Origin of the sequence: Ferruginibacter sp. (assembly GCF_049840995.1) — a bacterium.
In the GTDB taxonomy this organism is placed as follows: domain Bacteria; phylum Bacteroidota; class Bacteroidia; order Chitinophagales; family Chitinophagaceae; genus Ferruginibacter.
In genome coordinates, this window is sequence record NZ_JASGIP010000006.1 from 1 (window position 1) to 57,671 (window position 57,671).

The window sequence follows — 57,671 nt, forward strand, 5'->3', positions numbered from 1 at the left end:
TCCAGCCGCACCCACGTCGAAGTTCGGACGGCTCGCCCGCACCCACGCAGCGATGGCCGCCGGCGACGCGGCGATGGCGGTCGTGCTCGCCGTACTCGGTGCTGTTCAGCCTCGACGCCGACGCGGCTCGCGGGCGCGTCGCCGATGTTCCTCGGGATCAGCTTCGTGCCGTTCCTGTTCGTCGCACCGCTCATCGGCCTGGCGATCGACCGGATGGCCGGCGGTCGTCGGCTCGTGATCCAGATCATCACCGTCGTGCGTGTGGTGCTGTCGGTGCTGATGGCGTTCAACGTGGACAGCCTGTTGCTGTTCCCGCTCGCGTTCGTCGCGATGGTTGGGGCAGAAGACCTACGCGATCTCGAAGAGCGCGATCGTGCCGACCGTCGTGCGCACCGAGGCCGAGCTCGTCGAGGCCGAACTCGAAGCTCGGTCTGATCTCGGGTCTCGTCGGAGCGGTCGCCGTGGCGCCCGTGGGCATCATGCAGAAGACCGTCGGCGCCACCGCCACGCTGCTCTACTCGGCCGCCATCTTCGTCGTCGTGTTCGTGATGGCCAACCGCCTACCGGGCGAGGTGATCGCAGCACGTGCCGCCGGTCAGGCCGAGGAGGTCGAGCTGCACTCGGACGGTGTCGTGCTCGTGTCGAACACGATGTTGCTGCTGCGCGGTGAAGTGGTCGGCTTCACGTTCTTCCACCTGTTCTTCTGGTTCCGGGCCCAGGACGCCGGCCTTGTCTGGTTCGGCCTGTCGCTCGGCTTCGCCAGCATCCTCACCATGGGCGGCAACGCCGCTGCGCCCTTCATCCGCAGCAAGCTGCGCGAGGAGACGATGCTCGTGGTCACCACGGCGATCGTCGCGGCCGCCGGGTTGGGTACGGCGTTCCTCGGCGGTGTCGTGTCGGGCATGTTGCTCGCCGGGTCGGTCAACTTCAGTGCGGCCATCGGCCGGCTCGCGTTCGAGGCGATCGTGCAGCGCGACGCACCGGACGCCAACCGTGGCCGTGCGTTCGCCCAGTACGAGACGAGGTTCCAGCTGGGATGGGTGGGCGCCGGCGTCGTCCCCGTGTTGCTGTCGATGCCGGGCCGCCTCGGGTTCGTGCTCGTCGGCACCGTGGGTGTCGCGACCGTGCTGTACTACGCCATCGGCTCGCGTGCGGTCGAGCGCGGCCACGTGATCCCGCTGTCCGCTGGCTGCGCTGGGCATCGGCGACGCGGTGCGCCGCCGTGCCGGTCGGTCGGCGCGACCGGTCAGGCCGCCGGCCCGCCCGGCTCGAGCCGCTCGTCCGGGTGCAACGCTTCCGGCGCCAGGCGCCGGGGCGCGCCCGGGCGTTCCGCCGCCGCCACCCCCACCACCGCCGGGTCGTCGGGGTCGTCGGGTACGTCACGCCAGGCGCCGCGCTCGGCAGCCCCGGACGCAGGTCGATCGCCGTGAGATCGTGCACCACGTCGAAGTGGTTCCGACCGACCACCTCGACCGTCGGCACCCCCCATGCCGCCGCGAGACGGGCGCTCTGCGCCTTGAACGTGGCGGTCTCGCGCTCGCCGTGCAGCACGAGCACCTGGCCCTGCGGCCGCACCTCGAGCGGCACCGACCACGTGGCCGCCGTGACGTCGTCGAGGCCGAGCGCGTCGTTCACGTAGGTGTCGACGAGCGGGTGGAGCAGGAAGATCCCGCTCAACAGCACGAGCCGGTCGATGCCGACCGCCGCTCGCAGCGCGACGTGCGCGGCGAGATGGGCACCGGCCGAGCTGCCCGACAGCGTGACGTGCGAGGGACGCAACTCGCGGACCACGCACTCGACGGCGGCGACGCACTCGTCGACGATCGCGCCGATCGTGGCCGTCGGGGCGAGCGTGTAGTCGACCGCGGCGAACGAGCGACCGGCGGCGAGCAGCTCGGGCGCCGGGAACAACGAGTCCGCAGCACCGAGCGCCTGCCAGTAGCCGCCGTGCACGAACACGTGCAGCGGCGCACCGGGCGACGACTCGAACACGACGACCCGCTGCGACGGTGCGTCGCCGTACGCGAGGTCGCGCGACGGGAAGCGACGTGCGGCGTCGGCGCTGCGGCGCGAGTACTCGGCGAGCTCGGCGTCGAGCGACGGGATGCAGCTCGACGGGGAGTACTCGAGCTCGTGGGGCGAGCGTGCGGTCGGGTACCGGTTCGGCGGGCGAGCCGCTCACAGCTCGATGCGAGCGAGCCACAGGCCGGGGGCCTCGAGCTCGGCCGGCGTGGGCAACGAGGTCGCCGTCGCGAACAGCTGCGACAGCGCTCCTTCGCCGGCGCGGTCGACGCACCCCGGCGATGAAGTTCTTGCCCCGCTGCACGAGCGCCGGCGTGACCTGCAGGCCGAGGAGCCGCTCGATGAACACGTCCTCGGCACCGGCCTCGATGCGGCGCCGGCGCACCGCCTCGGCGATGCGCAGCGCGTCGCCGCCGATGAGCCGTGCCGCCACGGCGTCGACCATGTAGTCGACGTAGCCGACCACGGCGGCGGTGGACGCGTCGAGCACGGGTGCCATCTGCACCTGCTCGGACGACCGCACCGCGCCGAGCAGGACCTCGGGGTCGGAGACGCGCGCTGGATCGCCGACATCGGATCGCCCGCCTCGTCGAGGTCGAGCTCGGCGAGCTTCTGCGACACGCGAGTTTGTTATACAAGTTGGTATAATCCCACGAACCGAGATACAAATACTGGCAGGTAATTTCAGGATTAAGTGAAAGGCTTTTATTTTTATCCAGGAATCTCTCGCTGCCCAGTCCATATCCATAAGAATATGCTTTATTATTTACACCGGTATGTAATCCTGCAGTAAGTATACTGTAGAATTTTGGATTGCCGGTTTTAAATGCAACATTCACATTCAATAATTCATTGGTTGAAAAACTGAGTTTATGATAACCCTTCAGCACAATATTGATCAACCCGATGCTGTAACCGCTGGATGAATCTGCAATATTGATCAGGCCGAATTGTACCCCTCTTAATTTTTTAGAATAATTGAACACGCCCGCTATCTGCACACCGTCAGTTTCTCTCCTGCTGAAATTGGCCACACCGGCTATTTGCAGACCGGTAACTTTTTTATTGGCAAAATTACCCACACCTGCCGCCTGGAAACCACGTACACTATCTGTAACATGATTGTACACGCCGCCCACCTGGAAGCCATGAAATTTTCCTTTTACAATATTGTTGATACCGGCCGCCTGGAAACCCTGCACCGTATCCAGTACGATATTGCTCAATCCCGCTACCTGGAAACCCTTTACCCTGCCACCCACTGCATTGAATAAACCAGCAGCCTGGAAATATTGTACCGCTTTCTTATCAATATTAAAAAGTCCTCCGATCTCTGCACCGTTGGTACCCGCAGTATAACCACCAAAAACATTGAGCGAAAAATTATTCACCACCTGCGCACTCATATAGCCGTGTGAACTGAGCTTTGGAGTAAGGGATGCCTGGAATGGCCTTGTTGTAAAAAAATTTTTCAGGTTAAGGCTTTGTATCTTTTGTTTGGCAGATAAAAAGAACTTACTGAGACCCAGCTTTTCTACCTTAACAGTATCAGCATTGATCATTATTTTTTTAGGAACGGTATCACCCGTTCTTAAAGTATCCGGCGTAATATAATCTTCGGGAGCAACAGTAATTGTGGTGGCCGGGTTTTCTTCCGGCATTAAAGTGATCGTTACTTCCTGGTTTACATTGGGCTCAATATTTAATGAAGCGTCTTTATAAAATTCCTTGCTTACGGTAAGCGCTGCAAACTTTGCTTTACTGCTTTTTAATTTCAGTTTAAAATAACCGGCATTATTTGTAAATGCGGAAGCCAGTATGTTTTTTTCATACACACTGGCCTCATTTATTCCCATACCTGATTGTTCGTCGTATACATAACCGGCAACCGAGTATATCTTATCTTTTACCTCTGCCTTTTTTGTAACAACCGTAAGCCGTATCGGCGCTTTCCGGATAATGATGTAGTTGCCGCTTTCTTTGAACTCATACGTACCATCAAATAAACTATTTAATACAGCTCTTATAGTTTTACCGGTATAATTAAATGTAACAATACTGTCTTTTTTAATGATCGCCGAATTATACGAAAAATAAAAATTGGCTTTATTGCTGATGATCTCCAATACATTGTCCAGCCTTTGTTTATTAACCTGTATGGAAATGGTACGGTCCAGTAAATTTTGCGCCCGGCAAATGTTTGCTGCTGATAAGATGATTATAACAAAACAGCAATGCCTTAATTGTTTCATCAGTCGGTCTTATTATTGTAAAACTATACTGTCGCCTTTTTTTGCAACTGTAATATTCAGTGTTTCGCTGATTATAAGCAACACCTTGTCGAGTGGTTCGTTATAAAAGGTAGTTGTGATGGGGATATTCCTGATCGAATTGTTGCCGATGATGATGCTGGTATCGTATGCTTCATTCAATACTTCCACCAGTTTCCACAAAGGCGTGTTATCACAAACAAATGCTTTGCTGCGGTAATAATTATACAGTTTATCTGCGCTGCTTTCTTTCTTTAGCTCAGTATCCTGTTTTGAAACAGTGATACGTTCACCCGCCTTCAATGCTACTGTTTGCCCATTGTGCGTTACCTGCACAATACCGGTTTCCACAACGATCTGCGTAGCATCCTTCATTTCTTTAATATTAAATGAAGTGCCCACTACTTTTACCTGTACATCATTTACCGCAATAATGAATGGCTTCTCTTTATTGGGAGTTACTGTAAAAAAAGCTTCGCCTTTTAAAGCAACCGCCCTTGTATCGCCTTTAAATTGTTCAGGATAAGTTAAGCTGGAATTCTTATTCAGCGTTACTACAGATGCGTCGGGCAAGGTATCATTTACTACCTGTTGCAAGGATCGGAATGCGATCTCCTTTGGAGCAGTCTCTTTATTAAAAACAAAATAACTGATCAGCCCAATTCCTACAAGCACTACTACAGCAGCAGCTACTTTCATCCAGCTCATCCTTTTTACCGGCTTTGCCTGTTGCTCCCGGTAGGTCACCCGGTTCTTAAAGCGTTGCCATGCCGCATCTTCATCCGCATTCGATACTGCCGAAATATCATGACTGTTATCCCAGATCGTTTTTAATTGCTCAAATTGCTTTCTCCAGGCATCGTCTTCGGCAATTAATTTATTTACCCGGGCCACTTCATCTTCAGCAGCTTCCCCTAATAAATATTTTATCAGCAGATCATCATCAATATGTTGAAAATTATTTTCCAGCTTGCTGTTTTTAAAGATTAAAAAATAAAAATAATAAGGGTAAATATTCCGCCAGTTCTTCTCTTAATATCTTCAATGCTTTGCCCATCTGGTTCTCCACCGTCTTTACAGAAAGATGCAGTTTTTCAGCGATCTCTTTATACTTCATTTCTTCAAACCGGCTCATCTGGAAAATTGTTCTGCATTGCTCAGGTAATGCATTCAGCGCAGCCTGTATCTTCTTCTCCAGTTCTTTTGCCTGCAAAGTTTTGGGCGCAGTTTCCACCGCATCTTTCATGCTGTATGCCACATGCAACTGGTGCGATGCTTTTACTTTCTGATGTTTTAAATGATTGAGACTTTCGTTGTGTACTGCACGGTACAGGTAGGCAGCCACCGATCCTGATATTGAAACAGCTTCGGCCCTCTCCCATAATTTAAAGAATACCTGCTGCACGATCTCTTCTGCATAGGTTTCCTCCTTAAGCATAGCAAAGGCATAACTGTGCAGATTTTTATAATGCAATTTAAAAACCTGCTCAAAGGCATTTTCATCCCTCTTTGCCAAAAGTGGTATAATAGCTTCGTTATCCAGTCCGGTCGGTATAGCTTTAGGTGCTTTTTCTATTTTTATGGCTGCCGTCAAAAATACTTTTTAATAATAACAACCAACTGCAGTTGTACCCCTATGCCGGTTCAAAAAATATTTTTAACGGATCACATTACCTGCACGATCAGGAATTTGAGGTAATGCGTATACTCCTGCCCTCTTATAATGGGATGATCGGCGCTTTGTGCATTCAATACCACCTGCCGTATTTTTCGCTTGGCATCTTTGGCCGCCATTTGTATGATATCCAAAAATAATTCCGGCTGCACCAGGTTGGTACAACTGGAAGTAACTAAAAAACCGCCGGGCTTTACCAGTTTCATGCCGCGTAAATTGATCTCTTTGTAACCTGCAACAGCTTTATCAATAGTACCACGGCTTTTGGTGAATGATGGTGGATCGAGCATCACCACATCCCAGCGCCTGGTTTCTTTTGTCCATGTTTTTAACACATCAAAAGCATTCACGCATTCAAAGCGGCAAATATTTTCCAATCCATTCAGTGCAGCATTTTTATTGCACATATCAATGGCATTCTGCGAAATATCTAGGCCCAATACCGATTTAGCGCCATAAAATCCTGCACTTATTTCAAAGGAACCGGTATAACAAAAGGCACCGAGCACATCCGCCCCTTTTACAATATTTTGTATGGCTTTGCGGTTATCCTGCTGGTCTAAAAAATAACCGGTCTTTTGCCCGTTGGCAATATCCACATTGAATTTGATACCGTTCTCGTTGATGATGATATTGGTATCAAATGGTTCAGAAAGAAATCCTTTCTGCTGTTCCATACCTTCCAGTTCCCGCACGGGCACATCATTGCGTTCGTAAATGCCTTTGGGTGTAAAAAGACTGTTCAACGCCTTTACAATAGCAGGCTTCCAGCGATCCATGCCCAGGGCCAGTGTTTGTATCACAAAATAATCATTGAATTTATCGATGATGAGTTGCGGCATATCATCTGCTTCACCAAAAATGAGGCGGCAGTTTTCGGTATAGCCGATCTTTTGCCGGTACTGCCATGCCTGCTGAATCCTTTTATAAAAAAAATCATCATTGATGGCCTCATTTTTATCCCTGGTAAGCAGGCGTACAGATATCTGCGATTGAGGGTTGTAATAACCCGTACCGATGTATTTTTTATCAAAACTGTACACTTCCACTATCTCGCCGGGCGAGGCGTTGGTATCCCTTTCTTTTCCTTTATTTACCTCATTATCAAACACCCACGGGTGACCATTCTCCACCCTGCGGCTGATATTTTTATTCAGAATAATGCTTTTCATGGCGCAAAGTTACCCCTTGCCTGCAGGGTTGCCAACCTTTTTATCCATTCCTGAAAAAGTTACCTGTTTTTACTCCTGGGCCGCCAATTTGTAAAACAGGGCCCGTAACAGGGGCTAAAGTTGCCAATTTGGCTGCAAAACAAGGCTTGGCAAAATGTTTGACTGTTGTACCTTCGCAACCAATTTTTAAAATGAGTATGGATCAGAAACAAGCGACAACACAGGAAGATAACCTGGAAATGAATATCAATGCCGATGCAGATGTACCCGGCAATACCCATTTAAGCAACGAAGGTGCCGAAGATGCCACCGAAAAGATACAGGCCGAACTGGAAGAGCAAAAGGATAAATACCTGCGCCTTTTTGCTGAATTTGACAATTTTAAAAGACGCAGTGCCAAAGAGCGTATCGATCTGATACAGACTGCCGGTAAGGATGTGATCGTTTCTTTACTGGAAGTACTGGACGATTGCGACCGTGCTGAAAAACAAATGCAGCAGAGCGAAGACGCCGCTTCTTTAAAACAGGGCGTAGCATTGGTATTTGGCAAATTAAGGACTGCTTTGACCAATAAAGGCCTTAAAGCCATGCAGAGTGTTAACACCGATTTTGATGTGGAAAAACACGAAGCCATTACAGAAGTACCTGCCGGTGATGATATGAAAGGTAAAGTGGTGGATGAAGTGGAAAAAGGTTATTACCTGAATGACAAGATCATCCGTTTTGCAAAAGTGGTGGTGGGAAAATAAATTTAAAGCAGCAAGCTTCAAGCCACAAGTATTGAGTATGCTGTTCCATTTTTTATCTGAAGCTTGTAACCAGTAATTATGTCTAAAAAAGATTTTTACGAAATTTTAGGAGTCTCCAAATCTGCGTCGCAGGATGAGATCAAGAAAGCGTACCGTAAGGTGGCGATGCAGTTTCACCCCGACCGGAACCCCGGCGATAAAGCAGCAGAAGAAAAATTCAAGGAAGCGGCAGAAGCTTACGAAATATTGAGCGATGCTGATAAGAGAGCGCAGTACGACCGGTTCGGGCACCAGGCCTTTGCACCCGGCCGTGGCGGTGGGGGCGGATACAGTGGTGGCGCTGGCATGAATATGGACGATATATTCAGCCAGTTCGGAGATATTTTTGGAGATGAAAGTCCCTTCGGAAGTTTTTTTGGCGGAGGCGGCAACAGGAGAAGTTCGGGTGGCCGTAGCCGTGGTATACGCGGCAGCAACCTGCGGGTAAAAATAAAACTCAATTACGAAGAGATCGCCAAAGGCACCTCAAAAACCATCAAGGTAAAAAAATATGTGACCTGTAATACCTGCGGCGGTAATGGTGCAAAAGATAAGAACAGTGTTGCTACCTGTACTACCTGCAATGGCAGTGGCCAGGTACGCAGGGTGCAGAATACTTTTTTAGGCCAGATGCAAACGGTGACTACCTGCCCTACCTGTAATGGCGAAGGCACTACCGTTACCAATAAATGTACTGCCTGCAAAGGCGAAGGAAGAGTGTACGGCGAAGAGACCGTTACCATTGATATACCAGCCGGTGTACAGGAAGGCATGCAACTGAGCGTGGGTGGTAAAGGCAATGCCGGCGAACGTGGCGGCAGCAATGGCGACCTGATCGTTTTGATAGAAGAAGAATCACATCCACACCTGCACAGGGACGGGCTGAATGTAGCTTATGACCTTTATATTTCTTTCCCTGATGCAGTGGAAGGCATACAGGTGGAAGTACCTACCATTGATGGCAGGGCCAAAATAAAAATTCCCGCAGGTACACAAAGCGGAAAAATATTCCGGTTAAAAGGCAAAGGCTTCCCTAATGTGAACAGTTACGAAAAAGGAGACCAGTTGATACAGGTGAATGTTTGGACACCGCAACACACCAGTTCGGAAGAAAAACAAATGCTGGACAAAATGAGGCATAGCCAGAATTTTGTTCCCAAACCAGATAAGAACGATAAATCATTTTTTGATAAAGTGAGGGAGATGTTCAGCTAAAAAGTGAGTAGTGAGTGGTGAATAGTGAGTAAGGGCTTAATGTTAGAGCCGTCATTCACTACTCACCATTGACTACTGACCACTCACCACTGACAACTCACCACTCACTCTATTCGTCTTTTTTCTTTTTAGTTTTCTTGCTCTTATAGATCTTCTGCGCTTTGTCGATCATCTGCAAAAACTCCGTCTGCAGGTAGTCCTTCTCGTTATACGATGATGTGGCAATCGTTTCTATTCCCAGCCAGTCTGCATCCTTAATATATTTGGATTGTTTTATCTTAAGCGCAAACATGGTTACCGCAGTGGCGAACTGCAATTCCTTATCCATCTCTTTAAATTCGGCATAGTTTGCAGGGCAGCTATATTCCATTACTTTATGAGAAGTATCGTTGCATAAACTGTAGCGCATGGATAAGCGGGCTATCCCATCTTTGTCCAGTGGATCGGGTGCAAACTGTTTCGGATCCTGCGGTATGATCTCAAACATGGCCAGCACACTGCTGCCGCTGCCGAGCTCCCCTCCTTCCATTTCTATAGTGCTGTCAGATACCGCATCCCTTTTATTATCAAATCCAATCAGCCGGTATTGTTTTACAAATTTCGGATTGAACTGCATGTTCATATACACATCATCTGCAACAGCGTAAAATGTTTGTGTCAGTTCTTTCACCAGTACTTTTTCTGCTTCGCCGATATCATCCAGGTAAGCATAATTACCGTTCCCTCTTTTTGCAAGCGTTTCTAATTTGGAGTCTTTAAAATTGCCCATGCCCACACCCAGGCAGGTAAGAAAAACACCCGATTGTCTTTCCTTCGTTATCATTTCATCCAGCGCTTTTTCCGACGTAAGGCCCACATTAAAATCGCCATCGGTGGCAAGAATAACGCGGTTGATACCATCTTTGATAAAAGTATGTTCTGCCAGTTGATAAGCCGTCATGATAGCAGCTTCGCCGGGGGTATCACCACTTGCTTCCAGTTCTTCGATCGACTCTATGATCTTTTCTTTTTCAGCACCACTGGTGGGTGGTAAATGAATACCTACCGTACCACCATAAGTAACAATAGAAACGGTATCTATCGGCCGCAGATTCTTTACAAATAATTGAAAGGCTGCCTGCAATAAGGGCAAACGGTTCGGCATATCCATACTGCCGGAAACATCTATCAAAAAAACGAAGTTGCCGGGCGGTATCTTGTTAAGATCGAGCTTTCTTGCATTGATGTTCAGGAAGAGTAATTGCTTATCCTCATCCCAGGGGCAGGAAGATAATTGTGATTGTATCTTGAACACATCACCAGGTTCCGGTTCCCTGCGGTGCAGGTTAAAATAATTCAGCAGTTCTTCGGTGCGAACGGCATCAGGCGGCACAGTACTGCCCATGTTGATGAACCGGCGGATATTGCTGTAAGAAGCTTTATTCACGTTCAATGAAAAACCCGTATTCGGAAATTTCTCCGCATTCACATACTCATTCTCCACCAGCTGAAAATAGGTTTCGTTATTAACGTACCAGCGGTATTTGGAGGTTTGATTAAAGTTCTTTGTAACAGAGATTAGTTTAGGCCGGTTGCGGTTTACATTGGAAGGCAATGTTTTTAAATTCACATCCTGCCATTGGTCGGCATTGATCTTAATGGTCTTTGGTTCGTAACCATCCAGGCTGAAGGAAAGCGAATCGCTCAGCACCCTTGTAGTGATACCAAAAGCGCCCGAATTGCCGGAATAATACAGTAAATGATTGGAGTGTAAAACAATTTTTACATTTTGCAGAGGCTGGTTCTTTTCATTTTTTACTTCACCCCGTATATAATACTGGGATCTTGCAACCTGGGCACACATTGCAAATAAAATAATATGTAGCAACCGCTTTAACACAGATAGGTTAATGCTATATTTTAGTTTTAAGACAGTGTTTTGTGGCTTTTTGTTGCCTGTTACTCTTCTGCCAACTGGTAGATCTCCTTTAAATTCCTCCCTAACCCGTCATAATCAAGGCCATAGCCCAGCAGGAATTTATTGGGTACGCTAAACCCAAGATAATCAATTTTGACCGGATATGCTAATGCCTCGGGTTTATGCAATAATGCTGCAATTTTAAGCGAAGCCGGCTGCTGGTTGAATAATTGTGGCAGAAATTCATTCAGCGTTTTACCGGTATCCACGATATCCTCCACAATGATCACGTGCCTGTTGTGCAGGGGTTCGTCCAGCCCTATTGAAGTAATAACATTACCGGTTGATTTGGTGCCTTTATACGAAGCCAGTTTGATGAAACATATTTCCGCCTCAATGGTAACGGCTTTAAAAAGATCGGCGGCAAACATAAAAGAGCCATTCAGTATAGCGATGAACAAAGGACGTTTGCCTTCATAATCCCGGTTAAGGTCTGCAGCCAGTTTATTGATTTGCTGATCAATTTCGGCAGCAGTAATGTATGGAATAAATTTTTTGTTGTGTACTTCAATATTCATTGTAAGGTTTTTATGTTTATTTCGAAATGATCAGCTCCTGGCCAATACGCAATGCATCTGATTGAAGGTTGTTCCACTCCCGTAATTGCTGTACAGTAACGTTGTACTTTTTAGCAATGCCATACAAACCTTCCTTCGGTTGAACGATATGTGTTTTAGGTACAGCAGCTACCGTTTTTTCCTGCGGAACAACTACAGGTTTCACTGCAGTCATACCCGGCTTTAAAAATAATTTGGTACCCGGCGCCACCACTTCACTGTTTGGCATTTGGTTATAATCCAGCAGCGATTGTAATTGTATACCGTTCTTCTGCGCAATATCGGTCAGGGATTCTCCATTTCCCGCAATATAAAAATCTGTTGCACCTGTCTTTGATTTTTTTTCTAAATATACATACTGATCTTTTGCGAGTATGCCATCCTGTAAAAGTTCATTATATGCTAACAGTTTACTTAAAGCCACATTGTTCCTGGTAGCCAGTGCCAGTAAGGAGGTACCCTTGCCTGCATAGATACATTTGCTGCCGTTCACAGACAATATTTTTTCGCTCACTTCCGGCAGGTTGGGATCAGCAGGTTTATCGGTGTTGGTTGCTGCAGCATCTGTTGCAGCTGCATCCGTTTCTTCCATCTCTCCGGCACCTATCAAAGTATACTGCTGCAGGTTGTACTGTTCAATATGCTTTATCAATATCTGCGGATAACTGGGATTGGTGGCATAGCCTGCTTTTTTCAATCCGTAAGCCCAGCCTTTATAATCCTTTACATCCAGCTTGAATAAAAAGCTATAACGCTGGCTGTTCTTTAAAAAATCGCTGTGGTCTTTGTAACTGTCTTCTGCAGTTTTATACAACCTGAAACATTCGCCTGCCGCATCATCATCATGCGTAACACTTTCCCCCGTCCAGTTGGCTTTGCATTTAATACCGAAATGATTATTTGATTTTTTTACCAGGTCGCTGTTACCGCTTTCTGTTTCCAGCAGCCCCTGTGCCAGGGTAATGGCTGCGGGCACACCTGCACGCTTCATTTCCCGTATGGCAATATCCTTGTACGTGTCTATATATTGCTGTGGTGTTATCAGGTCCTGCGCCTGCACCATTGCAGCACAGCAATAAAATAAGGTTGCGATCAGCAATTTCTTCATGCTATATTTTTTTTATCAGCATCAAACCGTCTCTAACGGTAAGCAATACACTATCAATTCTTTTATCAGCGGCAACATGTTCGTTAAATGCCTGGATAGCCTTGGCATTCTTACCTTTTATCTCCGCTTCCAGCACTTCGCCATGAAAGAACACATTATCTGCCAGTATAAAACCGCCCGGCTTTACCATGGGCAATACCAGCTCATAATAATTGACATAATTCACTTTATCGGCATCTATAAAAACGAGGTCCCATTCTTTTTTTAAAGAGGGTATCACTTCCAGCGCATTACCAATGTGCAGGTGAATATTTTCAGCACCCGCTTTTTCAAAATACTTTTTTGCAGTGGCGGCATCTTCTTCCCGCAATTCAATGGTGTGCAAAGCACCGCCGGGCCGCAATCCCTTGCTAAGGCACAAAGCGCTGAATCCGGTGAATGTACCGATCTCCAAAATGTTTACAGGTTGTATCATACAACTGATCATCTCCAGCACTTTACCCTGCACATGCCCGCTCAGCATATGCGCATGCGGATGATGCTGCATGGTATAGTCTTCCACTTCCTGCAATACGGTATCCAATGGCGATGAAAACCTTTTTGCATACGCTTCGGCGATATCGTTCACCAGTTTCATTAAAAGTTGGGCGCCAGTGGTTTTGTTTTATAATAATCCAGTGTAAAGTCCACTACTTCTTCAGCTGTATCAAAAATATGGATCAGGTTAAGATCTTCCGGGTTGATATTATGTTCTTCCTCCCCCATTGTTTCTTTGATCCATTTGATCAAACCGCCCCAATAATCTTTACCCACAAGTATCATCGGCGATTGCCTGAACTTACCGGTTTGTATCAATGTAGCCACTTCAAAAAATTCATCCATGGTACCGAATCCACCGGGCATCATGATAAAGCCTTGTGAGTATTTTACAAACATTACTTTACGTACAAAGAAGAAATCGAAATTCAATGATTTATCCCTGTCGATATAGGGATTGGCATGTTGCTCAAAAGGCAGATCGATATTCAACCCCACTGATTTACCACCTGCAATAGAAGCGCCTTTGTTAGCTGCTTCCATAATGCCGGGGCCACCGCCGGTGATGATACCAAAGCCTTCTTCTGCCAACCGCTTACTGATCTCCACCGCCAGTTCGTAATATTTGTTACCGGGTTTGGTACGGGCACTTCCAAAAATTGATATACAGGGTCCAATCCTGCTCAACGCTTCAAACCCATCTACAAACTCTGCCATTATTTTAAATATCTGCCAGCTGCTGTGTGCCTGGCTTTCCTTCCAGCTGCGTTGCTTTAACGCATTGATCGCTCCGTTCATTTTTCTGTTTTGATATTATATAAATACAATGCCATTCTACATTTTTACGAATGTGGAATGGCACTTACTAACTTTGTAAAGTTACAGCAAAATATTGGCTTCGGGCCGCTCTTTTTTGGAAATTAACAATAAGCCAATAAAGGTGAGCATACCATTGATCAGCAACATTTCAATACCAATTTTATAGGCGCCGAATAATTCGGCGGAGTAAATATTTACCAGGTAACAAACTACGGGTGACAGCAGGCATACTGCTGTGATCAGGAATGTATTTGCAAGTTTGCGTTTGGTAAAAATGCCAAAGGCAAATAAACCCAGTAACGGGCCATAAGTGTACCCTGCAAGATCCAGTATCTTATCGATGATGCTGTTATCCGATATTTTATAAAACACCCAGATGCAGATCAAAAAAACTACAGTAAATGTAAGATGCACCGTAAGGCGTAATTTCTTTTTTCCTTTATCATCCAGGTCATCTCTTTTTTGCAGGCCCAGTATATCGATACAGAAAGAAGAAGTGAGCGCAGTAAGGGCGCCATCTGCACTGGGGAATAATGCAGAGATCAATGCAATGATGAACATCACGCTGATAGCGGGTGGCAGCATTTCCAGCGCTACTGTTGGAAATATCTTATCACCCAAAATATTATTGCCGTTCAGTACCAGTTGCTTTACCATTTTACCATTTACCATCACTTCGGTATAAGCCGCTCCTTTTGAAGTAGTGTATAAATAAAGCAACCCACCCAGCACTAAAAACAGGAACAGCACGCCTACTAAAATAATACTCATGGTGATCATGTTCTTTTGAGAATCGCCGAGGCGTTTTACACTGATATTCTTCTGCATCATTTCCTGGTCAAGGCCCGTCATGGCTATTGTAATAAATGCGCCCCCAATTATTTGTTTAAGGAAAAAACCCTTGCTGTTCACATCATGATTAAATACATTAAAGTAACCACGATTGCTGATCTCGCTGATAGCTTCACCGCCTGATAAATGCAGTTGGTTTAAAATAAAAATGACACATACCACCAGCCCGGTAACCATCAGGGAAGTTTGCAGCGTATCAGTATATACGATCGTTTTTACACCGCCTTCAAAAGTATACAGCAGTATCATTAATAAGATCACTGCAGTGGTCACTAAAAAAGGCACATGCAGTTTATCCAGTATAAAAACCTGCAGGATATTTACTACCAGGTACAACCTTGCTGTTGCACCCACTGTGCGGCTGATGATAAAAAATAATGCGCCGGTTTTATAAGCCACTACACCAAAACGCTGCAATAAATAATTGTAAATAGAAGTAAGATTCAACCGGTAATACAAAGGCAGCAAAATAAAAGCCACCACTGCATAACCGATCAGGTAGCCGATCGCCACCTGCATATAGGCAAAACCTTTAAAGCCGGTTCCTGCAAAATCTCCCACTGCACCAGGCACGCTTACAAATGTTACGCCGCTCAAACTTGTACCGATCATTCCAAAGGCAACAAGCATCCAGTTACTGTTCTTATTACCGCTGAAGAATGTATCGTTAGTACTGTTCTTACTGGTGTACCAGGCCACGCCCAGCAGGATAACGAAATAAGCAATAACGAAGGAAAACAACACGATCGGCGACATAGAATAATTTATAATGATTTATTAATGATGAATAATTAGCTTGCAATAAAATTCAAGGTAATCAATTTATGGCAATTACATCATTAGCGGTTTTTTGCGGCAGTAAAAGCGGTAACAATCCTTTGTTTGAAGCACATGCAAAAACGCTGGGACATATTTTAGCAGAAAAAAATATCACGCTTATTTATGGCGGCGGTAATAAAGGCATTATGGGCGCAGTGGCCAATGCTGTATTGGAAAAAGGAGGAAAAGTTACCGGCATCATTCCGCAATTGCTTACCGACAGGGAACACAGCCACCAGGGTATTACCGAACTGATTGTGGTGGACAATATGCACGTACGCAAAAGAATGCTGTACGAAAAATGTGATGCTGCGGTGATATTACCCGGCGGCTTTGGTACACTGGATGAATTATTTGAAATGCTTACCTGGAACCAGCTCAGCATTCACAATAAAGAAATATACGTTTTAAATACCGCCGGTTTTTATGATCATCTTTTAGCACATGCAAAAATGATGCAGCAGGAAAATTTTCTGTACGACAAGGTTGAAGACAGGCTTACTGTTCTTACTGTGCCGGAAGAAATAAAAAATTTTCTTTAGTACCCTCTCCTGCTCCTGTGATAGCCGCGATCTCTTCCTCCGCCATTTCCCTGGAACAAGGGCACCTGCAAACCTGCTTTGATGATCGGGAAATTTCTTCCTAATCCATCTACATAAGGTGATTCAGCCACTTTTGTAACATCCCATGATATAGAGAAGTAATAAAAAAGATCGCCTACACCTTCGCGGCCGCCGCAATAACCGGCGCCTACCAGTAAACTGTTGGCATCCAGTTTTGTTGTGGAACTTGGCAGGTTGTAAGATGATGGGTACATATATTTGAACTTGATAAAATTGTGTTCATACTGTGCCTGTGCATAAAGAAAACGCACCGGGAATATTCTTACAAAACCACCGGGTCCATATACGGTCTGCCTCGCTTTATCACCGTACACATCATAATCCCTTTGCGAAGTGTAATTAAAATTAAAAGAGGCCGCCACATCGATGAACCTGTTAAGGCTGTAGCCAAAATAAGGACTCACACCCAGCGAAGTACCACCCGAGTAAAAGGAGGCTGCTACATCACCGCCTACAAACAGGTTCTCTTTTTTAAATCCATGTTCTTTTTCTTTATCGCTGTCTTTTTGTGCAAAACCGGTAACGGATATTACCAATGCCAGTGCAATTACCAATACTCTTTTCATCTTTTTCGTTTTCGTTTATTATTAAGGTCTAACAGGGTGTCAGGCCAGGTCAAATATTTTTCCTTTGTTTAAAATATTGTTCGGGTCGAATACTTTTTTGATGCCTTTCATCACCGAAAGGTTGGTTTGATCAAAAACAATATCCATGTATTCTTTTTGTATAAGGCCAATGCCATGTTCGCCACTGATGGTGCCTCCCAGTGATTTCACTAAACTGAACATCGCTTTTAATGATGGTATCACTTTCGGGTTGTTCAAACTGTAAATGCTACCTTCTTTTTTGATGCGTATATGCAGGTTGCCATCGCCGGCATGCCCATAGCATACGGCATGAAAATCGTATTGCTTGCCCAGTTCTTTTACCCCATGTATCAATGCCGGCAGTGAAGCACGGGGCACCACGGTATCTTCTTCAATGGTGTAACCGGCCAGTTTTACAGCTTCGGCTACACGGCGCCGTAACTTCCACAACTCCGCTTTCTGTTGCGCATCGTCTGCAAAAAATATCTCCCCGCAATCAAAATCAGCCAGTAATGTTGCAATGGCTTCCATTTCGTTCATCAATGTATCCATGTGGTTGCCGTCCACTTCTATTATAAGATGGGCGGCGATATCATCATTCACAGGTACTGCAACACTGTCCATCATTTTACTTACGATCTTCAATGCATCTATCTCCACCAGTTCCAATGCACTGGGTGTAAAGCCTGCACGAAAGATGGCGCTTACTGCTGCTCCTGCTTTTTCAAGATCATTAAAAGGCACCAGCATCAGCAGGTCGTACTTAGGATGCGGTAACAGTTTCAATACGATCTTTGTAACAATACCCAGCGTTCCTTCGCTGCCCACCACCAGTTGCGTAAGATTATAGCCGGTTGAATTCTTTAAAACATTTGCACCCGTCCAGATAATTTCGCCGGTAGGCAATACTAACTGTAGGTTGAGCACATAATCTTTTACCACTCCATATTTCACCGCTTTAGGCCCGCCGCTGTTAGCAGAGATATTGCCGCCGATAAAACAACTGCCCCTGCTGCTGGGATCGGGTGGATAGAATAATCCTTTTTCTTTTACCGCATTCTGCAACACTTCGGTTATCACACCGGGCTCGGTGGTTACCTGCAGGTTGCGTTCGTCTATTTCAATGATGCTGTTTAGCCTTTCCATAGAAATGAGCACACCACCAAAATGCGGCAGCGCTCCTCCTGCCAGGCCTGTTCCTGCACCCCGTGGTGTAACCGGTATCTTTGCTGCGTTGCAGAGCTTCATTACTGCACTGATCTCCTCGGCAGTGCGTGGCTTGATTACCACATCGGGCAAAAAATGCAAATTCTCTGTTTCGTCGTGTGCGTAATTGTTCAGCACTTCTTCATCTACAAAAACAAATCCTTCTCCCACAATTGTTTTAAACTGTTCTATAAACGCATTAACAGTCTTTATTTCTTTTTCTGCAGCCATCATGTAACATTATTTATGTAAAAATCGTATAAAATGACGAGTTGATAAAATGATGTTTGACATGTATTGACCGCCTTTGCCGGAAGTGCGTGTGACTTTTAAAATTGCAAAAGGATTAATGCCGCTCCTGTAATAAAGCATTTTAAAATGTTAAATTTCATTAACTCATTTTGGAAATAAAAATAGCTGCCTATATTTGTTACGAAATTATTCGTATTTAATCAATAATCAAATCAAGTAAAGCCATGAAACAATTTATTTTGAAACACAAAAAAGTGCTGGCAGGTATCACTGCAGCAATCGTGATCGGTCTGATCACTATGTCATTCCAGGATTCGCCTTACATGCAGCCGAAACTGGGTGCACAACAGGTGTTTGAAGACACCACCAAGCCCAAAAAGAAACTGAGCCAGGCAGAACTGGACAAGGCCATGAAAGAGCTGGAACAGGCCATGCAGCAGCTTACAGACGAACTGAAGCAACTGGACCTTGGCGAGGTTACCGCAAGTGTGAACAAAGCGCTGAAAGATGTGGATGTACAAAAGATCATGAACGATGTACAGCAAAGTTTAAAAGACGTGGACATGAATAAGATCATGCAGGATGTGACCGCTTCGCTGAAGGAGATCGACACCAAAAAGATCATGGATGATGTAAAGAACTCACTGGATGATGTGGATATGAAGAGCATTAATAAGGAAGTACAGGATGCGCTGAAAGAGGTAGACATGAAACAGATCAACGAACAAATAAAAGATGCGTTGAAGGAAGTGGATATGAATAAAATAAACGAGGAGATCAAGGAATCGATGAAGAATCTGAAGATTGAATTACAACAGATCAATACTGATGAGATGAAAAAAGAACTGGAAAAAGTAAAAGAGGAATTGGAAAAGACCAAGGAGGAACTGAAGAAATCCAGGAAAACAGCTTCCGTTTGATTTAACCGGAAAAACTAAAGAGCCCCTTGATTACAAGGGGCTCTTTTATTATGTAAGGTTGATGTATCAATAGAAAACGGGACACATTGTTTGCCTGTCGCCCTTCTGTGTATAAAAACCTTTCTTTACTATACTGAATTCGCTTGCACCGCGGTACCCGTTGAACTGGTTGAGTGATGACATGGTAACATCGTAGCTGAATGTAAACTTGATATTGTTGAGTTCAAAACCCACCATTGGTGCAATGGCATCGCCGAGGCGATAATACAACCCGGCCACCAATTGCTTTTCGCCATACTCGGACAAATTGTAATTACCATTGAGCCCGAAAACCAGTTCGGATGATTTTGCCTGCGTGGTAAAGTAGGCATTAGGGTTTATGATCACCCTTTCGTTTACTTTTAAAATAGCATTGAGGAATGCGATATGCCGCATGGGTATCCTTCCGTCATTAGTATTGTCGCTGAAGAATGTTTCTTTAGGCCTGTTCACGTGATGTATAGAATAACCGGCATTGATATAAACATTCTCTTGCGGAAAATAGGCGTAATTCATACCGGCCTGCACATCCATATAGCTGGAACTGGTGTTGGTTAATGTTACTGCTGTAAATGGATTCTCGAAGAATTTGCCATCAAACTGGTCGGGGAATTTTAATTTACTCTGGTCGATGCGCTTATTGGCCCAGCCCACATTAAAACCAGCACTCACCAGGCTGCTGTTGCCCAATTGCTGGTGGTAAGCAAGTGAGCCATATACTTTGGTACTTCTTAAACTACCGCTGCCGGCCACATCACTTAGTATTACGCCGCCTAAACCTAACCAGCCATTCTCCAGTTTATCCCTGAATAGCTGTGCATCACCATAAAGACTGGTGGTTTTATAAGGCACTGTCATTACCGTACTCCATTGGTTACGGTACAGTGCTCCTATACGGTAGTCTGCATCGGGTATAAAGCCCGTATTGGCCGGGTTGGTCGTTAATGGAGAATTAAAGAATTGGGAAAAATGCAGATCCTGTGCACTTGCTGTAGCAAAGCTTAACAAACCTGCTGTAACAAGCAGTAATACTTTATTACTTTCCCTGCTCCACCACCCGGAACCTGTTCCTGATATCATGTTTCTCTGTAACAAAATTTTATCTCCTCTATATTTTTTAAAATTACCTGAGTAATGTTATGTCGCCGGTTCTCCGCAATTTCTTTCCATCCGAGAACTCTACATCCAATGTATAGGTGTAAACATCCATTGGCTGCAATGCACCTTTGTAAGTTCCATCCCAGCCCTGCCTTATGTTATTGGTGTAGAATACCATCTGACCCCAGCGGTTGTAAATCTTCCACATCATTTTTTCCACGCCAAATCCTTCCACTTTTACAATACCGTTGTTATAATGTCCGCTGGCAAACCTGCCCGGTGTAAATGCATTGGGCACATCCAGCAATGGCCTTATTATGATAGGCACTTCTGCAGTAAATGTATCCACGCAATCTGCATCATTAAATGCCTGCAATACCACGTGGAAAGTATCTGTTTTATTATACTGGTGCACAGGGTTTACTTCGGTAGAACTTTCCCCATCACCGAAATCCCACAAATATCGTGTAGCCCCCACCGATATGTTAGTGAAATTGGTAGGCGTATTCTCCACCGGTGGATTGGGTGTCCAGGTAAATCCTGCTGTTGGTATCGGGTACACGGTAATGGTAAAATAGGCCGATGTATCCCGTTTATTACAGGTGCTGTTATCTATTGCTATCAGTCTTACATTATAAGAGCCTACTTGCGTGTAAGTATGCACCGGTTCAAAATCAGTGGAAGTGGTATTATCTCCAAACTCCCATATCCAATCCGTACCACCCAATGAAACATTTTTAAATATGGGGGTATATGCCACACATCCCCTGGTACTGGTTGTGAATATTGCTTTTACATTCGGGTTGATACGTACTACTTTTGAAACGGAGTCGGGCGAATTACAGAAGGTGGTATCATCCACCAACAGTGTTACGGTGTATTGCCCAACTGATGGGAAAGTATGTATCTGTGAACCAAAACCTGTATTTATTCGTGGAGAGCCATCACCAAAATCCCATGTAAAAGTTTTATTGGTAAATGCAGGATTAGGCGCTGTTGTAAGATTATCAAAACGGAACCTTAAGCTGGCACAACTATCCAGTTTGGTAAAAGTGAAATCAGGCGTTACCTGGTTGTTGCCCACTTTTACATGTATGTATGCCGTATCTGCAATATTACAGGTAGCAGAATCGATTCGATACCAGTGTGAGCAGGTAAGTACCCACATTATTATAAGTATGTGAACTGGAATTATTGGGCGCATAGGTAGTATCTTTTTTAGTTGCTGAAGGATCGCCGTAATCCCAGATATACATTTTACCTTTTGCCAGTGTATCGGTAAACTTAATGGTAAGCGGCACGCAACCGATGGTATCTTTTATACCACCTATCGTAGCTTTTACGCTGGCGCCTACGCCCGAAAAATTCATTTCTATTTTGGCTGCAGCTTCATTACAATTATTGGAGCGGTTGTTAATAGCCCACACACCCGAAGTAGTTGGGAATGGTCCGGCACCATTACCGCCGCAGGAACAAAGGCCCTGGTATATGATACCATTGGCATCAAAACGGCTGGTACCTCCATCTACGTGATCGCCGAGGCCGCCAAACTGCCCGAAGTAAGTTCCGAAGAGCTGGCTCTGCGCATTTTTTTCCAGTACAAAGAAATAAAAGTCCTGTCCATCCGGTTGTGTGATAGGCTGTCCGCTAACGGGATCGGTTAGTTGATTTTTGATGGGCATATTAAACGTACCGGCACTCGGGTATCCCCGCTGCGAATTCAATCCACCGCCCCAGCCTGATACATACACGTTCTGGCAACGATCCACTAAAAATGCTATCGGTGATAAATTAGGTACCGATGCATTGCTGCCGAATACAGTTGAGTAAACATACGATGACAGATCCGGTTGCAATTTGCTGATGAACTGCTTTCCCCCGGTACTGCTGAATGTAGCATTTTGTACAGGCCAGTTACCCGTGGTGGTTCCCATTATATAAGGGGAACCCGCCTTATCGAACTGGATACCATATACCAGGTCGTTACCCGGTGTACCCTGGTAAGTGGTCCTGATAAGCGCTGAGCCATCAGTCAGCAGTTGCGTGATAAATCCATCACATTCACCGCCCTGGTAAGTGCCTTGCATTACGCCGGTCTTATTACCGGGCAGGTTGCTGCTGTTGGTTCCGCCTGCTACATATAAATTACCCGTTGTTGGGCTTATGGATAATACAAAACAGGCATCGTCGCCACTGCCTCCAAAAAATGTGCTGAACAATACACTATTAAGATTGGGTGTAAATTTAATGATCACACCATCCTGCCTTCCACCTCCGAATGTAGCTTGTATTGGTGTACCCGGTGTAACAGGAAAGTCGTTGGATTGTGTGCTGGATGCCAGGTATACGTTATTGCTTCCATCCAGTATCACTTCACTTCTTGCATCATCGCCATAATTGCGCCGCGTTGCATCAGCCGTAGGGTTAGGGCCGTCATTAGCATATTTGGGACGGATGTTCACACCATCATTGGCTGAGCCACCGATCCTTGCAGCGCCCAATGCTGCTGTACCCGTTGCATTGAGTTTGATCAACACAATATCATAGTCTGTTGTAGATCCCGGCCTTGTAGGTGTACCAGGAAAATTATGGGAACTTGACCTTCCGGCTACCACCAGGTTTCCCTGTGCATCGCACATCATACTGTGCGGTTGTTCGTTACGGTCGCCGCCGATATAGGTTGCATATAAACGCTGGCTTCCGTTGGCCGAAAATTTAAAGATGGCCATATCGTAAGCACTGATATTATCTTCCACCACACCGCCGCCATATACTGTTTGATAAGCGCCGGGAGATACTGGATATCCTGTACCAAATGCAATACCGCCAGCAAAGAAACTACCATCTGGGCCCGGCGTTGCAGTATAACCCCAGTTATCTGCAGCACTGCCTGTAAAGGATGAAAAGACGAGCGCAGGATCGATCACCAGTGTTTCGTTGGCATTATAATTCTGCACTTTAAAACGTACCAGGTTATCCGATACGGAGTACCTGCATTCCACATTCTGCCTTTTACCTTCTATTGACTGGTAAGTGTAAGGATACAATTCTTTTACATCGCCTACAGAAGTTCCGATCACCAGTTCTTTATTCTTTACTTCCAGTTTGGTAACGCCGTCGTAGCGCATAGCGATGGCATTGGGGTTGCCGCCGGGACGCACAATAAAATCATATTTTAATTGATTGTTCTCGGTATAATAACGAACATCAATATTGGGATAAACATTCTTATAGGTTATTGCTTCGTAAATATGGCAATTACTGGCCCATTTACTTTGATCATTCCCGATAAAATAATTATTGTAGGTTGCCTGCAGTTTATCGGGCACCACTTCTATATTATTGGTGCTGCCAAGAAAATTTACTTTGTAAGCGTGTGAACGAACTGTAACGGATGGATAGGTAACATCTTTACTGGTGGAGGAAGGTCCGGGACCATTTGAAGGAAGCTGTCCATGTTCCAACACTGAAAGTTTGAGCAGATCATCGGGATTGTGCATATCAACAGTAAACCCCCTGCCCTCTAAAAAGAAGGATCCGGATGTAAAGTCGCCCCTGAAATTAATCTTATTATCCCACTGTCCTTTGTTCTCAACAAATTCCATTTGAGCATTAACAGCAAGCGCAACAAAAACCGTTGAAATGATCGTTAAAAGAAGCCGGTTTATCTTATTCAAAACAGTCACTCTATTTTTTTACAATGTACAGAAATATAACGACACCGTCAATCAAATTGTTCTGGTTAACATCAGCTTTTTTATGCAAAACGGACCAGTTAAAAACATTTACGAAATTTTACTCCAGGCCGTTTTGCCTTTTTGCCTGTTCAGGTAGTTTTTAACCGGCAAATTCTCTGCCATATTGATATCCGGGTCATTATTTAAAATATTTTCTGCAGCTTCTTTTGCTGCTTCCAGTATAACCTTGTCCTGCACTATGTTTGCGAGCCTGAAGTTGAGCAGGCCGCTTTGCCTGGTACCTTCAATATCGCCGGGTCCCCGCAACTCCAGATCTTTTTCTGCTATCTTAAATCCATCGTTTGTTGCCACCATTATCTTTAACCTTTCACGGGCATCATTCGATATTTTAGGGCCTGTTAATAATATGCAAAAACTTTTTTCTGCTCCTCTTCCCACCCTGCCTCTTAACTGGTGCAGTTGTGATAAACCAAATTTTTCTGCACTCTCTATCACCATTACTGTTGCATTGGGTACGTTCACTCCTACTTCAATAACGGTGGTGCTTACCATTATCTGAGTATCTGCTTTTACAAAACGTTGCATGTTGGTTTCCTTCTGTGCCGCATCCATTTTTCCATGCACCATGCTGATCCAGTATTTTGGTTCAGGAAAAAAAGATTTCACTTCTTCATATCCTTTCATCAGGTTCTCATAATCCAGTTTGCTGCTCTCTTCAATTAATGGATAGATCACAAAAGCCTGCCGACCGTTGGCTATCTGCTCTTTTATAAAATCCATTACCTCCGGTCTTTTATTTTCAAATCGGTGAACCGTATTGATCGGTTGCCTTCCGGGCGGCAGCTCATCCATCACACTGTAATCAAGATCGCCGTAAGCGGTAAGCGCCAGTGTGCGTGGTATGGGTGTTGCCGTCATCACCAGTACATGCGGTGGTAAACTGTTCTTCTTCCACAACTGCGCCCGCTGAGCCACGCCAAATTTGTGCTGTTCGTCTATTACTGCAAAGCCAAGGTTCTTAAACTGTACTTTATCTTCTATCACTGCATGTGTGCCGATGAGTATATGCAGTGTTCCATCTTCGCATAACTGTAATATCTCTTTTCGTTCCTTTGTTTTAGATGAGCCTGTGAGCAATTTTACACAAACAGGCATATCTTTTATTAACGCGGTGATGCCGTTGTAATGCTGCTGCGCCAGTATTTCTGTCGGCGCCATCATTACACTTTGAAAACCATTATCGGCTGCAATCAGCATCATCATCAGGGCCACAATGGTCTTACCGCTGCCCACATCCCCCTGTAAGAGGCGGTTTATCTGCCTGCCGCTGCCTGCATCTTTCCGGATCTCTTTTAAAACCCGTTTTTGTGCACCGGTCAGTTCAAAAGGCAGGTATTGTGTATAAAAACTATTGAACAGGTCGCCCACTTTATCGAATGTAAAGCCCTTGCTGAAACGATGCCTTGCTGACTTGATCAAACCGAGGCGCAACTGTGCAAAAAATAATTCTTCAAATTTTAAACGCCGTACTGCATGCAAATAATGTTTTTCGGATGCAGGAAAATGAATATGCCGGTAAGCATCAAAGCGGCTGATGAATTTATATTGCTGCAGTATGGATGCGGGCAGATTTTCCGGCAGGTCTTTTTCTGAGATCAGTTGCAGCATTTCGTAAGTATACTTACCAATGGCCCTGCCGTTAAGCCCCCTTGCTTTTAATTTTTCGGTAGAGGGATAAACCGGTTCTAAAAAACTTTTACCGCCTGCTTTGTGTTCTGTAAAAGTTTCAATTTCGGGGTGAGCGATCTGCGGCCGGTTCATAAAAAAACTCAGCTTGCCAAACACGAGGTATTGTTGCCCGATGTTCACTGCTTTCTGTATCCAGTTAATACCCTGGAACCATACCAGCTCTATCGATTCCCCGCTGTCATCCTGCAGGTGCGCCACTAACCGCTTTCCTCTTTTTTCGCCGATCAATTCCATATCGGTGATCTTTCCTGCCACCTGTGCATACTCCATCTGATAAGTGAGGGATGCGATCTTATCTACTTTTGTTTTATCAATATGGCGCAGCGGAAAATAATTCAGCAGATCATTAAAAGTAAATATCTCCAGTTCTTTACGCAGCATATCGCCACGCTGTGCACTGATGCCATGAATGTACTCGATGGGATTACTTAATATGTCGGATGAAAAACTGATACCGAATGTTTATACAAATATACAATACCCCTTTCCTGTTTTTTATGATATAACAACGAAGGAGATTAAAATCTGATAAAAAAAATTGCCTGTTGTACACAGGCAATAGTAATTATTTATTTTTTGGACTATTATTTTTATTGAAGCGCCTGGGCTTATGAAATTTTCTTCCTCCGCCACCACCCTGCTTTGCCGGTTGTGTATTGTATGTTGGCACTGCACCAAACTCTTCGGGTACGGCAGCTTTGGCAACCGGTTTACCCAGCAATCTTTCGATAGAAAGAAATTTTCGCTGCTCTTTAGGACTAATAAAAGTATAAGCAGTTCCTTCGGCAGCGGCCCTCGCCGTACGGCCGATACGGTGCACATAATCTTCACCATCGTGCGGCACATCGTAATTAATTACCAGGTCGATATTATCTATATCAATACCGCGGCTTAAAATATCGGTGGCAATCAAAACCGGTAGTCTTCCGCTTCTGAACTGCATCAATACATCTTCCCGTTTATCCTGTTCTAGGTCGCTGTGTATCTCGTCGGCTTTCACTCCTGCTCTCTTCAGTTCACGGGTGAGTTGCTTTACGCTTTGTTTGCTGCTGCAAAAGATCAGTACCATGGTAAAATCTTTTTTCTTCAACAGGTATTTTATCAATGGTATTTTCTGTTCTTCAAAAACAACAAATGCTTCCTGTACAATTTTTTCGTTGGGTTTGCTGATGGAGATATTTATTTCTGCAGGCTGGTGCAATATCTTCCTGGCCATTTCCCTTATCTTATGCGGCATGGTGGCCGAAAAAAGTAAATTCTGTCTTTGTTTGGGCAGGTGGTTAATGATGAACATAATGTCATCATAAAATCCCATGTCCAGCATGCGATCAGCTTCGTCGAGTATCAAATACTTAAGGCCATCCAGTTTTACATAGCCCATTTTTATATGCGCCATCATTTTACCGGGTGTGCAGATCACTACATCAGCACCATGGCTCAATGCTTTTTTTTCCTGCACAAATGCGTTACCATTGCCACCGCCGTACACTGCTATAGAGCTGATGGAAGTGAAGTAGGAAAGTCCTTCCATGTGCTGCGCAATCTGTATTGCCAGCTCACGGGTGGGTACAATCACCAATGCAATATTACTGTGATCCTGAGAGGGGTCTGTAATGATCCTGTTGATAAGGGGTAAAAGAAAGGCGGCTGTTTTGCCGGTGCCGGTTTGCGCCGATGCGATGATATCCTTTCCCTGTAAAACGAGTGGAATTACCTGTTCCTGTACAGGAGTGGCGTTTTCATAGCCGGATGCATCAATTCCTTCCATTAACCTTTCGTCGAATCCAAATTCTGTAAACTTCAAGTTGCTGTTTATTTTGGTGAAGATAGTGCATTTTGGGGTTAGAGGAGTTATGGGGGTTGCGGGTTACGGGTTATGGGTTGCGAGTTACGGGTTGTTTTAGTTTTTGATCGTTAGCGAAGTTTATTAACCGCAAACGATCAACTAACCCGTAACCCGTAACTTTCTTAACCCATAACTTTCTTAATTCGTAATAATTCGTGTACTTTGCCCTCATGATTAAAGTGGGAGAATACAATACATTGAATGTGCTGCGGGAAGTGGCTTTTGGCGTTTACCTGGATGATGGTGCAGAAGGCATTTTGCTACCCAAACGTTTTGTGCCTGAGGGAGCAAAGACCGGCGATGCCATAAAAGTTTTTTTATACCATGATGGCGAAGACCGGCTGATCGCCACTACACAAAAGCCCAAGGGCGTTTTAGGAGATATTGTAAAACTCAAATGTATCAGCGTTACGCCGCAGGGCGCTTTTTTAGACAATGGCCTGATGAAGGATCTTTTTGTACCTAAAAGCAAGCAGCAGCGGGGCATGATACCCAACGGCGAATACCTGGTAAAAATTTACCTGGATGAACAAACCGGCCGCCTTGCCGCCACGGAGAAAATAGAACCTTTTTTGAGCAATGATGATCTTACTGTTAAGGTGCTGGATGAAGTGCAATTGACCGTGTACCGCCGCACCGATATCGGTTACGTGGTCATCATTAATAATATGCATACCGGAGTATTACACCACAACGAAATTTACCGCGACATTACTGAAGGCGATCAATTCAAAGGTTTTATTAAAAAGATCTATCCTGATAATAAGATTGATGTGGCTGCCGGCAGATCCGGTTACCAACGGGTGGAAGATGAGGCACAGAAAATACTTCGTTTACTAAATGAGAATAATGGCTACCTGCCCTACTACGATAAAAGCGATCCGGAAGATATCTATTCTTTTTTCGGCATGAGTAAGAAAACCTTTAAGATGACTTTAGGTAATTTGTATAAGCAGCAAAAAATTGCTTTGGAGAAGACGGGTATACGGTTGGTGTAAAACAAATCATTCTACATTATAAGTTATGCTTTTTGTAGCACTGGCTCTTGTGCCATCTGCCTGAACATATTTGAACAATACCGGCAAAGTATATCTTCCTGGTTTTTTGGAAACATTAAACTTGTAGATCATTACACCATTTTGATCCGGGTGCAGTTCCTTCCCTTCAATTGTTACAGAAGGGGACATTATCGTGGAGATAATGCCTACGGCTGTAGTAATTTCCAGTGCTTCGCCGGCTTTTACATTATTGCTGCTTTGTGACACCAATGGCCAGATATGATCATCCGTAAGAATTAATGGGCTTGCCTTGTAGATACAAAATTGTAAAAAATTATTCTCTGTAATTCTCACCCTGCTTTCAAAGTTCTTCAGCACGGCGAGTGCTGCAATGGCTGGCTCGTCTTTAAAAAAATATCAGTAAACCCTCCTTCATAATATTTATCTGATACATCAAATATCACTTTTTCAAATGCACGCAAAAATTCAGGATCTACTGCAAGCATATTCTGCCTGTAATTATTTAATTTTTCCTGCAATTCTTTACCCTTTTCTTTTATGATAAATATATCCGATACTGCATTTTTATCATTTTCTTTCAGTATTTCTTTGCCATCCTTTGTTTCATTACCCGCTTTTTCTTTTAATTGCTTTGCAAGAGATTCTATATACTCCACCATCTTATCATTGATATCTGCGATAAGTATTCCTTTAGGCTGCCATACAAGACCATATTCTGCAGTCTTGGGATTATGCAATTTATCCTCTAAAGCGTTTAGTACCTGTTTATTTGAATTTGCTGCAAATGCTATAGATTGTTCAAATCCATAAACAGATGTTCTGTAAATACTGAGATTCTCCCGGGTTTGATTGGAACAGGAAGAGAAAATAATGACAACAGCGAATATTACAAAACTCTGGTTCATAGCGTTTTATTTCTATTAAGATAAAAATAAAAGCCTGTAGTAAAAGTTAAAGTTTGTGCTTAGTTATTCGACAACTGTATATTCTACTTTCGTCTCAAAAAACTTTTTACTTCCGCCTGGCTCGAAATATTCAATTTTCACTGGAATTGAATAGCTGCCGGCTTTAAGTGGCGTTTTACTTTCATAATCAGCAACTCCTCCAAGCGTTTTAAAAATTTTACCATTTATACTTATTGTTGGCTTTGCACTACTATAGTAGGCTCCTATCCCTGCAACTATTTTTATTTTATCACCTTTTTTAAATTGGTTGCCATTTTGAGAAACCAATGGTGCAAAAACATGTAAGCGCCATCCCGAGGTTCCAATTTGATTATAACAATAAGTAATAAACTTATTTTCCAAAACCCGCACATTATTTTCAAATTTCCTTAGCATTACAATTGCGGCAATTGCAGGTACACCATCGAAAAACGTTTTATTAAAATCATCCTTACTTACGTTTTCAAAACCGTTGGAAATTATTATTAAATTTTCTGCGAATTCCTTATTCAAATATGGATCTACAGCAAGCATATCCATTTTATATTTTTTCAGCTTTTCGTATATTTCTTTACCAACATTTTTATTAATGAATAATTTCCTTACTGCCTCCACGTCATCTTCTTTATACACTTCTTTCATCTCTACGAGTTGGATGCCGGCTTCTTTTTTTAACACAGGAATCAATGAATCGAGATACCGGACCATTGCTGTCGATCTTTCTCCGATGAGTATTGCCTTGGGTTCCCATTTTGAAGCCATTTCAGCGGTTTCGGGCATTGATAGTTTTTCCTCCAATGCTCCATACATAGAATTATTTGCCTGGAATATAGCATAGTCAGATTGCAGCAGGCTTTCTTCAGCAGCCTCGAATATTTTTAAAGTGTTAGCAGGCTTATCGGCGCAGGAATAAAGAATGATTGCAGTTATAATAACAATACAGCGGTTCATAGCAGGTTTTTATTTTCATCAAGATAAAAATAAAACCTTGCTATAAAAGTTAAAATTTGTTTAGAAAAATCAACCCAATGTTATCACACTGATCTCCGGCAGCACACCTACCCTGCCGGGATAGCCGATAAAACCAAAGCCACGGTTCACATTCAGTTTTTGTTTGCCGTCTTCGTACAGGCCCGCCCATTGTTTGTACATGTATTGCACCGGGCTCCATTTAAGGCCCGGTATATCGATGCCAAACTGCATACCGTGGGTGTGGCCACTCAGCATCAGGTCTACATCGGGGTACTGGGTTTTTACTTCAGCATCCCAATGGCTGGGATCATGGCTCATGAGTATTTTAAAGGGATATTTTTCGGTACCGGCATGCGCCAGGTCCATACGGCCATGCTTGGGAAAACGTGCTTTGCTGCTCCAGTTCTCAATACCCAGTAAAGCGATCTGCTGGCCATTGCGTTCCAATGCCACGTGTTCGTTCATCAGTAAACGCCAGCCCATTCCGGCGTGTACTTTTTTAAGGTCTTCCAGGTTCTGCAACTGTAATAGTGTAGGTAGTTTTTTACCGGCTGCTCTTTCTTTTTCTTTGTGTGCATCATCATCATCGGGCCATAAAATATAATCGCCATAATCGTGGTTGCCCAAAGTACTGAATACACCCATCGGCGCTTTCAACTGGTTGAATACATCTTTATAATCGTTCATTTCTATCGCACGGTCATTCACCAGGTCGCCGGTAAATAAAATGATATCGGGTCTTTCTTTCATGATCTTTTCCACACCGTGCTGCACCGCTTTTTTATCCATAAAACTGCCGCTGTGTATATCGCTGATGTGAACGATCTTTAAACCTTTAAATGCTTCCGGCAGGTTATCGTAAGAAAGTTGTAATCTTTTTATTTGATAATTGTATTTATTGCTGTAGCCATAGATCAAAGTACCAAACAAAGTAGTACCTGCAGCCAGCCCCAGCCAGTTCAAAAATGCCGAACGGCTGATGCCTTCTTCGCCCAGGTCGTTCACGGAGCCGGTGCGGCTGTTGGAAAATAATTTGATCACCACCCATTGTATGCCGCGGCGTATATCATCCAGTAAAAAGAAAACGCCTGCTGTGATCTTTGCCAGGAACAAACCAATAACAGTGGCGAATAAATAAGTTCTTAATTTTTTGCCTAAAAAATCCTGTTCGGTATATACAAATAATAAAAAACTGATAATGGCCAGTACTGTGATGGCCCAATAAATGCTGTATACGATCGTTCTTGCCCTGGGTGATAATGCCTGGCTTACGGAACGGATGGCCTGGAAAACATAGGTATCCAGCAAAAGCAGGATGGAAATAAAGATGACTACGCCGGTTGGTGTACGCATGTGCTAATTAATTATTTGATGCTGAAACAAAGCTGGCTTTGCTAAATGATTACGAAGATAGACGATTCAAAAAAGCGAATATTTTAACCGCTTGCTAAATTCATTTAAAATCAGCGGCATTTCCAGTTCAAAAACTCGTTCAACTGGTTGTCGATGGCATGCAGGGTGCCGGCATCGGTAAATTTCCCTTCTCCATCCATCAGTTTATTTACGGCTGAAATGGGCAATTTATTGGGATGCACGGTTATTTTTAAATAGTTCAGGATATCGGCCAGGTGGTCCATGCCCCGCAGGTTGCCGGCCCGGCCGGTGGCATTGCCGGTTATCAGCGCATGTTTATGATACCAGATGGTGTGGGAACTGCTGGTATCAAAAAGCAATTTTAAAGCCCCCGGAAAACTGCCGTTGTACTCCGGCACTATAAAAATAAAGGTGTTGGTGGGTATGATGATCTCCTGTTCTATCTTTTCAAAATCGGCATTACGTTGCATCAGGTTCACCCCTTCCAGCGAAAACAAGCCCGTTGCCACTCCTTTTTCTTTCAGAATGCGCTGGTATTCCTTCGCCACTTTAAGGGTGTTGCTTCCCGGCCTGTTGGTTCCGGAAACTATTGTAATCATCGTATTTTATATATTGTTTATAACTATAACAAAGATGTTGAATCTTTGTTGCCCAATATTATGACGAATAGTTAAATTTGCCAACCTGAGAAAAACAGTTTTGAGTTTAAAGTTCAAAGTTCAGGGCAGTCAGCACTTAGAATTATAATTTAATAACATAAATCAATTTTCCGCACCGGCGGATCATGGGCAACATGGCAAGAATAATAGGCGTAGCAAATCAAAAAGGCGGGGTGGGCAAAACAACCACGGCGATTAACCTGGCGGCCAGCCTGGCAGTGCTGGAATTCAAGACCCTGCTGGTGGATGCCGATCCGCAGGCCAACAGTACCACCGGTACCGGCTTCGACCTGCACAATATTACCCAGAGCCTGTATGATTGCATGGTAAATGAGGCCAAGGCCAAAGACGTGATCTTAAAATCCGAGATCCCCAACCTGGACCTGATGCCTTCGCATATTGACCTGGTGGGTGCCGAAATTGAAATGATCAACTATCCCAACAGGGAAAGTGTACTGAAAGATATCCTGGCCCCTGTAAAAGATGAATATGATTTTATTGTGATAGATTGCTCGCCTTCTTTAGGCTTGATAACTGTAAATGCTTTGACTGCTGCCGACAGCGTGGTGGTGCCGGTACAAACAGAATTTTTCGCTTTGGAAGGATTGGGCAAATTGCTGAACACTATTAAAATTGTACAGAACAGGCTGAACCCTGACCTGAAAATAGAAGGCATTTTGATGACGATGTACGATGGTCGCCTGCGTTTATGCAACCAGGTGGTAAGCGAAGTGCGCCGCCATTTTGAGGATATTGTTTTCAGCAGCATCATACACCGCAACACCCGCTTAAGCGAAGCGCCCAGCTTTGGCAAGCCCGTAATATTATACGATGCCGACAGTAAAGGATCGGTGAACTATTTAAATCTTGCTAAAGAAATTTTACAAAAGAACAACCTGACCAAGATAAAGGAAGAAGACCGCATTCTTGAATAAAGATGCTGTTGCGGGTTACGGGTTTTTGATCGTTAGCGATTGGTTTATCTTCGCAAACGATCAAAAAACAAAACCAACCCGTAACCCGTAACAAAAAATAATACAGCGTAATTATGACCCAGCCCAATAAAAAAGACGCATTAGGAAAAGGTATCCGCAGTTTATTGCAGAATATCGATTCGGACCTGAAGAATACTGCCGGCAGTTTAAAGTCGGAAGTAGTGGAGCAGAATACTGCTTCGCTGCGCATTGCTTTGGACCAGATAGAGGTGAACCCCAAACAGCCCCGCAGGGATTTTGATGAAGTAGCACTGAGCGAACTGGCGGCCTCTTTAAAACTACATGACATTATTCAGCCGCTTACCGTAAGCAAATTGCCCGGTGGTAAATACCGTTTAATAGCAGGTGAAAGAAGGTTCCGTGCAGCAAAGATCGCAGGCTTAAAAGATGTGCCGGTATATGTACGCCAGGCCAATGATGTGCAGTTGCTGGAATTAGCATTACTGGAAAACCTGCAAAGGGAAAACCTGAATGCTATAGAAATTGCATTGAGCTATAAACGCCTGATGGATGAACTGGATTACACACAGGAACAGGTGGCAGAACGTATGGGCAAAGACAGGAGCACGGTTACCAATTATATCCGTCTATTAAAATTACCGCCGGATATACAGGTGGCAGTACGCAATGGTTCCATCACTATGGGGCATGCAAGAGCATTGATCAATGTAGATGTGGTGGATAAACAACTGTATGTTTTTAATGAAATTAAAAAACGCAGTTTGTCGGTAAGGCAAACGGAAGACCTGGTAAGGCAGATCTACACGCCGCATAACGCTGTTAAAGTTGCGGTAAAAGCAGAATTACCGCCCGCCTTTAAAAAGATAGAAGATAATTTAGCATCCAGTTTCAATACCAAGGTAAAACTTACCCATAATAAAAAAGGTTATGGTTCGGTATTGTTCGAGTATTACTCCCTGGAAGAATTGAATGCATTGCTCGATAAATTAAAAATTACGGTGAGTTAATGCCCGGGCTTTAAAAACCTCTTTATTAAATGGCTTTTCTCAGATCCATAATTTTTATTTTTTTATTTGTACCAACAGCAATGTTTGCACAAAAAAAAGATAGTACCTCAAAAAAAATAGTGGAGAAGACCGCCCCTAAAAAAGAAAGGACCCGTATTTTTTCCATCGATACTTCCAAACCTTACAATCCCAATGTAGCCATCCTGCGTTCGGCAATAATACCGGGCTGGGGACAGGCCACCAATAAAAAATACTGGAAGATCCCCATTGTATATGGTGCTTTAGGAACAACAGGATATATATTCTTTCATAACATCAAACAGTTTAAAGAAGCCAATGCGGCTTATAAGAATGCCATTGATGGCAATACTGCCAATGATAACGAGATACCCGAACCTTATCACAGTGTATTAAGTCAACCGGAACGTATAAAAACTTTCCGCAACCAGGTAAGGCAGAACGTGGATTACTCCGTGCTTTTCTTCCTGGTGTTCTGGGGGCTGAATGTGGTGGATGCCGCCGTGGATGCTCATCTTAAAACCTTTGATGTAAGCGATAACCTGAGCCTGCAACTGAAGCCGGGATATAGTCCTCTTGCAAATACCAACGGCATCAGCCTGGTATTGAATATCGGCCGGACTCATGCAAAATAATTATCTTCATACCTACATAAAATATTTTTACAGAAAATGAAAATCGCACTGATCGGTTATGGCAAAATGGGCAAAGCCATTGAAGCCATTGCCCTGGAAAGAAATCATACAGTTCCTTTAAAGATCGATATCAACAATATTGAAAGTTTTACCAAAGAAAACCTGCTGCAATGCGATGTGGCCATTGAATTTACAGGTCCGCACAGCGCAGTAGAGAATATTTCAAAATGCCTGGATGCCGGTATACCCGTGGTAAGCGGCAGCACCGGCTGGCTGGAGCAATGGCAATTTATTAAAAACAAATGCGAATCATTGAATGGCGCATTGATCTACGCCAGCAATTTCAGCGTAGGCGTGAATATATTTTTTGAGCTGAACAAAAAACTGGCGCAGCTGATGAATGGGCAAACGGATTATGCCGTTACGATGGAAGAGATCCATCACACACAAAAAAAAGATGCACCCAGTGGTACGGCCATTACATTGGCAGAGCAGGTAATGGAATATATTCCGCGTAAAAGAAAATGGGTGAATGATATCCCAACTGCTGCAGAAGAATTGAGCATTGTCAGCAAACGTATTGACCCTGCACCGGGTACACATTCCATCCGGTACAGTTCTGCCATTGATGATATCGAGATCATTCATACCGCCCACAACCGTACCGGCTTTGCTACCGGTGCAGTGCTTGCCGCAGAATTTTTAGCCGGCAAAAAAGGCATTTATACCATGAAGGATGTTTTAAATATTTAATCCTGATGACCATAAAAAGAGTTGTTGTATTTTTTATTTGCTGCGCCATTACTGCCTGCCCGGCAATGGCGCAAACTGTAAATGAATTGTACCAGCAATTATCTAAAGCCACAGATACAAAGCAAAAGATCGATATCACCAACCGTATTGCGTACGAATTAAGGGCAATAGACCCCGACAGTGCTGAACATGTGGCGGCACGCAATCTTACTGCAGCACAATCAGAAAAATATGAAAATGGCGAAGGCACTGCCCTGCTTTGTCTTTCTTACGCCAATATTGCCAAAGCAAGGTATGAGCTTTGTAATGATTACGCACAAAAAGCCAAAGCTGTTGCCGACAAAATAAAGAACGATTCCCTGGCAGCGTATTGTGACCTTGCATTTGCTGTGTATAATTATAATACCAGCAGGTACGACAAGGCAATAGAAGCTGCCATGCGCTCCTTAAAAACCTTTGAAGCCAAAAAGATCACCATGGGTATCACCAAGGCTAAAGTGATGATGAGCCAGGTATACCAGTTAAAGGATGATCTGCCCCGTGCTGAAAAATTATTACAGGAAACACTCCCCCATTTGAATGAGATCACTGATCTGAAAGTCAAAGTGAACATTCTGCATACATTGGCCAATATATATGGTATGCAGGAAAAATATCCGCAGGCGCTGGAAATAGATAAACAGGGTATTGACCTGTGTGATAAGGAAGACATGCGTTTTTTCCAGTCGCAGTTTTACGACAATATAGCCAACTGCTACATGTACAGTCAACGCTATACCGAGGCAAAAGAATATTTTTTAAAGTCGTTGCTCATCGATTCATCGTTTGACAATAAAAAGCAAATGTCCGACACCTATCTTAATATGGGCAACCTGGCATTGATGCAAAAAAAATATGGCGAAGCAAAAAGTAATTTGCTGCATTCCATTTCACTGGCCGACAGCAGCGGCTACAAACAGGGTGAATACCAGGCCTGGATGACATTAAGCAATACTTATAAGCAAAACAATGAGGCAGGCGCTGCAATGGACGCTTTAAACAAAGCTTACAGTTTAAAAGACAGTATCATCAATGAACGTTCAGAAAACAAGATAGCCGAACTGGAAACTGTTTATCAATCAGAAAAAAAAGAAACACAGTTAAAATTACAGCAGGCCGAACTCACCAAAAAGAACTACCTGCTTTGGGGAGCTGCCGCAGTGTTATTGCTGCTGGTAGTTTCGGGTATCACGCTATACAGGAAACGCCAGGCACAAAATAAACTGCAATTGCAGGCTGAAGTAATGAAGCAGCAGGAATTGGCCACCAAAGCCGTGATCATTGCCGAAGAGAATGAACGCAAGCGCATAGCTGCAGACCTGCATGACGGTGTAGGACAGATTATGAGTGCAGCAAAAATGAATTTATCGGCCTTTGAAAATGAGTTGCCTTTTAAAGATGCCAATCAAAAGTTTGCATTTGAACGAGTGATAGGCCTGGTGGATGAAAGCTGTAAAGAAATAAGAAGCGTAAGCCACCAGATGATGCCCAATGCGCTTTTAAAAAGTGGTTTGGCGAATGCTATCAGGGAATTCATTGATAAGATAGACACAAGGGTATTAAAAGTAAACCTGCATACCGAAGGCCTGAACGAAAGACTGGACAGCAATGTGGAAACAGTGCTGTACCGGGTGATACAGGAATGCGTGAACAATGTGATCAAACACTCCGGCGCAAACTCCCTCGACATTGCCTTGATAAAAGATGCGGATGGTATTTCTGCTACTATAGAAGACAACGGGAAAGGATTTAATACCAAAGACAAAAGCAGGTTTGAAGGGATTGGTTTAAAGAATATTTTAAGCAGGATAGAATTTTTAAAAGGCACTGTTGACTTTGACAGTTCGCCGGACAAAGGAACCCTGGTAGCCATACATGTACCCAATGTAGCGTAACAGTGCATTAAGATCAATTTCCTTTTTTGAATTAAAATAAAAATGTATATTCATTAAAATTTTTATTTATGGATATAATTGAATTGATCATTACTGAATTCAGTATTATTGACGATCTGAATGGCCTTATCCGTTAAGCAGGTCCGTTCTATCCTTAACTTTTTTGAGACCACAGCCTTGTTTGTGGTCTTTTTATTTCAGCGAAAATATATCGTACAACCGCTTATTTCGGCTTATAATATTTAACTTACTCCTTAAACCTTTTCGCTAATGCCTTCCAGCAAAAAATACCTGCTTGCTTTTTGCCTGTTTTTTTTCTTTCATACTGCCTTTGCCCAGAATGCTGAAAAAATTGCTGCTATCAACGCCAAACTTAGTAGCGAAAAAACTGACAGCAACCGGGTGATGTTATTGAATGACCTGTTTGTTCAATACCGGGAATATGATAGTGCAAAAGCCATGGAATACGTGAACCAGGCTACCAGTCTTGCCCACAAAATTGGCTTTGATAAAGGCGAAAGCCTGCTGCTTTTGAACAAAGGTGTTTTCTTAAATCTCAATGGCGAGAATGATGAAGCAGAAAAGCTCATCAATCAGTCGCTGAACATACGGGTACGCATAAACGATTTTTCCGGGCAGGGTTATTGTTTACGTTCATTGGGTAATATCCAGTACGATAAGAATGATTATACCAAGGCCCTGGAATACTACCTGGCGGCAGCTCCCAAATTTGAAAAGGCCAACGACCTGAAAGGCCTGAGTGGTGATTATATATGGGTGGGCAACGTTTTTAACGAAGGGCTGCACCAGTTCAACAAAGCGGTGGAATATTTTGATAAAAGTTTAGTGCTGGCAAAGCAACTGAACGACTCATCACTGATGAGTTATGATTACAATAACCTGGGGCAGGCTTATTATTTTGCAAAGAACTACGACAGCGCCCTGTATTATTACCGCCAAAGCAGGCAGTTAAAAGAACTATTGGAAGATGACAGGGGATTAGGTAATGCTTTCAGCAATATCTCCAATGTGTTTTTCGACCGGAAGGAATATGATTCTGCTGCTGTATACAATACTTACGCATTTAATATCCGGCAAAAACAGAACGATAAAAAGGGCATGGCCACCAGTTATTCCAATGGCGCCAATATTTACCTGCAGCAAAAAAATTATACGGCAGCATTTGAAGATTATAACAAGGCCATTGCATTGGGCAACGAGATCGGGTTCAAAGAACCTGTCATCGAATCTTACAATGGATTAAGCCAGTATTACGAAATTAAAGGCGATACCAAGCTGGCGCTGGAGTACTACAAAAAATATAAACTGGCCAACGACAGCATTTTTAACAGCGGCATCAGCCAGCAACTGAGCACACTGCAAACCAAGTACGAAACCACCAAAAAACAACAACTCATCAATGAGCAGCAATTTGAGCTGACCAAAAAGCAATACTGGATATATGGCTCTGCAGGCTTACTGGCTTTGGTATGTTTATTGAGTTATTCCTATTACCGCCGCTATAAATTAAAACAGGAAAAAAGATTGCAGGTAGAAGTAATGCGGCAGCAGGATCTTTCCACCAAGGCAGTGATAGTGGCTGAGGAAAATGAACGCAGGCGTATTGCCGCTGACCTGCACGATGGCGTGGGGCAAATGATGAGCGCTGCCAAGATGAACCTTTCTGCATTCGAGAATGATATCCCCTTTAAGGATGATCAACAAAAAATATCTTTTGAAAAGATCATCAACCTGGTGGATGAAAGCTGCAAGGAAATAAGAAGTGTAAGTCACCAGATGATGCCCAATGCACTTTTAAAAAGCGGGTTGGCAAGCGCTATCAAGGAGTTCATTGATAAAATAGATACCCGTGTATTAAAAGTAAACCTGCATACGGAAGGATTGAATGAAAGACTGGATGGCAATGTGGAAACCGTACTGTACCGGGTGATACAGGAATGCGTGAACAATGTGATCAAACATTCCGGCGCCAATTCATTGGATATATCCCTGATAAAAGATACCGACGGTATTGCTGCCACCATTGAAGATAACGGCAAAGGTTTTAATATAACAAATAAAGAAAATATTGAAGGTATCGGGTTGAAGAATATCCGCAGCCGTATAGAGTTTTTAAAGGGTACAGTTGATTTTGACAGTTCGCCCGGTAATGGTACTTTAGTAGCTATTCATGTACCGCTTGTTTAAATGATTTTTTTATTTACCTTAACGCCATAATAAGCCACTTATTAACGCCATAATAAACCACTTAATAATTGAAGCATCCGAAAATATCTTTGGCCATTGTGGATGATCACCAGATTGTGATTGATGGATTAAAATCATTGCTGCAGGGTTATGACCAGTTTAAAGTGGTACTGGAATGTACCGAACCTTTGAACATGCTGCAATTGCTGGAGCACCATGATGTGGACATTGTGTTGACCGATGTAATGATGCCTGGTATGAATGGCGCAGAACTTTCCAAAGCGATCCATAAAAAATTTCCCGAAATAAAAATACTGGCATTGAGCATGAGCGGCCAGGGCGAACTGGTGAACCAGATGATAGAAGATGCGGATATTGCCGGTTATGTTTTAAAGAATATCGGTAAAAAAGAACTGATCAGTGCATTGGAAAAAATATCGCAGGGTGGTATTTATTTCAGCGATGAAGTATTACAGGAAATGACCAGGGCGAGTGAGTTAAAGAAAGAAAGTGAAGAAGCGCATCTTACTGCAAGAGAGATCGAGATCATTAAACTGATAGAAAAAGAATACAACAATAAACAGATCGCCGAAACACTTTTTTTAAGCGAACGTACCGTGGAAACGCATCGTAAGAATATTTTCAGGAAAACAAAAACTTCCGGTGTTATCGGCCTTATTAAGTATGCTTACGAACACAAGCTTATCTAACCCATGTTTTATATACTAAAAAGGGTGCAGCATGCTGCACCCTTTTTGTTGTTATTTGTTTTTACATGATCAGAACCTGTAGGCCAGCCTGAAGTTGATAGCGCCAATGCTGCCGCCATTCTTACTGTAGCCATCGTATTTAAAAGCAGCATCCACTGCCTTACCCGATTTAGTGCTGAATTCGTAACCCAGCACCGGGCTGTAAGCAAAGGCAACGCCTGTTCCGTAATTGCTCAGGAAACCGGCACCCACCTGCCCTTCTGCATAAAATCCTTCTGAAAGAAAATATTTTAAACCCGCTTTCAGTGGCACTATTACCTGCGATTTGTATTTGATACCGGAACTAACCGATCTGCCGGCGTAAGACAACAGGCCGGAGTTAATAGTAAAATCGGTGGAAGGTGCAATGTTGAACCCTGCAGCAATAGTGGCGCCTATACCAACCGAATGCGTATCGTTGAAACCACCAACTGCAAATCCAACTTCGGGACCAACACTGAAATGGAATTTTGTTCCATTATCTTTCTGGGCAAATGCCCCGCTGCAAATTGCAGATACTGCAACTGCTAAAAAAAATTTCTTCATCATACATTTTGTTTTTGATACCACAAAATTAGCAGGTTACTACTTAGCGATGCGTATTTTGTTTGCAAACAATAAGTTAAAGCCGTTAAAATTTCATCATAGCATTTTCGTGCAATGCTCTCCTTTATAAAAGCCATTAACATACCTTAATGACCAATGACTAATGACTACTTATAAATTAGCCAGCATATCTTTTACCATTGCCGCAAGATCAAATTCTTCTTTCCAGCCCCAGTCTTTTCTCGCTACAGTATCTTCAATACTTTGTGGCCAGCTGTTAGCGATGGCCTGCCTGTAATCGGGTTTGTAGGTGATTGAAAATTCAGGGATATGTTTTTTTATTTCTGCTGCAATTTCTTTCGGAGAAAAACTCATACCCGATAAATTATAGGAAGTACGTACCGATATCTTTTCTGCCGGCGCTTCCATCAGTTCGATGGTGGCACGTATGGCATCGGGCATATACATCATGGGCAGGTAAGTATCTTCCTGTAAAAAACATTCATATTTTTTTTCTTCCAGCGCTTCATGAAATATCTCCACTGCATAATCGGTGGTACCCCCGCCGGGAGCAGATTTATAAGAGATGAGGCCCGGGTAACGGAGGCTTCTTACATCTACACCAAAGCGCTGGTAATAATAATTGCACCAGAATTCGCCCGCATATTTACTGATGCCATACACAGTGGTAGGCTCAATAATGGTTTGCTGCGGACAGTTTTGCTTGGGCGATGTGGGCCCGAAAACGGCGATACTGCTGGGCCAGTACACTTTCGTCAGTTTTTCTTCCCTTGCTATATCCAGCACATTCAGCAGGCTTTGCATATTCAGGCTCCAGGCAAGGTTGGGATTTTTTTCTCCAGTTGCCGAAAGTATGGCCGCCAGCAGGTATATCTGCGTAATGTTCTGCCTTATTACCTGTACGTGCAGCATTTCCTTGTTCATTACATCCAGGCTTACATAAGGGCCGGTACCTTCTAGCAGGGGATTCTGTTCCCGCAGATCGCTGGCCACCACGTTGGCATTACCATATAATTTACGCAGCGCCAGGGTAAGCTCCACCCCTATCTGGCCGCTGGCTCCTATCACCAGTATTTTTTCTTTTATCATAATGACTGTTTTACCGGTTCCTTTTGTTTGCAGGCCGGAGGTTCAGTTTACAAATGTAAGGGCTAAATGAATTTCCGCCGCCGGCTCATTGGTTTATGGTATCGGCTCAATCAATGTTTATACTTTGACAATTGTTTTGTGTATTTACAGTACTTTTAAGGCTGTTATTTGGTTTAAACTTATCCCTTGCTTTTACCCAAAACATGCTTCACAAACAAAATTGATGTTTGCCAGGCCATGAAAAAAACCTTTATTCTTTTAATTATCCTTTGTACCGCATTACAATACAGCTTTGCGCAAAACAAGTATGTAGACAGTTTGATCAATTGGGTGAACAACACTAAAAAAATTGATTCTATTTATATTGTCAACCTGCACCGCATCAGTTACCGCCTCAGCGAAACGGATATAAAAACTTCGTACGAGTATTACAAAAAGACCGCTTATTACAGCGACAGTATCAATTTTACTTATGGCAAGGCGCTGGCGCAGATCAACCTGGGCATACTCTTCAGCAACTCTGCCAATTTCGACGCCAGCAATGATGCATATTTTAAAGCCATTGGCTATGCCGATAAATGCGGCGCCCTGCGGCTGGAAGCCATTTCATTGAATAACCTGGGAGAGAATTTCAGGTCGCTGCAGGACTTTGCCAAAAGCCGTCAATATTCCAAGCAGGCCATTAACATTAATACGCAACTGAAAGCATGGCGGGGCGTGGCCATTAATTATGAGCTGCAGCAGCAATGCGACCTGGAAGAAAAGCTGTACAACGATGCCTGGAATAATTTAAAACTGGGTATGCCATTTGCGGACAGTGCCAACGACAGTTATGTGCTGGCGCAGTTCTATACCGGCTTTGGTAAACTGTATGCAGTCAACGATCATACCGATTCGGCGCAGTTTTATTTTACAAAAGCCCTTGCAGAAGCGGCCAAAGAAGGCGACCTGCGCAATGAATATTATGTGTACCTGGCCAAAGTGCAGTATTTAAAGAATATCAAGCCGGCCGAAAAATTAGCGCTGCTTAAAAAAGCGCTAGATATTGCTAGGCAAACCAGTTACCTGGAAGGTGTTTCGGATGCAGCCCGGCAGGTATCTGTAGCGTATGATGAAAGCAATAATAAAGATTCTTCGCTGGCCTATTACCGGGTATACCGTTCCACTGCCGATTCTGTGTTCTCACAAAACACCCGGCGCAATGTTACCATTAAAGAAACCGAATGGCTGATCACTAAAAAAGAGATAGAGAACCGGCAATTGCAGGAATCAGCTTTATTACAAAACAAACAACTGGTATTAAAGAACAACTGGCTGCTGGCAGTTATTATATTCCTGGTGCTTGCCATTGCCATTGTGATCGCCATCTACAAATCTATCCAGAACAGGAAGAACAAAACAGAAGCAGCACTGAAGCAAAAGATAGCCGAAACAGAAATGGCGGCATTAAAGGCGCAGATGAACCCGCATTTTATGTTCAACTGCATCAACAGCATCGATGCCTTTATACAAAGCAATGATAAATACAATGCCACGGTTTACCTGAATAAATTTGCACGTCTTATCAGGAATGTGCTGGATAGCAGCAAGCAGAACCTGGTAAGTTTTTCGAAAGATATTGAAACACTGAAGCTGTATATTGAACTGGAAGAACTGCGCAGTGATAATAAATTCATCACCAAAGTAAAAATTGATGATGAGCTGATGAACAGCGATTGCAAAGTACCGCCGCTGATTGTACAGCCCTTTGTTGAAAATGCCATACTACACGGCTTGCGGAACAAACATGGCAACAACGGGTTACTCTCCATAGATGTTGCAAAGACAGATAACAATATCGTGTACACGATAACTGATAATGGTATCGGAAGACAAGCTGCAGAAAAGCTCAACAGCAAAAAAGAAAAGTCCTATGGTATGGATATGAGTTACGAACGCATCCGGCTATTCAATAAAGAAACCGATCCTTCGGTAAAAATTGTGGACCTTTATGATGCTGATAAACCCGCCGGCACTAATATTATCGTACAATTAAACATTTTATAATGCAGAAAGCGATCATTATTGACGACGAAGCAAAAGGCAGGCTGGCGCTGCGGCAAAAGCTGGTTGATTACTGCCCGCAGATACAGGTAATTGCAGAAGCCGATAACGGGCAGGAAGGCATACTTTTAATTGAATACCACAAACCGGATATTATTTTCCTGGATATAGAAATGCCCCGCATGAGTGGCTTTGACATGCTGAAGGAGATCAAAGAAAAAAACTTTCATATCATATTCACCACTGCTTACGACCAGTATGCCATTAAAGCCATTAAATATGCTGCTTTTGATTACCTGCTGAAACCGATTGATATTGAAGAACTGAAGATCACCGTTGCAAAAGTGGAACAGGCTATTGAAAAGGCAGAAACAGAAAAAAATAATCCCACTAAAAAACAGGTGGAACTAATACAGCAGAATATCGAGCATCCTAAAAAACAATTTCACAAACTCGCCATCCCCACTTCGGAAGGCTTGATGTTTTATGACATCAACGATATCATTCACCTGGAAGCCAACAGCAATTATACCAATATTTACTTCAGTAATAAAAGCAAGATACTGGCCTCCAAAACTCTAAAAGAATTTGAAGAGTTATTGCCGGAAGATACTTTTTTCCGTACGCATCATTCGCACCTCATCAACCTCAGTTATATCAAACGCTATATCAAAGGCGATGGCGGGCAGATAGAATTGCAGAACGGTAATTATGTAGATGTATCGAGAAGAAAAAAAGACGAGTTTTTGAAGGCCATTGGCTATTAAGTCCCAAACCCCCAAAGGGGCTTATATTTGCAGTATGGAAAAATACTTACAGGATCTTTTTGCCCAACAGCAATACGATACAAATAATTTCTTTTTGATAGCAGGCCCCTGCGTGGTGGAAAGTGAAGAGCTGGTGATGGAAGTGGCAGATAAAGTTTCGGCCATTTGCAAAAGGCTGGAAATACCGTATGTTTTTAAAGCGTCTTACCGCAAGGCCAACCGCACCAGCGCCGGTTCTTTTACAGGGCTGGGTGATGAGAATGGTTTTTCCTTGATAAAAAAAGTGGGCGAAAAATATCAATTGCCTACCACATCCGATATACATGCGCATGATGAAGCTGCCGAGGCAGCGAAGTATGTGGACATTCTGCAGATACCAGCTTTTTTATGCCGCCAGACCGACCTTTTACAGGCCGCAGCGGTAACCGGCAAAATTGTGAACGTAAAAAAGGGGCAGTTCCTCAGCGGGCCTTCGATGAAATTTGCAGCGGAGAAGATCCGGAATGCCGGTAATGAAAAGATCATTTTAACCGAACGCGGTAACAGCTTCGGCTACCAGGACATGGTTGTGGATTACCGCAATATTCCCTGGATGAAGGAACACAAAGCGCCGGTGGTAATGGATTGTACCCATTCCCTGCAGCAACCTAATCAAACCAGTGGTGTTACCGGTGGCAACCCACAGTTAATAGAAACCATTGCCAAAGCTGCCATAGCAACCGGCGCAGACGGGCTGTTCATTGAAACACACCCCAACCCTGCCGTAGCAAAAAGCGATGGTGCTAATATGCTCAGGCTGGACCTGCTGGAACCATTATTAGAGAAATTATTAAGGTTAAGACGGGCAGTGATATGAAAAAACCTCTGGAAAAAACCAAAGGCTCAATACTTCAAGGATAATAATTCAAGCGATCATGCGATCCCTGTAATAGTTATCAGATCTTAAAACGGGGCTTTCGTTAAACGGAAGCAAAAATAATGCTACATTTTTTTTCTGCATGTGTAATTCCGACACACTAATGCCCGTAAAAGGCAGAAACTTTAGTTTTTATGCTTATATCTTGCTGGGAAGGCTGTTAAACTCCTTTTTATAGGCAATGGTGAAGTTGCTGAGGTTCTTAAAACCCAGTGCCATGCCGGTTTCTTTTACAGAGTATTTTTTGGAACGCAGCAGCTGGCGGGCCTTTAACATGCGGTTCTTTTGATAATATTCGTACAGGCTAAGGCCATAAATGGTCTTGAAAAGGGTTTTGAGTTTTGTTTCGCTCATCATGGCCGTACGGGCCAGTATGGGAATGGTGGGCGGTGGGGCGGAAAGATTGCTTACCAGCAGCGATTCCACCTGCATCATTCTTTTTACAGACGATTCATCCATGCCGGCAACACTTGTCTTTTCATTCCCCATCCTGTTGTAAAGACTGCGGAAGAATTTTTCCAGCAGCAGCATCACCCGGTTCTGCATCATCACCTTCTGCATCGGGTGATCATCTTTTATCTCGAACACTTCTTCCATCAGCGCACGGTATTCAAAATTCAGTACTTCAAAATTAAAGGTGGCGGTCTTTAAAGAAAGGTATTGTGTAAAAGCCTCGTCGCCGGAATTAATACCTGCATGATTTTTCAACCACGCTGCTGTAAAATAAATATTGATGCAGCGGTCTTCGGTACCGGCCCTGGCAGTGTATGAAAAATCAGAAAGCGAGTTGGTTAAAAATGCACCGGAATATACCTGGTGTTCATCGTTCAGGTGGTCTTCGTCTATCTGTATCGTTAGTCCGCTCAGGTTCTTCAATTCATCAAAGCGCAACGTATACGATTCGTGGCTGGCAGGCTGGCGCGAAAAATGTACATCTTCGCGAATGGTGCATTCATTGATAAGCACCTGTAAGCCATTGGCCAGTTCTATCACTTTGATATAACCCGTGCCCAGCGTTGGTGGCAGGTAAATGGTATTATTCACCACGGGTACACCGGCATAGGCCGCAAGGTCCTGCAGGTAATCAATATGATCGCAGTATTTGTAGGAAAAACTAAACAAATTAAAAGGGTATTACAATGCCTGAACAAATTTTTACTTAATCGCCGCTGCTATTTTCGGGTACCTTATTATACTGTTTTTTAAACGCCAGTGTAAAATTAGCGATATTATTATAACCCACCGCTTTGGCCGCTTCTTTCACTGTATAGTTGCCGCTTTGCAACAACTCATTCGCTCTCTGCAGCCGCTGCTTTTGATAATAAGAGTAGATACTGTCGCCATACATGCTTTTAAAACTCTTCTTCAGCTTGGTGCTGCTCATGGCCACCAGCCTGGAAAACTCTTCGATGGTAGGCGGCAGCTTGCTGAAATCGCTTACCAGCAGGTGCTCCACTTTTATCAACCCGTTAATAACTTCTGATGATAGATTGAAATTACCATGCAAAAGGTTGGCTTTGCCCAATAATCTTGTAAAAAAACGTTCTATCAGCATCGTAACCCTGTTCTGTAAAAACATATTCTGCAGGGGATCATCTTTTTTCACCGTCCATAATTCATCCATTAAGCGCAGGTATTCGGTATCCAGTGGTTCTATATCACAGCTTTCTGTTTTAAGGGATAAATATTTTTTCAGCACATCATCCTCCTCTTCCAGTCCAAGATATTTCTTCAGCCACTTTTCATTCATCAATATCTTTACCGAATGGATATTCAGGTGAGCGGGTATCTCTTCGGTATTCTCAAACACATTGCTGGTAAGCCTTGCCGATGCATGACGGATATTCGATTTCTGCAGCATCTCATCATCCACTTTTAAGGTTGCCGGCGTATCATGTATAAAAACATCATCAAAGTGTAAAATAAAATAACGGGTATCCGAACGCTCCCTTATCGTGATCACTTTGTAATTAAAGCAGGCATCCACCAGCAGTACCTGCAGCTCATCGTACAGGCGCATGATCTTTAAAACGCCGCTGCCGATGGGAGCAGGAATATTAATGAAGTCTTCGTTGTTGTAAGGAACACGCAGCGCTGCAGCAATGTCTTTCAGCATTGATTTATAATCCGTATGATTGATGTTCAGTACAATCATTTGAAAAAAGAAAGTAGGTTGTTAAAAGACAGGTTAAGCGACTGTTACAGGTAGCGGAGGGGGTTTCTCCTGGCGTTGAAGATGTATCGTTTTACATTCATCCAGAAAGCAACAAAAAAATAAACGATCACCGGTGAGCCCATTGTTAAAAAGGATATGTAGATAAAATATTTGCGGATCGTGGATGTAGCAATGCCCATTTTTTCGCCAATGGCCGTACACACGCCAAACACATGCCATTCTATAAAATACCGGAACCTGTTCATACTGCTAATTTAAGCACATTTTTTTCTATAAACAAGGGGTTTGTGGCTGGCGGTGCTACAGGGCACACAGCAATTGGAACGACAACTGCAATTTACTGTAATTTCTGCCGGAGATTTATTTTAATTAACCAAAACACTGCTTTAAATACTGCCTGAGTTTCAGTAAATTTGCAAAAACAGCGGCAAAGCGTAGGAAATAGCTGCTTTTGCAGATGGATCAGCCCTGTTTCAACGCAAATCATAATTCTAAAATCATAAATCTAAAATCGTACTATGGCTTTCGACATTGAAATGATCAAAAAGGTGTACGCCAATTTTGCAACAAAGATTGAAGCAGCACGTAAGGCAACCGGCAAACCATTAACCCTCACTGAAAAAATCCTATACGCCCATCTTACCGAAGGTAATGCCAGCAAGGCTTATGAAAGAGGTAAGGATTATGTGGACTTTGCGCCGGACAGGGTGGCGATGCAGGATGCCACGGCACAAATGGCTTTATTACAATTTATGCAGAGCGGCAGAACCAAAGTGGCGGTACCCAGTACGGTGCACTGCGATCACCTGATCGAAGCGAAAGTGGACAGCAAGACCGACCTGAACAGGGCGGTGAACGAAAGCAGCGAAGTATATGATTTTCTTGCCAGCGTAAGCAACAAATACGGTATTGGTTTCTGGAAACCGGGTGCCGGTATCATTCACCAGGTGGTGCTGGAAAACTATGCATTTCCCGGTGGTATGATGATCGGTACCGATAGCCATACGGTAAATGCCGGTGGCTTGGGTATGATCGCTATTGGTGTGGGTGGTGCAGATGCCTGCGATGTGATGGCGGGTTTACCATGGGAACTGAAAATGCCGAAATTGATCGGTGTAAAACTGACCGGTAAACTGAATGGCTGGACAGCTCCTAAAGATGTGATCTTAAAAGTAGCGGGCATATTGACCGTAAAAGGCGGTACCGGCGCCGTGGTGGAATATTTTGGCGAAGGTGCTACCAGCATGAGCTGTACCGGTAAAGGAACCATTTGTAATATGGGTGCCGAAATTGGCGCCACCACTTCTACTTTCGGGTACGATGAAAGCATGAGCCGCTATTTAAAAGCTACCGGCAGGGAAGAAATTGCTGCGGCAGCGGATGCGGTAAAAGAACATTTAACCGGTGATGCGGATGTATATGCGGCGCCTGAAAAATATTTTGACCAGGTGATCGAGATCGATCTGAACACACTGGAACCACATTTGAACGGACCATTTACACCGGACCTCGCTACGCCAATTTCTAAAATGAAAGAAGCGGCTTTGGCACATGGATGGCCAACAAAGATCGAAGTAGGTTTGATCGGCAGTTGCACCAACTCTTCTTACGAAGACATCAGCCGTGCAGTAAGCCTGGCAAAACAGGTGAGTGATAAAGGATTGAAATTAAAATCCGAATTCACCATTACACCGGGCAGCGAACAGGTACGCTATACCATTGAAAGGGATGGATTTTTAAATGTGTTTGATAAAATTGGCGCTACTGTATTTGCCAATGCCTGCGGACCCTGTATTGGTATGTGGGCAAGGGTGGGTGCAGAAAAAGCAGAAAAGAATACCATTGTGCACAGCTTTAACCGCAACTTTGCAAAACGTGCCGACGGTAACCCAAACACCTATGCATTTGTGGGCAGTCCTGAAATGGTAACTGCTATGGCGATCGCCGGTGATCTTACTTTTAACCCGCTTACCGATACATTGACCAATGATAAAGGCGAACAGGTAAAACTGGATCCTCCTTTTGGTGATGAATTACCGGTAAAAGGTTTTGCAGTGGAAGATGCAGGCTATCAAAAACCTGCGGATGACGGCAGTGGTGTTATTGTAAAAGTATCACCCGAAAGCAAACGCCTGCAATTGCTGGATCCATTTGCAGCATGGGAAGGTGTGGACCTGAAAGGATTGAAACTGTTGATAAAAGCAAAAGGAAAATGTACCACCGATCATATCAGCATGGCGGGCCCCTGGTTAAAGTTCCGTGGCCACCTGGACAATATCAGCAACAACATGCTGATCGGCGCTGTTAACTATTTCAACGAAAAAACGGATAGCGTTAAGAATGAGCTGACCGGCGAATACGGACCTGTACCGGCTACGCAAAGGGCTTATAAAGCAGCGGGCATTGGCACGCTGGTGGTGGGCGACGAAAACTATGGTGAAGGATCATCCCGTGAGCACGCTGCGATGGAGCCACGCCACCTGGGTGTACGTGCGGTACTGGTAAAATCATTTGCTCGTATCCACGAAACCAACCTTAAAAAACAGGGTATGCTGGCATTGACCTTTGCCAATAAAGAAGATTACGATAAGATACAGGAAGATGATACCATCGACATCATCGGCCTTACAGAATTTGCGCCCAATAAAGCATTGGCTATTTACCTGCACCACAGCGATGGCACATCGGATGTGATACAGGCAAATCATACGTACAACGATCAGCAGATAGAATGGTTCAAAGCCGGTGGCGCCTTGAACATCATCCGCAGGGAGTTTGCAGCTAAAAATAACTAAGTGTTAGTAAGCGCTTGCTATTGATCCCGGCCGTGTGGCCGGGATTTTTTTTGCTTAATCCATAAAATGCCAGTAATCTGCCTCTTTATGAAAATTGGTATCCGGCCAATGATTAATGTCGAATCCCGGAGCCTGTTTAAATAATTCCTTCTTGCCTTTAAATGCGAACAACTTTTTTTCTGGTCTTATTTCAAGCATGCTAAATGGTATAGCAAATAATTTAGCACCCACAGTAAGAAATCCGCCTACTTCAATCACTACATAATCTATTTTACCGGTTGTAATATCAAGCATAATGTCTTCGATCTTACCCACGGGTTCATCATCTTCATCATGTACCTTATCTCCAATTACAGAAGATGCGGTTAAATATTTTACAGGAATATTGGGATAACGTTGCCCCTCATATATGCCTGTAATATTATCTTTTACAATGTTTTCCATTTTAGTATTTTTTAATTTTAAAATAGTTCCAGGTAAACTATCACAATTTATAAGCCAGTCTGCCAATTATTAACTGTATATATGCGCTTGCTGTTTGTACATCTCGGAAGTACGTGGCCAACCGTATCGAATTGTGCAATAATTTGCCCAACCGGCCAGGGAATGAAGTGCCGGAATTAATTAATCCGGGGTGTTTTTAACTAACCCTTAAATTTGGGGCCGGCATACTACTGTGTTAACAAAAAAATAATGTTGTTAAAAAAATTTGATGTTTAAACATTAATTATATAATTTTACAGTCTAAATATAAAAATCATGGCAACAAAAAAATGGGCAGTGGACCCTTCCCACAGCGAGGTTCAGTTCAAAATAAAACACTTGATGATCACCAACGTAACAGGCAGCTTTAACCTGTTTACCGTAAATGCAGAAACAGATGATGAAGATTTCACCAAAGCAACGGTTAGTTTTTCTGCAGATGTAGATTCTATTTCTACCGGCAACGAACAGAGAGACGGGCATTTAAAAAGTGCAGATTTCTTTGATGCTGCCAACTATCCAAAGATCAAATTTGCCGCTACCAGCTACGAAAATGTAGACAATGATGGTTCTTACGAACTGTACGGCGATCTTACTATAAAAGATGTGACCAGGCAGGTAAAACTGGATGTGGAATTCGGCGGTGTGGTAAAAGATCCATACGGCAATACCAAGGCAGGTTTTACTATCAATGGTAAAATAAACCGTAAAGATTTTGGCCTTACCTGGAGCGCTGTAACCGAAGCCGGTGGCGTAGTGGTAAGTGACGAAGTGAGGATCAATTGTGAAATTCAGTTGATAGAACAGCAATAATCCAACAACAACTTATTCTGTAAAACGAAATCATGCTGGTTTCGTTTTTTTTATGCCCTGCTTATCTGTTTTTTTAAGATGGCAATCTTTGTATTGTAAACCGCTGCGCAATAACAGGGATCGTTGCGGACGATGGTTGCTTTAAGCTGTTACAACTGCACTTTCGGATCCTGCTTAAATATTTCGTGCAGCAACTGGTACAGTTCGGGATGCTTTTGCTGCAGCAGATCGGGCCGCTCAAAAAAATATTCCGATACTACGGCAAAAAACTCTGCCTGGTTAGTGGTGCCATAAGGATTGATATCAGATTTGCCTTTCAGCATTTCCTGCATCAGCTTATAGGTCATATCCAGCCAGGGAATAGTGTATTGTTTGCTTAGTAACTGTTTGGGTATACCATCCGTATCACCATCTGCTTTATCTACCAGGTGCACAAACTCGTGTATGGCGGTATTGTTTTTATCGGAGTCGTTTGTAAACCCCTGTTCCAGCGCATATTTAGAGAGCAGCATTTTTCCTTCCATATAGCCACTGCCCACCATGCCCAATACATTCCTGCCCTCTCCTTCCGTTTTAAAATCGTTATTAAAAGTATCGGGATACAACAGCACTTCTTTAAGGTTGCTGTACTTCCATTCGGGAAAAGCAAATACCGGTATCACGGCGCTGGCAGCCACCAATATCCTGTCCAGGTCGGTTACTTCGGTGTTTACCCCTGTGATCTTCACATAACTTAAGAATTCAATGATCTCCTTTTCAAACCGTTGCTGTTCGCTTTTATCCAGCGCCCGGAAGAAAGCGATATTATCGGCAAGTACCGCATCGTTTACACTGGCAGCATTATCCAAAACAGTTTTATTGGTTGAACGTTTCGTACTGGCAAAATACAATCCTGAAAAAATAAGTACCAATACAATTGCAAATAGCATGTGCGCATTTTTTTATACAATGAAAGTAAAACAAAAAGCAACGGGATATCCAACAACATAAACAGCAATGCACATTTCTTATTAAAATTTAATTGCATTTTTTAAAAAATCCCCGTAATTTGTATTGTAACCATTTTCTTAACTAAACCATACTGGATGGATAAACTCTACACTCCCTTACATACTGTTTTCCTTCATTTTAAAAAGCATTTTTTTATAAAAGCCCTACCGCTTTTTATAATGTTGTGCTCAGGACTGGCCGTTGCTGCACAATGTGTAGCTCCCCCCGCTCCTGTAGTAACCCCCAATCCTGCTTTTGTTTGTGTTGGCGGCCCTGCCGTTCAGCTAAAAACAGAACCTGTCCCGTTTTGTTCCGGCCCCATTAATATTGCAGTACCCGATAACAATGTTAGCGGAGCGAACAGCAATATATTCGTTTCCGGCTTTCAGCCTGGTTGCAGTATTACCGGCATGAGCGTGACCATAAACATGACGCATACACGAATTGGTGATATGGTCTTTGCATTAAAAGCACCCAACGGCCTTGTACTTAACCTGGATTACCGTTTGTCTGCAACAGGAAGTACTGCTGTCAGTACCGGTTTTACCAATACCCGTTTCAGTTCTGTTGCAACAGTTGCTTTAAGTACGGGCATCAGTCCTTACACCGGTGTATTTAAACACGATGCGATCCTAGCTCCAATCGGAGGATTCGGCCCGGCCGGCCCCACAGGTTATGTGCCCACAGCAACCAATTGGGTCAGCCTATGGTCGGCACCAAACGGCAGCTGGTCGCTCGGTTTTTATGATGGTGCCACCGGCGAAACCGGCACATTGAATTCCTGGTGCATAGATTTTACCACCAGTTGTGCCAGTGGTGGCCTGCCCGGCATCTGGACCCCATTTATAGGATTATACTATGATGCTACAGCTACTGCACCTTACACCGGCCTTGCTGTAAATACCGTGTATGCGTTACCGTCACCCACGCCCGGCATTTATGTTTACAGTGTAACGGTACCCGGCTCTTCGGGTTCTCCTTTAGTATCTTTTACCAACTCCACTGCCATATCTATTCCTGTAGTGGGAGCAGCCAATGCCTATCCTGCCAATGTATCGGTAAGTGGTCTACCCGTTTCGGGAGTTAAGGTAAAATCAGTTGTATTGCACGATCTTAATCATACGCAATCCGAAGACCTGGATATTTTATTGCAATCTCCCACAGGCACTAACTTGATATTAATGTCTGATGCCGGCAGTGGTAACACCGGTACTGTTACCTATACTTTTACAGATGATTCTCCGGCCATGAGCGTAACGGCGAACAATGCAACAGGCAGCTATAAGCCCACAAATTTTGGTAGTCCTGATAATTTTCCCACTCCGGGACCAGGAGCTGTTGTACAGGGATCCTCACCGTTGTCAACATTTACCGGCAACTTCAACGGCACCTGGAAATTATTTGTATTGGATGATGATGGCAGTGCCGGGCAGGGAGCCATTGCCGGCGGCTTTACCATTAATTTCGACAGCAGCAGTGTTTGTTATTCGCCACCCACTTCTGTTATTGTTAATGTAAATACGCCTGCTGTTATTACTACGCAACCTGTGAACCAAAACGTTTGTACAGATAAAGTAGCCAACTTTATCGTGGTTGCAAACAATGCTGCGGCAACTTACCAATGGCAGATCACCAACAATGGCGGCGCAACTTTCCTCAACATTGCCAATGGTGGTGTGTACAGTGGCGCCAATACGGCGACTTTAACCATCACTAATCCGCCGCTGAGTATGAGTGGTTCCAGGTACAGGGTGGTTATAAACGCCGGCTCTGCCTGTGGTGCAGCAATTTCAAACATTGCCATACTTACAGTAAATCCTGTACCGGTGGTTTCATTCTATCCGCATCCTTATCACATGTTATTGCCGGGATTGACCACAACATTATCATCTACGGTATCGCCTGCTACAGCAGCCACCTATACCTGGTTCCTGGATGGAGTGGCGATACCCGGAGCAACAGCAGATTCTTTTGTAGTGGATTTTGATCATATCGGCATTTATAAATTGCAGGTAACTGATATCAACGGATGTACCGGTGTTTCTGATACCTTAAGCATCCGGGATTCAGCTCATGGCAAAATGTTTGTTTATCCTAATCCTTCTACCGGAAAATTCCAGGTAAGATTATATACAGCACCCAATACCCCCACAGCAAGAGCATTGGTGGTATACAACAATATGGGGCATAAAATTCTTACCACTTCCTATACACAAACAGCGCCCTATCAAAAAGTGGTGGTAGATGTGCGGAAGAACGGCAAGGGAATTTATTGGGTGGAAGTAGTGGATAAAGATGGCAAGCGGATCAGTATCTCCAAGATACTCATTCAATAACAGTACCTGATTAACTGCTCAAAAACGAAACCTCCGGGTTTCGTTTTTTATTTGCGCACTAAAAATGCGTGCGGATAATTACATTTGCACAGCAGTAAAAACATGGTACAATATAATCCTAAAGACTGGTTCGGTTTTATTTTCCGTTTTCATAAATCGGATACCTTCATCAAACTATGGCCGATGATATTGCTGATATGCGTATATTCCGGCGCAATAGCATTTTTTGAAATTGAATACTGGAAATGGAACGAAAGCAATAAAATAAAGAACATTGTGGTGATGCACAGCCTGCTGGGCTTCGTGATATCATTATTGCTGGTATTCCGTACCAATACCGCTTACGACCGCTGGTGGGAAGGCCGCAAACTTTGGGGCTCGCTGGTAAATAACAGCCGTAACCTTGCTTTAAAACTGAATGCTATACTACCAAAAAGCGATAGCCAGAGCCGTGCTTTTTTTAAAACTGCCATCCCTCAATATGCGCTTACTTTAAAGAATCATTTGCGCAGTGAATCCACCCGTCTGGCGCTGGATGAAAAAATTCATGAGGAATTGATCAACGATATCGATCATGATAAACACATGCCCAACCAATTGGCCGCCGCCATGTTCAAAAAAATAAATACGCTTTTTGAAACGGGTAAAATAAAAGGCGAGCAACTGATCATCCTCAATAGTGAATTACAATCCTTCACAGAAATATGTGGCGCCTGCGAGCGGATCAAGAATACACCGATACCATTTTCGTACAGCGCTTTTATCAAGAAATTCATTTTCTTTTATGTGATGACCCTTCCACTGGGTTATGTATTTAATCTTGGTTATCTCGTAATACCTGTAGTAGGTTTTATATTTTACGTACTGGCCAGTTTAGAGCTGGTGGCAGAAGAAATTGAAGATCCGTTTGGTGTAGACAGCAATGACCTGCCGATGGACAAAATGTGCGAGAACATCCAGAAGCATATTAACGAATTGTTATAAATTTTTGCGGCGGTGAGACAGTAATCAAGATTGTAGGCATGGTCGGTGGAGACACCGACCATGGAGGTGTGTGAGTGTATTCTTTTTCCTTGGCCGCTTTCCCTTTCTCCCGTGATTGGTCTTCCTTTCTCTATTGTGGTATCCCGACGACCATGTTGCGATCTCTCCCCTTCTCCCTTGGTCGGTGTCCCCACCGACCATATCACGACTCTGGATATAACTTTTTTTAAACATGAATTGAAGTATCTTTGCAACTCTTAAAAAAACAGTTTATGGCTAAGGTAAAAACAGCATTGGTGCAAATGAGCTGTGTGGCAGATAAGCAGCAAAATATCAATAAAGCAATTGAAAAGATAAAAGAAGCTGCGGCAGCGGGCGCACAGATCGTTTGCCTGCAGGAATTATTCACTTCTTTGTACTTCTGCGATGTGGAAGACTACGAAAATTTTAAACTGGCAGAAGCGATCCCTGGCCCTGCCACCGACACTTTAAGTGCATTGGCAAAGGAACTGGGAGTAGTGATCATTGCATCTTTATTTGAAAAAAGAACGGAAGGATTGTATCACAATACCACCGCGGTACTGGATGCAGATGGTACTTATTTAGGCAAGTACCGTAAGATGCATATCCCCGATGATCCTGCTTACTACGAAAAATTTTATTTTACCCCGGGTG

Annotated in this window: 51 protein-coding genes and 2 pseudogenes (1 of these 53 running past the window's edge); 23 read left to right on the forward strand and 30 right to left on the reverse strand. The window is 43.9% G+C overall.

Annotation, left to right across the window (positions count from 1 at the left end):
* Positions 1 to 435: hypothetical protein (locus QM738_RS15240; protein WP_462277591.1), on the forward strand; the 435-nt coding region annotated here is incomplete at its 5' end.
* A gap of 44 nt (positions 436 to 479) precedes the next feature.
* Positions 480 to 1,430, forward strand: a complete 951-nt coding sequence (locus QM738_RS15245; RefSeq protein WP_462278202.1) for an MFS transporter — start codon at positions 480 to 482, stop codon at positions 1,428 to 1,430.
* A 268-nt stretch (positions 1,431 to 1,698) separates the two neighbouring features.
* Here the strand turns inward: QM738_RS15245 and QM738_RS15250 are convergent.
* A pseudogene (locus QM738_RS15250) lies at positions 1,699 to 1,992 on the reverse strand (alpha/beta hydrolase); the annotation flags it as partial.
* Between the two features lie 355 nt (positions 1,993 to 2,347).
* Positions 2,348 to 2,770: pseudogene (locus QM738_RS15255) on the reverse strand (zinc-dependent metalloprotease); the annotation flags it as partial.
* 370 nt (positions 2,771 to 3,140) lie between these two features.
* On the opposite strand from QM738_RS15255, the gene QM738_RS15260 reads away from it, so the two are divergent.
* Positions 3,141 to 3,296: a hypothetical protein gene (locus QM738_RS15260; protein WP_462277592.1), complete on the forward strand. Its 156-nt coding sequence runs from the start codon at positions 3,141 to 3,143 to the stop codon at positions 3,294 to 3,296.
* A gap of 990 nt (positions 3,297 to 4,286) precedes the next feature.
* On the opposite strand, the gene QM738_RS15265 is transcribed toward QM738_RS15260, so the two are convergent.
* From QM738_RS15265 to QM738_RS15275, 3 genes are all read right to left on the reverse strand, one after another.
* Entirely contained in the window at positions 4,287 to 5,186 is a 900-nt protein-coding gene (locus QM738_RS15265; RefSeq protein ID WP_462277593.1) for a FecR family protein, read from the reverse strand.
* Positions 5,187 to 5,271: 85 nt separating this feature from the next.
* Complete coding sequence (locus QM738_RS15270) at positions 5,272 to 5,886, reverse strand: RNA polymerase sigma-70 factor (protein WP_462277594.1); 615 nt, start codon at positions 5,884 to 5,886, stop codon at positions 5,272 to 5,274.
* Positions 5,887 to 5,957: 71 nt separating this feature from the next.
* Entirely contained in the window at positions 5,958 to 7,139 is a 1,182-nt protein-coding gene (locus QM738_RS15275) for a class I SAM-dependent rRNA methyltransferase (RefSeq protein ID WP_462277595.1), read from the reverse strand.
* Between the two features lie 197 nt (positions 7,140 to 7,336).
* Between QM738_RS15275 and QM738_RS15280 the strand changes: the two genes are divergently transcribed.
* Both QM738_RS15280 and dnaJ read left to right on the forward strand, forming a co-directional pair.
* Positions 7,337 to 7,888 carry a nucleotide exchange factor GrpE gene (locus QM738_RS15280; protein WP_462277596.1) on the forward strand — a complete coding sequence of 184 codons (552 nt, stop codon included), beginning with the start codon at positions 7,337 to 7,339 and terminating at the stop codon, positions 7,886 to 7,888.
* A 78-nt stretch (positions 7,889 to 7,966) separates the two neighbouring features.
* Complete coding sequence (gene dnaJ / locus QM738_RS15285) at positions 7,967 to 9,142, forward strand: molecular chaperone DnaJ (RefSeq protein WP_462277597.1); 1,176 nt, start codon at positions 7,967 to 7,969, stop codon at positions 9,140 to 9,142.
* Between the two features lie 109 nt (positions 9,143 to 9,251).
* Here dnaJ and QM738_RS15290 read toward each other — a convergent pair whose 3' ends face one another.
* The 6 genes from QM738_RS15290 to QM738_RS15315 form a co-directional block, all read right to left on the reverse strand.
* The gene (locus QM738_RS15290; protein ID WP_462277598.1) at positions 9,252 to 10,985 is read right to left on the reverse strand and encodes a vWA domain-containing protein; all 1,734 of its coding nucleotides are present in this window, start codon (positions 10,983 to 10,985) and stop codon (positions 9,252 to 9,254) included.
* A 95-nt stretch (positions 10,986 to 11,080) separates the two neighbouring features.
* Positions 11,081 to 11,617, reverse strand: coding sequence for a hypoxanthine phosphoribosyltransferase (hpt, locus tag QM738_RS15295; protein ID WP_462277599.1), 537 nt, complete (start codon positions 11,615 to 11,617; stop codon positions 11,081 to 11,083).
* Positions 11,618 to 11,633: 16 nt separating this feature from the next.
* Positions 11,634 to 12,764: a glucosaminidase domain-containing protein gene (locus tag QM738_RS15300; protein WP_462277600.1), complete on the reverse strand. Its 1,131-nt coding sequence runs from the start codon at positions 12,762 to 12,764 to the stop codon at positions 11,634 to 11,636.
* Position 12,765: 1 nt separating this feature from the next.
* Positions 12,766 to 13,401, reverse strand: coding sequence for an O-methyltransferase (locus tag QM738_RS15305; protein ID WP_462277601.1), 636 nt, complete (start codon positions 13,399 to 13,401; stop codon positions 12,766 to 12,768).
* A complete protein-coding gene (locus QM738_RS15310; RefSeq protein ID WP_462277602.1) occupies positions 13,401 to 14,099 on the reverse strand; it encodes an LOG family protein in 699 nt (232 codons plus the stop codon). Before QM738_RS15310 ends, QM738_RS15305 begins: the two co-directional genes overlap by 1 nt.
* An 81-nt stretch (positions 14,100 to 14,180) precedes the next feature.
* A complete protein-coding gene (locus QM738_RS15315; protein WP_462277603.1) occupies positions 14,181 to 15,728 on the reverse strand; it encodes a sodium:solute symporter in 1,548 nt (515 codons plus the stop codon).
* A gap of 68 nt (positions 15,729 to 15,796) precedes the next feature.
* On the opposite strand from QM738_RS15315, the gene QM738_RS15320 reads away from it, so the two are divergent.
* Positions 15,797 to 16,333 (forward strand): LOG family protein, encoded by a 537-nt coding sequence (locus QM738_RS15320; RefSeq protein WP_462277604.1) that lies wholly within the window; start codon positions 15,797 to 15,799, stop codon positions 16,331 to 16,333.
* Here QM738_RS15320 and QM738_RS15325 read toward each other — a convergent pair.
* Complete coding sequence (locus QM738_RS15325; protein ID WP_462277605.1) at positions 16,330 to 16,980, reverse strand: hypothetical protein; 651 nt, start codon at positions 16,978 to 16,980, stop codon at positions 16,330 to 16,332. The genes QM738_RS15320 and QM738_RS15325 overlap by 4 nt on opposite strands.
* Before the next feature lie 39 nt (positions 16,981 to 17,019).
* Positions 17,020 to 18,441: an FAD-binding oxidoreductase gene (locus QM738_RS15330; protein WP_462277606.1), complete on the reverse strand. Its 1,422-nt coding sequence runs from the start codon at positions 18,439 to 18,441 to the stop codon at positions 17,020 to 17,022.
* A 242-nt stretch (positions 18,442 to 18,683) separates the two neighbouring features.
* On the opposite strand from QM738_RS15330, the gene QM738_RS15335 reads away from it, so the two are divergent.
* Positions 18,684 to 19,379 carry a hypothetical protein gene (locus QM738_RS15335; protein WP_462277607.1) on the forward strand — a complete coding sequence of 232 codons (696 nt, stop codon included), beginning with the start codon at positions 18,684 to 18,686 and terminating at the stop codon, positions 19,377 to 19,379.
* A gap of 66 nt (positions 19,380 to 19,445) precedes the next feature.
* On the opposite strand, the gene QM738_RS15340 is transcribed toward QM738_RS15335, so the two are convergent.
* The 5 genes from QM738_RS15340 to QM738_RS15360 all read right to left on the reverse strand — a co-directional run bounded on the left by QM738_RS15340 (position 19,446) and on the right by QM738_RS15360 (position 27,767).
* Complete coding sequence (locus QM738_RS15340) at positions 19,446 to 20,498, reverse strand: PorP/SprF family type IX secretion system membrane protein (RefSeq protein WP_462277608.1); 1,053 nt, start codon at positions 20,496 to 20,498, stop codon at positions 19,446 to 19,448.
* Between the two features lie 43 nt (positions 20,499 to 20,541).
* Positions 20,542 to 21,684, reverse strand: coding sequence for a PKD domain-containing protein (locus QM738_RS15345; RefSeq protein WP_462277609.1), 1,143 nt, complete (start codon positions 21,682 to 21,684; stop codon positions 20,542 to 20,544).
* Positions 21,632 to 24,193 carry a DUF7948 domain-containing protein gene (locus QM738_RS15350; protein WP_462277610.1) on the reverse strand — a complete coding sequence of 854 codons (2,562 nt, stop codon included), beginning with the start codon at positions 24,191 to 24,193 and terminating at the stop codon, positions 21,632 to 21,634. Before QM738_RS15350 ends, QM738_RS15345 begins: the two co-directional genes overlap by 53 nt.
* 108 nt (positions 24,194 to 24,301) lie before the next feature.
* A complete protein-coding gene (recG, locus tag QM738_RS15355; protein ID WP_462278195.1) occupies positions 24,302 to 26,416 on the reverse strand; it encodes an ATP-dependent DNA helicase RecG in 2,115 nt (704 codons plus the stop codon).
* A gap of 112 nt (positions 26,417 to 26,528) precedes the next feature.
* Positions 26,529 to 27,767, reverse strand: coding sequence for a DEAD/DEAH box helicase (locus QM738_RS15360; protein WP_462277611.1), 1,239 nt, complete (start codon positions 27,765 to 27,767; stop codon positions 26,529 to 26,531).
* A 212-nt stretch (positions 27,768 to 27,979) separates the two neighbouring features.
* Here QM738_RS15360 and QM738_RS15365 point away from each other — a divergent pair, with 212 nt between their 5' ends.
* Entirely contained in the window at positions 27,980 to 28,807 is an 828-nt protein-coding gene (locus QM738_RS15365; protein WP_462277612.1) for a CvfB family protein, read from the forward strand.
* Between the two features lie 6 nt (positions 28,808 to 28,813).
* Here QM738_RS15365 and QM738_RS15370 read toward each other — a convergent pair whose 3' ends face one another.
* The 5 genes from QM738_RS15370 to QM738_RS15390 form a co-directional block, all read right to left on the reverse strand.
* A complete protein-coding gene (locus QM738_RS15370; protein ID WP_462277613.1) occupies positions 28,814 to 29,185 on the reverse strand; it encodes a hypothetical protein in 372 nt (123 codons plus the stop codon).
* A complete protein-coding gene (locus QM738_RS15375; protein ID WP_462277614.1) occupies positions 29,179 to 29,733 on the reverse strand; it encodes a hypothetical protein in 555 nt (184 codons plus the stop codon). Before QM738_RS15375 ends, QM738_RS15370 begins: the two co-directional genes overlap by 7 nt.
* Positions 29,734 to 29,796: 63 nt before the next feature.
* Positions 29,797 to 30,723 (reverse strand): hypothetical protein, encoded by a 927-nt coding sequence (locus QM738_RS15380; protein ID WP_462277615.1) that lies wholly within the window; start codon positions 30,721 to 30,723, stop codon positions 29,797 to 29,799.
* 69 nt (positions 30,724 to 30,792) lie between these two features.
* On the reverse strand, positions 30,793 to 32,097 hold the full coding sequence (locus tag QM738_RS15385) for a metallophosphoesterase (protein WP_462277616.1): 1,305 nt from the start codon (positions 32,095 to 32,097) through the stop codon (positions 30,793 to 30,795).
* A gap of 110 nt (positions 32,098 to 32,207) precedes the next feature.
* Complete coding sequence (locus tag QM738_RS15390) at positions 32,208 to 32,717, reverse strand: NADPH-dependent FMN reductase (protein WP_462277617.1); 510 nt, start codon at positions 32,715 to 32,717, stop codon at positions 32,208 to 32,210.
* 194 nt (positions 32,718 to 32,911) lie between these two features.
* Here QM738_RS15390 and QM738_RS15395 point away from each other — a divergent pair, with 194 nt between their 5' ends.
* The 7 genes from QM738_RS15395 to QM738_RS15425 all read left to right on the forward strand — a co-directional run bounded on the left by QM738_RS15395 (position 32,912) and on the right by QM738_RS15425 (position 40,998).
* Positions 32,912 to 33,712, forward strand: coding sequence for a ParA family protein (locus QM738_RS15395; protein ID WP_462277618.1), 801 nt, complete (start codon positions 32,912 to 32,914; stop codon positions 33,710 to 33,712).
* A gap of 113 nt (positions 33,713 to 33,825) precedes the next feature.
* On the forward strand, positions 33,826 to 34,740 hold the full coding sequence (locus QM738_RS15400) for a ParB/RepB/Spo0J family partition protein (protein WP_462277619.1): 915 nt from the start codon (positions 33,826 to 33,828) through the stop codon (positions 34,738 to 34,740).
* A gap of 29 nt (positions 34,741 to 34,769) precedes the next feature.
* Positions 34,770 to 35,393, forward strand: coding sequence for a DUF5683 domain-containing protein (locus QM738_RS15405; protein ID WP_462277620.1), 624 nt, complete (start codon positions 34,770 to 34,772; stop codon positions 35,391 to 35,393).
* Between the two features lie 36 nt (positions 35,394 to 35,429).
* Positions 35,430 to 36,146: a 4-hydroxy-tetrahydrodipicolinate reductase gene (gene dapB / locus QM738_RS15410; RefSeq protein WP_462277621.1), complete on the forward strand. Its 717-nt coding sequence runs from the start codon at positions 35,430 to 35,432 to the stop codon at positions 36,144 to 36,146.
* 5 nt (positions 36,147 to 36,151) lie between these two features.
* Entirely contained in the window at positions 36,152 to 38,080 is a 1,929-nt protein-coding gene (locus QM738_RS15415; protein WP_462277622.1) for a tetratricopeptide repeat-containing sensor histidine kinase, read from the forward strand.
* 270 nt (positions 38,081 to 38,350) lie between these two features.
* On the forward strand, positions 38,351 to 40,288 hold the full coding sequence (locus QM738_RS15420) for a tetratricopeptide repeat-containing sensor histidine kinase (protein ID WP_462277623.1): 1,938 nt from the start codon (positions 38,351 to 38,353) through the stop codon (positions 40,286 to 40,288).
* A 68-nt stretch (positions 40,289 to 40,356) separates the two neighbouring features.
* The gene (locus tag QM738_RS15425) at positions 40,357 to 40,998 is read left to right on the forward strand and encodes a response regulator (protein ID WP_462277624.1); all 642 of its coding nucleotides are present in this window, start codon (positions 40,357 to 40,359) and stop codon (positions 40,996 to 40,998) included.
* Between the two features lie 69 nt (positions 40,999 to 41,067).
* Here QM738_RS15425 and QM738_RS15430 read toward each other — a convergent pair whose 3' ends face one another.
* Positions 41,068 to 41,586: a hypothetical protein gene (locus tag QM738_RS15430; RefSeq protein WP_462277625.1), complete on the reverse strand. Its 519-nt coding sequence runs from the start codon at positions 41,584 to 41,586 to the stop codon at positions 41,068 to 41,070.
* A gap of 168 nt (positions 41,587 to 41,754) precedes the next feature.
* The gene (locus tag QM738_RS15435; protein ID WP_462277626.1) at positions 41,755 to 42,693 is read right to left on the reverse strand and encodes an NAD-dependent epimerase/dehydratase family protein; all 939 of its coding nucleotides are present in this window, start codon (positions 42,691 to 42,693) and stop codon (positions 41,755 to 41,757) included.
* A 237-nt stretch (positions 42,694 to 42,930) separates the two neighbouring features.
* Between QM738_RS15435 and QM738_RS15440 the strand changes: the two genes are divergently transcribed.
* The 3 genes from QM738_RS15440 to kdsA are packed head-to-tail and all read left to right on the forward strand — an operon-like array spanning position 42,931 to position 46,359.
* Positions 42,931 to 44,739 carry a histidine kinase gene (locus tag QM738_RS15440; protein WP_462277627.1) on the forward strand — a complete coding sequence of 603 codons (1,809 nt, stop codon included), beginning with the start codon at positions 42,931 to 42,933 and terminating at the stop codon, positions 44,737 to 44,739.
* Entirely contained in the window at positions 44,739 to 45,503 is a 765-nt protein-coding gene (locus QM738_RS15445; protein ID WP_462277628.1) for a LytR/AlgR family response regulator transcription factor, read from the forward strand. Before QM738_RS15440 ends, QM738_RS15445 begins: the two co-directional genes overlap by 1 nt.
* A 34-nt stretch (positions 45,504 to 45,537) precedes the next feature.
* The gene (gene kdsA / locus QM738_RS15450) at positions 45,538 to 46,359 is read left to right on the forward strand and encodes a 3-deoxy-8-phosphooctulonate synthase (RefSeq protein WP_462277629.1); all 822 of its coding nucleotides are present in this window, start codon (positions 45,538 to 45,540) and stop codon (positions 46,357 to 46,359) included.
* Positions 46,360 to 46,557: 198 nt separating this feature from the next.
* Here kdsA and QM738_RS15455 read toward each other — a convergent pair whose 3' ends face one another.
* Genes QM738_RS15455 through QM738_RS15465 form a run of 3 tightly spaced genes read right to left on the reverse strand, consistent with a single transcriptional unit; the run spans position 46,558 to position 48,840 of the window.
* Positions 46,558 to 47,541: a helix-turn-helix transcriptional regulator gene (locus QM738_RS15455; RefSeq protein ID WP_462277630.1), complete on the reverse strand. Its 984-nt coding sequence runs from the start codon at positions 47,539 to 47,541 to the stop codon at positions 46,558 to 46,560.
* A 37-nt stretch (positions 47,542 to 47,578) separates the two neighbouring features.
* The gene (locus tag QM738_RS15460; protein ID WP_462277631.1) at positions 47,579 to 48,574 is read right to left on the reverse strand and encodes a helix-turn-helix domain-containing protein; all 996 of its coding nucleotides are present in this window, start codon (positions 48,572 to 48,574) and stop codon (positions 47,579 to 47,581) included.
* 44 nt (positions 48,575 to 48,618) lie between these two features.
* Positions 48,619 to 48,840: a PspC domain-containing protein gene (locus tag QM738_RS15465; protein WP_462277632.1), complete on the reverse strand. Its 222-nt coding sequence runs from the start codon at positions 48,838 to 48,840 to the stop codon at positions 48,619 to 48,621.
* 273 nt (positions 48,841 to 49,113) lie between these two features.
* Here QM738_RS15465 and QM738_RS15470 point away from each other — a divergent pair, with 273 nt between their 5' ends.
* On the forward strand, positions 49,114 to 51,390 hold the full coding sequence (locus tag QM738_RS15470) for an aconitate hydratase (protein WP_462277633.1): 2,277 nt from the start codon (positions 49,114 to 49,116) through the stop codon (positions 51,388 to 51,390).
* 54 nt (positions 51,391 to 51,444) lie between these two features.
* On the opposite strand, the gene QM738_RS15475 is transcribed toward QM738_RS15470, so the two are convergent.
* Positions 51,445 to 51,834, reverse strand: a complete 390-nt coding sequence (locus tag QM738_RS15475; RefSeq protein ID WP_462277634.1) for a PRC-barrel domain-containing protein — start codon at positions 51,832 to 51,834, stop codon at positions 51,445 to 51,447.
* A 315-nt stretch (positions 51,835 to 52,149) separates the two neighbouring features.
* On the opposite strand from QM738_RS15475, the gene QM738_RS15480 reads away from it, so the two are divergent.
* The gene (locus QM738_RS15480; protein ID WP_462277635.1) at positions 52,150 to 52,686 is read left to right on the forward strand and encodes a YceI family protein; all 537 of its coding nucleotides are present in this window, start codon (positions 52,150 to 52,152) and stop codon (positions 52,684 to 52,686) included.
* A gap of 149 nt (positions 52,687 to 52,835) precedes the next feature.
* Here the strand turns inward: QM738_RS15480 and QM738_RS15485 are convergent, their stop codons facing one another.
* Positions 52,836 to 53,615, reverse strand: coding sequence for a M90 family metallopeptidase (locus QM738_RS15485; RefSeq protein ID WP_462277636.1), 780 nt, complete (start codon positions 53,613 to 53,615; stop codon positions 52,836 to 52,838).
* Positions 53,616 to 53,771: 156 nt separating this feature from the next.
* Between QM738_RS15485 and QM738_RS15490 the strand changes: the two genes are divergently transcribed.
* From QM738_RS15490 to QM738_RS15500, 3 genes are all read left to right on the forward strand, one after another.
* Positions 53,772 to 56,012: a T9SS type A sorting domain-containing protein gene (locus QM738_RS15490; RefSeq protein WP_462277637.1), complete on the forward strand. Its 2,241-nt coding sequence runs from the start codon at positions 53,772 to 53,774 to the stop codon at positions 56,010 to 56,012.
* 102 nt (positions 56,013 to 56,114) lie between these two features.
* Positions 56,115 to 56,996: a bestrophin family protein gene (locus tag QM738_RS15495; RefSeq protein WP_462277638.1), complete on the forward strand. Its 882-nt coding sequence runs from the start codon at positions 56,115 to 56,117 to the stop codon at positions 56,994 to 56,996.
* A gap of 272 nt (positions 56,997 to 57,268) precedes the next feature.
* A protein-coding gene (locus QM738_RS15500) for a carbon-nitrogen hydrolase (protein WP_462277639.1) crosses the window boundary here: on the forward strand, positions 57,269 to 57,671 show its beginning. The gene runs 470 nt beyond the window's last position; 403 of the gene's 873 nt are visible here — the first part of the coding sequence; its start codon is at positions 57,269 to 57,271; its stop codon lies beyond the right edge, outside the window.

What these genes read in the sequence shown, in the direction of transcription:
- QM738_RS15245 (WP_462278202.1), top strand. Translation starts at nt 480, where the DNA reads ATGCAGAAGACCGTCGGCGCCACCGCCACGCTGCTCTACTCGGCCGCC.
- QM738_RS15260 (WP_462277592.1), top strand. Translation starts at nt 3,141, where the DNA reads ATGATTGTACACGCCGCCCACCTGGAAGCCATGAAATTTTCCTTTTAC.
- QM738_RS15275 (WP_462277595.1), bottom strand. Translation starts at nt 7,139, where the DNA reads ATGAAAAGCATTATTCTGAATAAAAATATCAGCCGCAGGGTGGAGAAT.
- QM738_RS15280 (WP_462277596.1), top strand. Translation starts at nt 7,337, where the DNA reads ATGGATCAGAAACAAGCGACAACACAGGAAGATAACCTGGAAATGAAT.
- dnaJ (WP_462277597.1), top strand. Translation starts at nt 7,967, where the DNA reads ATGTCTAAAAAAGATTTTTACGAAATTTTAGGAGTCTCCAAATCTGCG.
- QM738_RS15290 (WP_462277598.1), bottom strand. Translation starts at nt 10,985, where the DNA reads ATGTGTGCCCAGGTTGCAAGATCCCAGTATTATATACGGGGTGAAGTA.
- hpt (WP_462277599.1), bottom strand. Translation starts at nt 11,617, where the DNA reads ATGAATATTGAAGTACACAACAAAAAATTTATTCCATACATTACTGCT.
- QM738_RS15300 (WP_462277600.1), bottom strand. Translation starts at nt 12,764, where the DNA reads ATGAAGAAATTGCTGATCGCAACCTTATTTTATTGCTGTGCTGCAATG.
- QM738_RS15305 (WP_462277601.1), bottom strand. Translation starts at nt 13,401, where the DNA reads ATGAAACTGGTGAACGATATCGCCGAAGCGTATGCAAAAAGGTTTTCA.
- QM738_RS15310 (WP_462277602.1), bottom strand. Translation starts at nt 14,099, where the DNA reads ATGAACGGAGCGATCAATGCGTTAAAGCAACGCAGCTGGAAGGAAAGC.
- QM738_RS15315 (WP_462277603.1), bottom strand. Translation starts at nt 15,728, where the DNA reads ATGTCGCCGATCGTGTTGTTTTCCTTCGTTATTGCTTATTTCGTTATC.
- QM738_RS15320 (WP_462277604.1), top strand. Translation starts at nt 15,797, where the DNA reads ATGGCAATTACATCATTAGCGGTTTTTTGCGGCAGTAAAAGCGGTAAC.
- QM738_RS15325 (WP_462277605.1), bottom strand. Translation starts at nt 16,980, where the DNA reads ATGAAAAGAGTATTGGTAATTGCACTGGCATTGGTAATATCCGTTACC.
- QM738_RS15330 (WP_462277606.1), bottom strand. Translation starts at nt 18,441, where the DNA reads ATGATGGCTGCAGAAAAAGAAATAAAGACTGTTAATGCGTTTATAGAA.
- QM738_RS15335 (WP_462277607.1), top strand. Translation starts at nt 18,684, where the DNA reads ATGAAACAATTTATTTTGAAACACAAAAAAGTGCTGGCAGGTATCACT.
- QM738_RS15340 (WP_462277608.1), bottom strand. Translation starts at nt 20,498, where the DNA reads ATGATATCAGGAACAGGTTCCGGGTGGTGGAGCAGGGAAAGTAATAAA.
- QM738_RS15345 (WP_462277609.1), bottom strand. Translation starts at nt 21,684, where the DNA reads ATGTGGGTACTTACCTGCTCACACTGGTATCGAATCGATTCTGCTACC.
- QM738_RS15365 (WP_462277612.1), top strand. Translation starts at nt 27,980, where the DNA reads ATGATTAAAGTGGGAGAATACAATACATTGAATGTGCTGCGGGAAGTG.
- QM738_RS15375 (WP_462277614.1), bottom strand. Translation starts at nt 29,733, where the DNA reads ATGAACCAGAGTTTTGTAATATTCGCTGTTGTCATTATTTTCTCTTCC.
- QM738_RS15380 (WP_462277615.1), bottom strand. Translation starts at nt 30,723, where the DNA reads ATGAACCGCTGTATTGTTATTATAACTGCAATCATTCTTTATTCCTGC.
- QM738_RS15385 (WP_462277616.1), bottom strand. Translation starts at nt 32,097, where the DNA reads ATGCGTACACCAACCGGCGTAGTCATCTTTATTTCCATCCTGCTTTTG.
- QM738_RS15390 (WP_462277617.1), bottom strand. Translation starts at nt 32,717, where the DNA reads ATGATTACAATAGTTTCCGGAACCAACAGGCCGGGAAGCAACACCCTT.
- QM738_RS15395 (WP_462277618.1), top strand. Translation starts at nt 32,912, where the DNA reads ATGGCAAGAATAATAGGCGTAGCAAATCAAAAAGGCGGGGTGGGCAAA.
- QM738_RS15400 (WP_462277619.1), top strand. Translation starts at nt 33,826, where the DNA reads ATGACCCAGCCCAATAAAAAAGACGCATTAGGAAAAGGTATCCGCAGT.
- QM738_RS15405 (WP_462277620.1), top strand. Translation starts at nt 34,770, where the DNA reads ATGGCTTTTCTCAGATCCATAATTTTTATTTTTTTATTTGTACCAACA.
- dapB (WP_462277621.1), top strand. Translation starts at nt 35,430, where the DNA reads ATGAAAATCGCACTGATCGGTTATGGCAAAATGGGCAAAGCCATTGAA.
- QM738_RS15415 (WP_462277622.1), top strand. Translation starts at nt 36,152, where the DNA reads ATGACCATAAAAAGAGTTGTTGTATTTTTTATTTGCTGCGCCATTACT.
- QM738_RS15420 (WP_462277623.1), top strand. Translation starts at nt 38,351, where the DNA reads ATGCCTTCCAGCAAAAAATACCTGCTTGCTTTTTGCCTGTTTTTTTTC.
- QM738_RS15430 (WP_462277625.1), bottom strand. Translation starts at nt 41,586, where the DNA reads ATGATGAAGAAATTTTTTTTAGCAGTTGCAGTATCTGCAATTTGCAGC.
- QM738_RS15435 (WP_462277626.1), bottom strand. Translation starts at nt 42,693, where the DNA reads ATGATAAAAGAAAAAATACTGGTGATAGGAGCCAGCGGCCAGATAGGG.
- QM738_RS15440 (WP_462277627.1), top strand. Translation starts at nt 42,931, where the DNA reads ATGAAAAAAACCTTTATTCTTTTAATTATCCTTTGTACCGCATTACAA.
- QM738_RS15445 (WP_462277628.1), top strand. Translation starts at nt 44,739, where the DNA reads ATGCAGAAAGCGATCATTATTGACGACGAAGCAAAAGGCAGGCTGGCG.
- kdsA (WP_462277629.1), top strand. Translation starts at nt 45,538, where the DNA reads ATGGAAAAATACTTACAGGATCTTTTTGCCCAACAGCAATACGATACA.
- QM738_RS15460 (WP_462277631.1), bottom strand. Translation starts at nt 48,574, where the DNA reads ATGATTGTACTGAACATCAATCATACGGATTATAAATCAATGCTGAAA.
- QM738_RS15465 (WP_462277632.1), bottom strand. Translation starts at nt 48,840, where the DNA reads ATGAACAGGTTCCGGTATTTTATAGAATGGCATGTGTTTGGCGTGTGT.
- QM738_RS15470 (WP_462277633.1), top strand. Translation starts at nt 49,114, where the DNA reads ATGGCTTTCGACATTGAAATGATCAAAAAGGTGTACGCCAATTTTGCA.
- QM738_RS15475 (WP_462277634.1), bottom strand. Translation starts at nt 51,834, where the DNA reads ATGGAAAACATTGTAAAAGATAATATTACAGGCATATATGAGGGGCAA.
- QM738_RS15480 (WP_462277635.1), top strand. Translation starts at nt 52,150, where the DNA reads ATGGCAACAAAAAAATGGGCAGTGGACCCTTCCCACAGCGAGGTTCAG.
- QM738_RS15485 (WP_462277636.1), bottom strand. Translation starts at nt 53,615, where the DNA reads ATGCTATTTGCAATTGTATTGGTACTTATTTTTTCAGGATTGTATTTT.
- QM738_RS15490 (WP_462277637.1), top strand. Translation starts at nt 53,772, where the DNA reads ATGGATAAACTCTACACTCCCTTACATACTGTTTTCCTTCATTTTAAA.
- QM738_RS15495 (WP_462277638.1), top strand. Translation starts at nt 56,115, where the DNA reads ATGGTACAATATAATCCTAAAGACTGGTTCGGTTTTATTTTCCGTTTT.